The organism is Limnohabitans lacus (assembly GCF_030053395.1).
Lineage (GTDB): Bacteria > Pseudomonadota > Gammaproteobacteria > Burkholderiales > Burkholderiaceae_C > Limnohabitans_A > Limnohabitans_A lacus.
In genome coordinates this window covers 1-56,723 of record NZ_JASGBH010000006.1, presented here as the reverse complement: position 1 = coordinate 56,723, position 56,723 = coordinate 1, and the positions used below count along the sequence as shown (strand labels likewise).

Annotated in this window: 53 protein-coding genes and 1 other RNA gene (1 of these 54 running past the window's edge); 14 read left to right on the top strand and 40 right to left on the bottom strand. The window is 60.1% G+C overall.

The genetic code is table 11. The annotated features are described in order from the left end of the window. Positions 1–334, bottom strand: partial view of a signal recognition particle protein gene (gene ffh / locus QLQ16_RS09210; RefSeq protein ID WP_283224399.1) — the 5' end (the start) only. 1,052 nt of this gene lie to the left of the window's left edge; only the first 334 of its 1,386 coding nucleotides appear in the window; the start codon lies at positions 332–334; its stop codon lies beyond the left edge, outside the window. 78 nt (positions 335–412) lie between these two features. Between ffh and QLQ16_RS09205 the strand changes: the two genes are divergently transcribed. The 6 genes from QLQ16_RS09205 to QLQ16_RS09180 all read left to right on the top strand — a co-directional run bounded on the left by QLQ16_RS09205 (position 413) and on the right by QLQ16_RS09180 (position 7,342). Next, positions 413–1,216 carry a cytochrome C assembly family protein gene (locus QLQ16_RS09205; RefSeq protein ID WP_283224398.1) on the top strand — a complete coding sequence of 268 codons (804 nt, stop codon included), beginning with the start codon at positions 413–415 and terminating at the stop codon, positions 1,214–1,216. Further along, a complete protein-coding gene (locus tag QLQ16_RS09200; RefSeq protein WP_283224397.1) occupies positions 1,213–1,440 on the top strand; it encodes a PP0621 family protein in 228 nt (75 codons plus the stop codon). Before QLQ16_RS09205 ends, QLQ16_RS09200 begins: the two co-directional genes overlap by 4 nt. Positions 1,441–1,450: 10 nt before the next feature. After that, complete coding sequence (gene ampD / locus QLQ16_RS09195) at positions 1,451–2,026, top strand: 1,6-anhydro-N-acetylmuramyl-L-alanine amidase AmpD (protein ID WP_283224396.1); 576 nt, start codon at positions 1,451–1,453, stop codon at positions 2,024–2,026. Between the two features lie 457 nt (positions 2,027–2,483). After that, complete coding sequence (locus QLQ16_RS09190) at positions 2,484–5,357, top strand: ribonucleoside-diphosphate reductase subunit alpha (RefSeq protein WP_283224559.1); 2,874 nt, start codon at positions 2,484–2,486, stop codon at positions 5,355–5,357. A 194-nt stretch (positions 5,358–5,551) separates the two neighbouring features. Next, complete coding sequence (locus tag QLQ16_RS09185) at positions 5,552–6,628, top strand: ribonucleotide-diphosphate reductase subunit beta (RefSeq protein ID WP_431310401.1); 1,077 nt, start codon at positions 5,552–5,554, stop codon at positions 6,626–6,628. Between the two features lie 192 nt (positions 6,629–6,820). After that, positions 6,821–7,342: a histone gene (locus QLQ16_RS09180; protein ID WP_283224558.1), complete on the top strand. Its 522-nt coding sequence runs from the start codon at positions 6,821–6,823 to the stop codon at positions 7,340–7,342. Between the two features lie 70 nt (positions 7,343–7,412). Here QLQ16_RS09180 and QLQ16_RS09175 read toward each other — a convergent pair whose 3' ends face one another. From QLQ16_RS09175 to QLQ16_RS09150, 6 genes are all read right to left on the bottom strand, one after another. Beyond that, entirely contained in the window at positions 7,413–8,288 is an 876-nt protein-coding gene (locus QLQ16_RS09175; protein WP_283224394.1) for a DUF3426 domain-containing protein, read from the bottom strand. 32 nt (positions 8,289–8,320) lie between these two features. After that, the gene (gene prmA, locus QLQ16_RS09170; RefSeq protein WP_283224393.1) at positions 8,321–9,217 is read right to left on the bottom strand and encodes a 50S ribosomal protein L11 methyltransferase; all 897 of its coding nucleotides are present in this window, start codon (positions 9,215–9,217) and stop codon (positions 8,321–8,323) included. 7 nt (positions 9,218–9,224) lie between these two features. Beyond that, positions 9,225–10,574, bottom strand: a complete 1,350-nt coding sequence (gene accC / locus QLQ16_RS09165; protein ID WP_283224392.1) for an acetyl-CoA carboxylase biotin carboxylase subunit — start codon at positions 10,572–10,574, stop codon at positions 9,225–9,227. A 16-nt stretch (positions 10,575–10,590) separates the two neighbouring features. Further along, entirely contained in the window at positions 10,591–11,049 is a 459-nt protein-coding gene (gene accB / locus QLQ16_RS09160; RefSeq protein WP_283224391.1) for an acetyl-CoA carboxylase biotin carboxyl carrier protein, read from the bottom strand. Positions 11,050–11,204: 155 nt separating this feature from the next. Continuing rightward, positions 11,205–11,771, bottom strand: coding sequence for a TlpA disulfide reductase family protein (locus tag QLQ16_RS09155; protein WP_283224390.1), 567 nt, complete (start codon positions 11,769–11,771; stop codon positions 11,205–11,207). Then, positions 11,768–12,352, bottom strand: a complete 585-nt coding sequence (locus tag QLQ16_RS09150; protein ID WP_283224389.1) for a hypothetical protein — start codon at positions 12,350–12,352, stop codon at positions 11,768–11,770. Before QLQ16_RS09150 ends, QLQ16_RS09155 begins: the two co-directional genes overlap by 4 nt. Before the next feature lie 104 nt (positions 12,353–12,456). Here QLQ16_RS09150 and mpl point away from each other — a divergent pair, with 104 nt between their 5' ends. Together mpl and QLQ16_RS09140 are read left to right on the top strand one after the other, a co-directional pair. After that, positions 12,457–13,827: a UDP-N-acetylmuramate:L-alanyl-gamma-D-glutamyl-meso-diaminopimelate ligase gene (mpl, locus tag QLQ16_RS09145; protein ID WP_283224388.1), complete on the top strand. Its 1,371-nt coding sequence runs from the start codon at positions 12,457–12,459 to the stop codon at positions 13,825–13,827. Between the two features lie 6 nt (positions 13,828–13,833). Then, a complete protein-coding gene (locus tag QLQ16_RS09140; protein ID WP_283224387.1) occupies positions 13,834–14,718 on the top strand; it encodes a DMT family transporter in 885 nt (294 codons plus the stop codon). 56 nt (positions 14,719–14,774) lie between these two features. On the opposite strand, the gene QLQ16_RS09135 is transcribed toward QLQ16_RS09140, so the two are convergent. The 31 genes from QLQ16_RS09135 to dapF form a co-directional block, all read right to left on the bottom strand. Continuing rightward, entirely contained in the window at positions 14,775–15,890 is a 1,116-nt protein-coding gene (locus QLQ16_RS09135; RefSeq protein ID WP_283224386.1) for a 3-deoxy-7-phosphoheptulonate synthase, read from the bottom strand. Positions 15,891–16,124: 234 nt separating this feature from the next. Then, positions 16,125–17,585 (bottom strand): metalloprotease TldD, encoded by a 1,461-nt coding sequence (gene tldD / locus QLQ16_RS09130; protein WP_283224385.1) that lies wholly within the window; start codon positions 17,583–17,585, stop codon positions 16,125–16,127. 51 nt (positions 17,586–17,636) lie between these two features. Beyond that, entirely contained in the window at positions 17,637–18,791 is a 1,155-nt protein-coding gene (rodA, locus tag QLQ16_RS09125; protein ID WP_283224384.1) for a rod shape-determining protein RodA, read from the bottom strand. Positions 18,792–18,824: 33 nt separating this feature from the next. Next, a complete protein-coding gene (gene ruvC / locus QLQ16_RS09120; RefSeq protein ID WP_283224383.1) occupies positions 18,825–19,391 on the bottom strand; it encodes a crossover junction endodeoxyribonuclease RuvC in 567 nt (188 codons plus the stop codon). Then, positions 19,388–20,122 (bottom strand): monofunctional biosynthetic peptidoglycan transglycosylase, encoded by a 735-nt coding sequence (mtgA, locus tag QLQ16_RS09115; RefSeq protein ID WP_283224382.1) that lies wholly within the window; start codon positions 20,120–20,122, stop codon positions 19,388–19,390. The genes ruvC and mtgA overlap by 4 nt, the downstream gene beginning before the upstream one ends. Positions 20,123–20,158: 36 nt before the next feature. Then, complete coding sequence (locus QLQ16_RS09110; RefSeq protein WP_283224381.1) at positions 20,159–21,025, bottom strand: energy transducer TonB; 867 nt, start codon at positions 21,023–21,025, stop codon at positions 20,159–20,161. 6 nt (positions 21,026–21,031) lie between these two features. Beyond that, complete coding sequence (locus tag QLQ16_RS09105) at positions 21,032–23,083, bottom strand: ribonuclease catalytic domain-containing protein (protein ID WP_283224380.1); 2,052 nt, start codon at positions 23,081–23,083, stop codon at positions 21,032–21,034. A gap of 44 nt (positions 23,084–23,127) precedes the next feature. Next, positions 23,128–23,715 (bottom strand): YqiA/YcfP family alpha/beta fold hydrolase, encoded by a 588-nt coding sequence (locus tag QLQ16_RS09100; RefSeq protein ID WP_283224379.1) that lies wholly within the window; start codon positions 23,713–23,715, stop codon positions 23,128–23,130. A 22-nt stretch (positions 23,716–23,737) separates the two neighbouring features. After that, on the bottom strand, positions 23,738–24,661 hold the full coding sequence (gene lpxC / locus QLQ16_RS09095) for a UDP-3-O-acyl-N-acetylglucosamine deacetylase (RefSeq protein WP_283224378.1): 924 nt from the start codon (positions 24,659–24,661) through the stop codon (positions 23,738–23,740). A gap of 115 nt (positions 24,662–24,776) precedes the next feature. After that, the gene (gene ftsZ / locus QLQ16_RS09090; protein ID WP_283224377.1) at positions 24,777–25,988 is read right to left on the bottom strand and encodes a cell division protein FtsZ; all 1,212 of its coding nucleotides are present in this window, start codon (positions 25,986–25,988) and stop codon (positions 24,777–24,779) included. Between the two features lie 139 nt (positions 25,989–26,127). Next, a complete protein-coding gene (gene ftsA / locus QLQ16_RS09085) occupies positions 26,128–27,357 on the bottom strand; it encodes a cell division protein FtsA (protein WP_283224376.1) in 1,230 nt (409 codons plus the stop codon). A gap of 37 nt (positions 27,358–27,394) precedes the next feature. Continuing rightward, positions 27,395–28,177 (bottom strand): cell division protein FtsQ/DivIB, encoded by a 783-nt coding sequence (locus QLQ16_RS09080; RefSeq protein ID WP_283224375.1) that lies wholly within the window; start codon positions 28,175–28,177, stop codon positions 27,395–27,397. After that, positions 28,174–29,136 (bottom strand): D-alanine--D-alanine ligase, encoded by a 963-nt coding sequence (locus QLQ16_RS09075; RefSeq protein ID WP_283224374.1) that lies wholly within the window; start codon positions 29,134–29,136, stop codon positions 28,174–28,176. Before QLQ16_RS09075 ends, QLQ16_RS09080 begins: the two co-directional genes overlap by 4 nt. Beyond that, complete coding sequence (gene murC, locus QLQ16_RS09070; protein ID WP_283224373.1) at positions 29,133–30,542, bottom strand: UDP-N-acetylmuramate--L-alanine ligase; 1,410 nt, start codon at positions 30,540–30,542, stop codon at positions 29,133–29,135. The genes QLQ16_RS09075 and murC overlap by 4 nt, the downstream gene beginning before the upstream one ends. Beyond that, on the bottom strand, positions 30,539–31,603 hold the full coding sequence (gene murG, locus QLQ16_RS09065) for an undecaprenyldiphospho-muramoylpentapeptide beta-N-acetylglucosaminyltransferase (RefSeq protein WP_283224372.1): 1,065 nt from the start codon (positions 31,601–31,603) through the stop codon (positions 30,539–30,541). Before murG ends, murC begins: the two co-directional genes overlap by 4 nt. Continuing rightward, complete coding sequence (gene ftsW, locus QLQ16_RS09060) at positions 31,600–32,877, bottom strand: putative lipid II flippase FtsW (protein ID WP_283224557.1); 1,278 nt, start codon at positions 32,875–32,877, stop codon at positions 31,600–31,602. Before ftsW ends, murG begins: the two co-directional genes overlap by 4 nt. Positions 32,878–32,894: 17 nt before the next feature. Next, the gene (murD, locus tag QLQ16_RS09055) at positions 32,895–34,667 is read right to left on the bottom strand and encodes a UDP-N-acetylmuramoyl-L-alanine--D-glutamate ligase (protein ID WP_283224371.1); all 1,773 of its coding nucleotides are present in this window, start codon (positions 34,665–34,667) and stop codon (positions 32,895–32,897) included. A gap of 3 nt (positions 34,668–34,670) precedes the next feature. Beyond that, a complete protein-coding gene (gene mraY, locus QLQ16_RS09050) occupies positions 34,671–35,849 on the bottom strand; it encodes a phospho-N-acetylmuramoyl-pentapeptide-transferase (protein WP_283224370.1) in 1,179 nt (392 codons plus the stop codon). Next, the gene (locus QLQ16_RS09045) at positions 35,839–37,260 is read right to left on the bottom strand and encodes a UDP-N-acetylmuramoyl-tripeptide--D-alanyl-D-alanine ligase (protein ID WP_283224369.1); all 1,422 of its coding nucleotides are present in this window, start codon (positions 37,258–37,260) and stop codon (positions 35,839–35,841) included. Before QLQ16_RS09045 ends, mraY begins: the two co-directional genes overlap by 11 nt. After that, positions 37,257–38,795 (bottom strand): UDP-N-acetylmuramoyl-L-alanyl-D-glutamate--2,6-diaminopimelate ligase, encoded by a 1,539-nt coding sequence (locus QLQ16_RS09040; RefSeq protein ID WP_283224368.1) that lies wholly within the window; start codon positions 38,793–38,795, stop codon positions 37,257–37,259. Before QLQ16_RS09040 ends, QLQ16_RS09045 begins: the two co-directional genes overlap by 4 nt. Then, positions 38,795–40,531, bottom strand: coding sequence for a peptidoglycan D,D-transpeptidase FtsI family protein (locus QLQ16_RS09035; protein WP_283224367.1), 1,737 nt, complete (start codon positions 40,529–40,531; stop codon positions 38,795–38,797). The genes QLQ16_RS09040 and QLQ16_RS09035 overlap by 1 nt, the downstream gene beginning before the upstream one ends. After that, positions 40,528–40,851 carry a cell division protein FtsL gene (ftsL, locus tag QLQ16_RS09030; RefSeq protein WP_283224366.1) on the bottom strand — a complete coding sequence of 108 codons (324 nt, stop codon included), beginning with the start codon at positions 40,849–40,851 and terminating at the stop codon, positions 40,528–40,530. The genes QLQ16_RS09035 and ftsL overlap by 4 nt, the downstream gene beginning before the upstream one ends. Then, positions 40,848–41,777 (bottom strand): 16S rRNA (cytosine(1402)-N(4))-methyltransferase RsmH, encoded by a 930-nt coding sequence (rsmH, locus tag QLQ16_RS09025; RefSeq protein WP_283224556.1) that lies wholly within the window; start codon positions 41,775–41,777, stop codon positions 40,848–40,850. The genes ftsL and rsmH overlap by 4 nt, the downstream gene beginning before the upstream one ends. Before the next feature lie 5 nt (positions 41,778–41,782). Then, entirely contained in the window at positions 41,783–42,211 is a 429-nt protein-coding gene (mraZ, locus tag QLQ16_RS09020) for a division/cell wall cluster transcriptional repressor MraZ (protein WP_283224365.1), read from the bottom strand. 341 nt (positions 42,212–42,552) lie between these two features. After that, positions 42,553–43,221 (bottom strand): RNA polymerase-binding protein DksA, encoded by a 669-nt coding sequence (gene dksA / locus QLQ16_RS09015; protein ID WP_431310400.1) that lies wholly within the window; start codon positions 43,219–43,221, stop codon positions 42,553–42,555. A gap of 256 nt (positions 43,222–43,477) precedes the next feature. Further along, the gene (locus QLQ16_RS09010; protein ID WP_283224364.1) at positions 43,478–43,900 is read right to left on the bottom strand and encodes a hypothetical protein; all 423 of its coding nucleotides are present in this window, start codon (positions 43,898–43,900) and stop codon (positions 43,478–43,480) included. A 167-nt stretch (positions 43,901–44,067) separates the two neighbouring features. Further along, complete coding sequence (locus QLQ16_RS09005) at positions 44,068–45,141, bottom strand: CobW family GTP-binding protein (RefSeq protein ID WP_283224363.1); 1,074 nt, start codon at positions 45,139–45,141, stop codon at positions 44,068–44,070. A 60-nt stretch (positions 45,142–45,201) separates the two neighbouring features. Continuing rightward, entirely contained in the window at positions 45,202–46,383 is a 1,182-nt protein-coding gene (locus tag QLQ16_RS09000) for a class I SAM-dependent rRNA methyltransferase (RefSeq protein ID WP_283224362.1), read from the bottom strand. Between the two features lie 60 nt (positions 46,384–46,443). Further along, positions 46,444–47,388, bottom strand: coding sequence for a tyrosine recombinase XerC (locus tag QLQ16_RS08995; protein WP_283224554.1), 945 nt, complete (start codon positions 47,386–47,388; stop codon positions 46,444–46,446). Positions 47,389–47,446: 58 nt separating this feature from the next. Next, positions 47,447–48,136 (bottom strand): DUF484 family protein, encoded by a 690-nt coding sequence (locus tag QLQ16_RS08990; RefSeq protein WP_283224361.1) that lies wholly within the window; start codon positions 48,134–48,136, stop codon positions 47,447–47,449. A gap of 18 nt (positions 48,137–48,154) precedes the next feature. Further along, complete coding sequence (gene dapF, locus QLQ16_RS08985; protein WP_283224360.1) at positions 48,155–49,024, bottom strand: diaminopimelate epimerase; 870 nt, start codon at positions 49,022–49,024, stop codon at positions 48,155–48,157. Positions 49,025–49,093: 69 nt separating this feature from the next. Between dapF and QLQ16_RS08980 the strand changes: the two genes are divergently transcribed. From QLQ16_RS08980 to QLQ16_RS08970, 3 genes are all read left to right on the top strand, one after another. Then, entirely contained in the window at positions 49,094–50,737 is a 1,644-nt protein-coding gene (locus QLQ16_RS08980) for an MBL fold metallo-hydrolase (protein ID WP_283224359.1), read from the top strand. An 8-nt stretch (positions 50,738–50,745) separates the two neighbouring features. Further along, positions 50,746–51,438, top strand: a complete 693-nt coding sequence (locus QLQ16_RS08975) for a S4 domain-containing protein (RefSeq protein WP_283224358.1) — start codon at positions 50,746–50,748, stop codon at positions 51,436–51,438. A gap of 175 nt (positions 51,439–51,613) precedes the next feature. Beyond that, positions 51,614–52,135: an Rrf2 family transcriptional regulator gene (locus QLQ16_RS08970; protein ID WP_283224357.1), complete on the top strand. Its 522-nt coding sequence runs from the start codon at positions 51,614–51,616 to the stop codon at positions 52,133–52,135. Positions 52,136–52,195: 60 nt separating this feature from the next. Here the strand turns inward: QLQ16_RS08970 and rnpB are convergent. Next, positions 52,196–52,515, bottom strand: an RNA gene (gene rnpB / locus QLQ16_RS08965) — RNase P RNA component class A. Positions 52,516–52,620: 105 nt separating this feature from the next. Between rnpB and cysK the strand changes: the two genes are divergently transcribed. The 3 genes from cysK (at position 52,621) to QLQ16_RS08950 (ending at position 56,408) form a co-directional block, all read left to right on the top strand. After that, on the top strand, positions 52,621–53,538 hold the full coding sequence (gene cysK / locus QLQ16_RS08960) for a cysteine synthase A (protein WP_283224356.1): 918 nt from the start codon (positions 52,621–52,623) through the stop codon (positions 53,536–53,538). Between the two features lie 100 nt (positions 53,539–53,638). Beyond that, positions 53,639–55,450: an NAD(P)/FAD-dependent oxidoreductase gene (locus QLQ16_RS08955; protein ID WP_283224355.1), complete on the top strand. Its 1,812-nt coding sequence runs from the start codon at positions 53,639–53,641 to the stop codon at positions 55,448–55,450. Between the two features lie 136 nt (positions 55,451–55,586). Beyond that, the gene (locus QLQ16_RS08950) at positions 55,587–56,408 is read left to right on the top strand and encodes a Crp/Fnr family transcriptional regulator (protein WP_283224354.1); all 822 of its coding nucleotides are present in this window, start codon (positions 55,587–55,589) and stop codon (positions 56,406–56,408) included. Here QLQ16_RS08950 and QLQ16_RS08945 read toward each other — a convergent pair. Next, entirely contained in the window at positions 56,332–56,577 is a 246-nt protein-coding gene (locus tag QLQ16_RS08945) for a response regulator transcription factor (protein WP_283224353.1), read from the bottom strand. The genes QLQ16_RS08950 and QLQ16_RS08945 overlap by 77 nt on opposite strands. Between the last annotated feature and the right edge of the window lie 146 nt (positions 56,578–56,723).

Below are 56,723 nucleotides of genomic sequence, written 5' to 3'. Positions count from 1 at the left end.
CGGCACCTTGCAGACCGGCCATCAAGATCACGGCGGGCGGCTGCGCGGCCAAGTTGATGTCGGCCACGCCTTCGCCCATGGTGGCGGCCAACTCGCGGTTGACCACACCCACCAGGGCCTGGCCGGGCTTGAGCGAGCCCATGACCTCTTGACCCAAGGCTTTGTCTTTCACACGGGCAATGAAATCACGCACCACCGGCAGCGCCACGTCGGCCTCCAGCAGGGCCATGCGCACCTCGCGCAGCATGTCGGCCACGTTCGATTCGGTGATGCGGGCCTGTCCGCTGATGGTTTTGACGAGGCGGGAAAGTTTGTCGGTCAGGGCGGAAGCCATGCGTGCGAATCCAGAAAAACCGGTCCAGCGTGGTGGTGAAGCCCCTGTGGCTGCACCTGAAAGGCTAAACTCGGACCTATGATTTTAGCGAGTCCCCCATTCTGGATGCACCCCGCTGCCGCCGTGGCCGCGCTGGCCTATGGTTTGGCGGCGGTCACCGGCGCACGCATGGGCGAAGTCAATGCCCGCCGCTTGCTGGGTCTGGCTTGGGCTGCGCATGCTTTGGCTTTGCTGGGTTTGCTGGCGGGGCCGGCGCGGTTTGGCTTTGCACCAGCCATGTCGGTCACGGCTTGGCTGGTGGTCACCGCTTATGTGGTGGAGCGGCAAATCTTCCCGCAGCTCAAGGCGCGCTGGGCCATGGGGGGCTTAGGAGCCGTGGCGGTGGCCATGGCTTGGCTGTTTCCGGGCACACTGTTGCATGAGCAGGCCTCGGCTTGGTTGCCCCTGCATTGGGCGCTTGGCCTGTCGGCCTATGGCATGTTTGGTGCGGCCGTGATTCACGCCTGGATGATGACGCGCACCGAGCGCAACATCCGCTTGGGCCAAGAAGCCGACAGTGGCCTGCCCTTGCTGACCCTGGAAAAACTCACCTTCCGTTTTGTGACTGCGGGCTTCATGCTGCTGACCGCCACCTTGGTCGCCGGGGCCTTGTTTGGAGAAACCCTCTATGGCCAGGGCCGGGGGCAATGGCGCTGGGACCATAAGACGACTTTTGCACTGTTGTCCTGGCTGACTTTTGCGGTGTTGTTGATCGGTCGCAGTCAGTGGGGCTGGCGTGGCCGCCGGGCGGTGCGCGTGCTGTACATCGGTGCCAGCTTGCTGCTCTTGTCTTATGCCGGTTCGCGTTTTGTGCTCGAGATCTTGTTAGGACGTGCGGGATGAAATTCCTCTTTTTGTTGTTGGTGGTGATGGTCGTGGTCTGGGCCATCAAACGCGGCCGCAAGAGCCCTTCCGCCCCTCAAGCCCCCCAGTCAACGCCCGCCGAGATGGTGGCCTGTGCACAGTGCGGCATCCATTTGCCTCACGCCGAGGCAGTGGCCGGCCAAAAGGGCTTGTACTGCAGCACCGAGCACCGCAGTGCGGCGCAAGACAGCAACCCCGCCTGACCACTATCGCGTGCCGTCCCAGACCCCACTTTGGCAAAACGGCTGGTACAGCCAAGCCCAGCGACATGACTCACCCAACTTCGGCCCTCGGCCCGAGGGCGCCAGCATCGACTTGCTGGTGGTGCACTCCATCAGCTTGCCGCCAGGTCAATACGGCGGCCACGAGGTACAGGCCTTGTTCACCAACCAACTGGACTGGGATGCGCACCCCTACTTTGAGCAAATACGCGGTCTGGAGGTGTCGTCACACTTTTACATTCGACGCGATGGCTCTCTGGTGCAATTCGTCAGCTGCGATGACCGGGCCTGGCATGCCGGCCGATCCGAATACCGCGGCCGCAGCAACTGCAATGACGACTCCGTCGGCATAGAACTGGAAGGTCTGGAGGGTGAACGGTTCGAGCCTGCTCAGTACCAGCGTCTTGCCCGTTTGTGCCAAGACCTGGCGCTTTGCTACCCCATCGCCCACTTGGCGGGGCATGAGCACATTGCGCCCGGCCGCAAACAAGATCCCGGTCCCGGATTCGACTGGTCTTTGTTGAAGTCTTTGACAGATTTCTCAGATAAGTGTTTTCCCTTGGTTTGATGCCAAATTCACAACACTGAAAAAAATATTTTTCAGCACCATTTTGGGCACCCGCCAGCAATTTGACGCTTGGCCAAAGACAAACGGAATTTTGCCAAGGCCGCCAAATCAAGCCTACAGACCATAAACCTCCTTGAAACCCAATGCTGGCGCAACTTTCGTCCAAGAAGTGGCGTGATTCAAAGCGTTCATCGGCCCCTTTTCAGCCCTTGAAAAGTCCAAAAAAGTGCCTCTCCCCTCGGTCACAAACGGTCTTGCCAGAAAAAGCCCAGCAGGAGCTCGGTACACTATAGGTAGTGGCTTGAATGAAGTTTGGACACCAGATATAGTGTCCCTTACAAATTCTCACAAAAGAGATTTGAACGATTTCAAGCCCTCAAGATTCAACGCCCTGCAACAAACCAAAAACATGACCATGCACACCGACCTGAACATCTCGAGTCACTCTTCCGGCCTGATGGGTGCGACCGAAACTGAACACCATTCGGCCGCATCAGTCCACGCATTGGCGAACTACCAAATCATCCGCCGCAATGGCGCAGTGGTGCCCTTCGAGCCCAACAAAATTGCCGTGGCCTTGATGAAGGCCTTCTTGGCTGTTCACGGCACCCAGGGTGCAGCATCGGCCAGCGTTCGCGAAGTGGTGGAAGAACTGACGCAGGCCGTTGTGCGCGCCTTGGTGCGCTCGCGTCCAGGCGGCGGCACCTTCCACATTGAAGACGTGCAAGACCAGGTCGAACTGGGCCTGATGCGCAGCAGCAACCACGAAGTGGCCCGCGCTTATGTGCTTTACCGCGAGCGCCGTACGCAAGAGCGCGCCCAGCAGCAAGCGACCCCAGAGACAACTTCCGACGAACCTGCCCTGCACGTGATCGATGCAGGTCAACGTGTGAAGCTGGATTTGAATTACCTCAAATCCTTGATGGTCAACGCCTGCGCTGGCTTGGGCCAGGACGTGAGTGCCGAGCCGATCGTGGCCGAAACCATGCGCAACCTGTACGATGGCGTGCCCATGGAAGAGGTTTACAAAGCATCCATTCTGGCGTCACGCACGCTGATCGAAAAAGACCCCGACTACACCTATGTCACCGCCCGTTTGCTGATGCACACGATTGCCAAGGAAATCCTGGGCAAGGAAGTGCCACCTGATCAGCTGGCACAAGCGTACCTGGACTACTTCCCTCAATTCATCAAAAAAGGCGTGGACAACGACCTGCTGGATGAAAAGCTGTTGCAGTTTGACCTGAAGCGTCTGGCCGAAGCCCTCAAACCCGAGCGCGACATGCAGTTCGACTACCTGGGTCTGCAAACCCTGTATGACCGCTACTTCCTGCACGTGCGCAAAACCCGCATCGAGATGCCCCAGGCTTTCTTCATGCGCGTGGCCATGGGCCTGTCGCTCAATGAAATCAACCGCGAAGCCCGCGCCATCGAGTTCTACGAGATCTTGTCCTCGTTCGACTTCATGTCCTCCACCCCCACTTTGTTCAACAGCGGCACCTTGCGCTCGCAGCTGTCCTCTTGCTACCTGACCACGGTGCCCGATGATCTGGACGGCATTTACGAGTCGATCAAGGAAAACGCCCTGCTGTCCAAGTTTGCGGGCGGTCTGGGCAACGACTGGACCCGCGTGCGCGCCATGGGCTCTCACATCAAGGGCACCAACGGCGAATCGCAAGGCGTGGTGCCTTTCTTGAAGGTCGTCAACGACACCGCTGTGGCCGTCAACCAAGGCGGCAAGCGCAAAGGCGCGGTCTGCACCTACCTGGAAACCTGGCACCTGGACATCGAAGAATTCCTGGAGCTGCGCAAGAACACCGGCGATGACCGCCGCCGTACGCATGACATGAACACCGCGAACTGGATCCCCGATCTGTTCATGCGCCGCGTCATGGAAAAAGGCGACTGGACTTTGTTCTCGCCCTCGGATGTGCCTGATTTGCACGACCTGTTTGGGCAAGCTTTCGAAAAAGCCTATCTCGCTTACGAACAGAAAGCAGAACGCGGAGAGATTCGACCCAGCAAGAAGATCCCAGCCAACGATTTGTGGCGCAAGATGCTGTCGATGCTGTTCGAAACCGGCCACCCTTGGATCACCTTCAAGGACCCTTGCAACGTGCGCTCACCCCAGCAGCACGCCGGTGTGGTGCACTCATCCAACCTGTGCACCGAGATCACGCTCAACACCAGCGACACAGAAACCGCCGTGTGCAACTTGGGCTCGGTCAACCTGTCCAAGCACCTGAAAGACGGCCCCAACGGCAAAGTCATTGACCACGCTAAGCTGCAAAAAACCATCACGATTGCCATGCGTATGCTGGACAACGTGATCGACATCAACTATTACGCCGTCAAGAAGGCCCGCGACTCCAACATGCGTCACCGCCCCGTGGGCCTGGGCCTGATGGCTTTCCAGGATTCGCTGTACGAAATGCGCATCCCCTACGCCTCGCAAGCGGCTGTGGAGTTTGCCGACCAATCGATGGAAGCGATTTGCTACTACGCCTACTGGGCTTCGACCGAGTTGGCCAAGGAACGTGGCCAATATTCCAGCTACAAGGGCTCGCTGTGGGACCAAGGCATCTTGCCGCTGGACACGCTGGACCTGCTGGCACGCGAGCGCGGTGGCTATGTGGAAGTGGACCGCTCCTCCACCCTGGACTGGGACGCCCTGCGCAAGAAAATCGCCCAAGACGGCATGCGCAACTCCAACTGCGTGGCCATTGCACCCACCGCGACCATCTCCAACATCATCGGCGTGGACGCTTCGATCGAGCCTTGCTTTGGCAACTTGTCGGTCAAGTCCAACCTGTCGGGCGAATTCACCGTGATCAACGGCTACTTGGTGCGCGACTTGAAGCGCCTGGGCCTGTGGGACGATGTGATGGTGATGGATTTGAAACACTTTGACGGATCGCTGCGCCCTATCGACCGCGTGCCACAAGAAATCAAGTCCTTGTACGCCACAGCGTTCGAAGTCGAAACCACTTGGCTGGTTGAAGCCGCCGCTCGTCGCCAAAAATGGATCGATCAAGCGCAGTCGCTGAACATCTACATGGCCGGCGCATCGGGCAAGAAACTGGACGACACCTACAAACTCGCCTGGTTGCGTGGCCTCAAAACCACCTACTACCTGCGCACATCGAGCGCTACACAAGTGGAGAAGTCCACCGTTCAAGCGGGCTCTCACAACGCCGTGTCCTCAGGCATGCCGACCGGCGGCATGAGCGCCAGCGATGCATCGTCATCGCACCCACCATTGAGCGCTGCACCTGCGACCGATGTTCAATTCACCGCGATCGACGATGTCGGTTGCGAAGCCTGCCAGTGATGACACCTGCAACGCTGGGCATTTCAAACATGCAAAGCGATGCAATAGAGCAACACTTCGAGGCATTGCGCGCGCAGAAAGTGAATCTCTGCTTTGCAATTCACGCGCATGCTTTCATAATTTGAGAACTGGAAATTTTTATGTTGTCTTGGGACGATCAAGCTAAATCCGCATTGCAGCCTGCAATGCCTCCAATGCCTGGCACAGGTGCAGCGCCCGCATCGGCTTCGGCGTCTTCCGCTGCTCCCAGCCCTCGCCGCATGACCGCAGCTGACAAGCGCGTCATCAACGGCCAGACCGACGTCAACCAGTTGGTCCCCTTCAAATACAAATGGGCTTGGGAAAAATACCTGGCCACCTGCGCCAACCACTGGATGCCGCAGGAAGTGAACATGAACCGCGACATCGCCCTGTGGAAAGACCCCAATGGTCTGACCGAAGACGAGCGCCGCATCGTCAAGCGCAACCTTGGCTTCTTCGTGACTGCAGACTCACTGGCTGCCAACAACATCACGCTGGGCACTTACCGCCACATCACTGCGCCCGAGTGCCGCCAGTTCTTGTTGCGTCAAGCTTTTGAAGAAGCCATCCACACCCACGCCTACCAGTACATCGTTGAATCACTGGGGCTGGACGAGAGCGAAATCTTCAACGCCTACAACGAAGTCAAATCCATCCGCGACAAAGACGAGTTCCTGATCCCCTTCATCAGTGCGATCATGGACCCGAACTTCAAGACAGGCACCTTGGAAACCGACCAGACTTTGCTCAAGTCTTTGATTGTGTTCGCCTGCCTGATGGAAGGGCTGTTCTTCTACGTGGGATTCACGCAAATCTTGGCCCTGGGTCGCCAAAACAAGATGACCGGCGCTGCCGAGCAGTACCAGTACATCCTGCGCGACGAGTCCATGCATTGCAATTTCGGCATTGACTTGATCAACACGGTGAAGCTGGAGAACCCCCAACTGTGGACGGCCGAGTTCAAGGCCGAGATCAAGGCCTTGTTCCTGCAAGCGGTTGAATTGGAATACCGTTATGCCGAAGACACCATGCCGCGCGGCGTGTTGGGCATGAACGCTTCCATGTTCAAAGGTTATCTGCGCTACATCGCCAACCGCCGGGCCACTCAAATTGGTCTGGAGCCTTTGTTCCCCAACGAAGAGAATCCATTCCCATGGATGAGCGAAATGATCGACCTGAAAAAAGAACGCAATTTCTTTGAAACCCGGGTCATCGAGTACCAATCTGGCGGGGCCTTGTCTTGGGACTGATCTTCTGAACACCCTTCACATGTCACCCTTCTTCAAGCCACAACGCATGATCCCTCCGGGGGTTGGGCGGTGTGGCTTTTCCGCGTTCATGGTGTTGAGGCATGCTTCAGCACCATGGATCGCTTTGTGCATTCCAACAAGCACCAAGCGTTCCCTTTCCGTTGAGTTCTCAACTTGATCAAGGAGAAAATCATGGCAACTGCAAAAAAAGTAGCGGCAAAAAAAGCTGCTCCCGCAAAGAAGGCCGTTGCGGCCAAAAAACCTGCTGCTAAGAAAGTAGCCGCAGCCAAGAAACCCGCTGCCAAAAAAGCAGCACCCGCCAAGAAAGCTGCTCCAGCTAAAAAGGCCGCTCCTAAAAAAGTAGCAGCCAAAAAGCCAGCAGCCAAAAAAGCGGCTCCTGCTAAAAAAGCAGCTGCTCCTAAAAAAGTAGCCGCTAAAAAGCCAGTCGCTAAGAAAGCAGCAGCGCCCAAGAAAGCAGCAGCTCCTAAAAAAGCCGCCGCTAAAAAGCCTGCAGCCAAAAAAGCTGCTCCAGCCAAAAAGGCCGCTGCCAAGAAAACTGCCGCCAAAAAGCCTGCCGCTAAAAAGCCCGCAGTGAAGAAAGCAGCCAAAAAGCCTGCCGCCAAGAAAGCTGCCAAAGCACCCGCTGCCCCGGCTGCACAAACCACTTTGAATCCTCAAGCTGCGTGGCCGTTTCCTTCGGCCGCCAAGCCCTGATTCTGAAGTTAAGCGCTAGCCGCAAAGCCCGACACTGGCAACAGTGTTGGGCTTTTTTCATGGGCGATGGTCAAGGGTAAAAGCTCAGCACCCGGTAGCCGGTCACGGGTGTTTCGCTGTTGACCAAGATGCGCATGTCACCTTGCCAGACCTGGGCAGGGTCCAAGGATTTGGGCGCACCCAACTGGGTCGGCAAAAACACACGCCGCACCACAGGCTTGCCCTGGGCATCTTGCAGCGTCAACTCAAGGGCCGTCATCTCCAACTTGTGCGTTGTGGTGTTACGCACAATCCATTTGAGCTCAAAGGCATCATCACGCTGGATGAAGCTGGAGGTATCGATCACCAAGCCACTGACATCGCGCGCGTATTCATGTTCGCAAGCAAGCGTACGGCAAAGTTGCTGAAACACGCTTTCAGTCGCAGGAAATTTTTCCGCCAGAGCAAAACGCTCCGTCCATACCCATTGAGCCAAGAGGCCCACAGCCAATGCACCGATCGCCAACACTGACGGCCAGCGGCGTTGCGGCAACGCATGATGGTCATCACCCGCAGCCTCAACTTCTTCGGGCAAAGATGAATCCGGCGACGTGGTGACCAAATCTGCTATGGCTTTTTCGATTTCGGGCTTGAAAGTCGACAGGGCTTCTTCGAACGAGCTGAGGTCTGCCGACGCCTGCGAGGGCGTTTTGGGTTCAGACCGGTCTTCTTTTTGGAGCAGCGCATCGATGTCAAGGCGTTCATCCGTGCCAGGCTCGCCTGCAGCAGGCTGCGCATCGATGACGGATGCCTGCGACGGCTCCGCAGACCAGGCGAGGATCAAACCCGTGCTGTCAAAGGCATGCTGGCATTGACCACAACGCAACCACCCCTTGGCGGCCTTGAGCTGATCAGGCGAAACCTGATAGACCGTGGCACATTCAGGGCAGCGGGTAATCCAATTCATGCCCTGATTGTAGACAGGGCCCGCCAAGCGCCTCAAGCAGCGCTTGCGGGCTTTTGGGCGGTCATCAAAATCCAGCCGTCTTCCGAATCGGCCACCTCCAACTGCACCCAAGGTGCGTAGGCGGCTTTGAGTTCATCGGCTTGACGCTCCAAAATCCCTGCCAGCACCAAGGCACCGCCGGCTTCGACATGCGAGCACAGGAGCGGGGCCAAAACCTTGAGGGGCGTGGCCAGGATGTTGGCCAAGACCGTTTGGTACAGGCCCTGGGCTTGCTCAGGTAGACCAGCAGTCAGGACGACATGGTTGGCTTCGGCGTTGAGCACGGTCGATGTGACCGCGGCTTCGTCGATGTCCACCGCATCGATGCGGGTGGCCCCGTATTTGGCAGCGCCAATGGCCAAAATGCCCGAACCACAGCCGTAGTCCAGCACGCGCTGGTCTTTCACGTTGTTGCGAGCGATCCAGCGCAGGCACATGCGGGTGGTCGGGTGCGTGCCGGTGCCAAAAGCCAAACCAGGATCCAGGCGAATGATCTGATGGGCTTGGGCTGGCGGCTCGTGCCAAGTGGGCACGATCCAGAACTCGGGCGTCACCTCCACGGGTGCGAACTGGGACTGGGTCAAACGCACCCAGTCTTGTTCGGCAATGGCTTGGATGCCCAACAGACGGCAACCCTCGAAAAAGTCTTGCGCCTGCAAAAGCGCAGATGCCTCTTGAGCACCTGACTCTTGGGCAAACAAAGCCACCATGCGGGAGCGCTGCCAGCCGTCCTTGGGAGGCGGCATGCCAGGCTCGCCGAACAAAGCCTGCTCGGCAGGGGTCTGGGCATCGGCGTCTTCGACGGACACGCTCAACGCATCCAGGGCGTCGAGCGCATCGCTCAACACGTCAACCCGATCCTCAGGGCAGCGCAAGCTCAATTCAAACATAAAGGCCTCAGCGCTTGTGCTGGCTCAGCCAGTGTTCCAGATAATGGATGTTGGTGCCGCCTTGCATGAACTTGGCATCCACCATCAACTCGCGGTGCAGTGGGATGTTGGTGTTGATGCCTTCGATCACGGTCTCGGCCAAAGCGGTCTGCATGCGGGCCAGCGCCTGCTCGCGGGTATCGCCGTGGACAATGATCTTGCCGATCATCGAGTCGTAGTTCGGGGGCACAAAGTAGTTGTTGTAGGCGTGCGAGTCCACGCGCACACCCGGGCCGCCGGGCATGTGCCACGACGTGATGCGACCCGGTGATGGCATGAACTTGAAGGGGTCTTCCGCGTTCACACGGCATTCGATGGCATGACCTCGAATCTGGATCTGTTTTTGCGTGAAGGGCAGTTTTTCACCCGCCGCCACCATGATCTGCGTCTTGACGATGTCCACGCCCGTGATCCATTCGGTTACGGGGTGCTCGACCTGCACGCGGGTGTTCATCTCGATGAAATAAAACTCACCGTTTTCGTACAAGAACTCGAATGTGCCCGCACCGCGGTAACCGATCTTCTTGCAAGCGGCCACACAGCGCTCGCCGATCTTTTCGATCAATTTGCGGGGAATACCTGGCGCTGGCGCTTCTTCGATCACCTTTTGATGGCGACGCTGCATGGAGCAGTCGCGCTCTCCCAGGTACACCGCGTTCTTGAACTTGTCGGCCAGGATCTGAATTTCGATGTGGCGCGGGTTCTGAAGGAACTTTTCCATGTACACCGCAGGATTGCCAAACGCCGCACCGGCCTCGGCTTTGGTCATCTGCACCGCATTGATCAGGGCCGCTTCGGTGTGCACCACACGCATGCCTCGGCCACCGCCGCCGCCAGCGGCTTTGATGATGACGGGGTAACCCACGCTCTTGGCGATGCGGCGGATTTGCGCCGGATCGTCTGGCAATTCCCCTTCAGAGCCGGGCACGCAAGGCACGCCTGCGCGGATCATGGCCTGCTTGGCCGAAACCTTGTCGCCCATGATCCGGATCGACTCGGGTGTGGGCCCAATGAACTGGAAGCCGCTTTTCTCAACGCGCTCGGCAAAATCGGCGTTTTCACTCAAAAAGCCGTAGCCAGGGTGAATCGCTTCTGCATCGGTCACCTCAGCAGCCGAAATGATGGCCGGCATATTGAGGTAGCTCAAGGGCGAGGCCGCAGGCCCAATACATACCGCTTCTTCGGCCAACTTCACGTATTTGGCTTCTTTGTCGGCTTCGGAATACACCATCACCGCTTTGATGCCCAACTCTCGGCAAGCGCGTTGGATGCGCAGGGCGATCTCTCCGCGGTTGGCGACCAGGATTTTCTTGAACATGAAATCCCCGTTTGGTTTATTCGACGATGAACAAAGGCTGGCCGTATTCGGTCGCTTGACCGTTCTCGCACAGGATTTGTGTCACGGTGCCGGACTTGTCGGATTCGATCTCGTTGAGGATTTTCATCGCTTCAATGATGCACAGGGTATCGCCTTCTTTGACCACCGAGCCGATTTGCACAAAGGGTGCAGCGCCTGGGCTGGACGATCGGTAAAAAGTGCCCACCATGGGTGATTTGACGGCATGGCCAGCTGGCGCTGCGGGAGCGGCTGGTGCTTCTGCGACCGGTGCTGCGGCGACCGCCACGGGCGCCGCAGGTGCAGCGGCAACGGGTGCTTGCTGAACCATCACAGGTGCGGCAATGCCCATGCTCTTGACGATGCGAACCTTGCCTTCGGCTTCGGTGATCTCCAATTCAGAGACATTCGAGTCTGATACCAAGTCGATCAGGGTTTTGAGTTTGCGCAAATCCATAGGACCTCCATTGCGTAAGCCAACGTAAGCGCCTGAATTTACACCAAATTTCAGTAAAAACCCTCAAAAAATCAGCTATTCACCGTCAAATCCGAAAAAATCAAAGCGCCATACAAGTCCGTCACGGCAAAAACGACCCGTCAACAGGCGCTTGATCAGGCTTTTGGCCAACTCCCTTGCCATTTCGCCAAGTCTTCTGGCGTCAATTGACCAAGTTTTTGCCGCCAAATGGTGCCATCTGCATTGAAAAACACACTGAAAGGCAATCCACCAGCCGCATTCCCCAGCGACTTGGCCAACTCGGTACCCGCGAAACCAGCCAAGCCAACAGGAAAACCCAGAGGCTGACGAAGCAAGAATTTTTTGACAGCACTGGGCTGGTCAATGGCCAAAGCGAGAATTTCAGCCTTTTTTGCAGCATTTTCACGCCAAAAGCGATCAAGTAAGGGCAACTCCTCAACGCAAGGGGGACACCAGGTCGCCCAGAAATTGACGAGCAAAGGATTGCCCTTGAAGTCCTGCATGGACAAGCTCATGCCAGAGGGGTCTTCAAAGCTTTCAGCCCAAAAAGCATGCTGTGCGACAGGTCCTGCCGATTGTGGCGACAAGCGCCACCAAGCCAGCCCAGCGCCAACCAAACCAGCAGTGGCACCGGCGGCCCCAAGCCAAGCACGTCTTGAAGGAGTGTGATTTTTATCCATCATGTTGTCATCGTCTTTCATCCTGCAAGCAATTGCTTTAAAGCGGAGACACTGCCGCGTGGCGAACGCCCTCGGGCATCGGGCAGCAAAGCCCCGCGCAAGTCATCCAAGTCATAAACGCGCAAGTGGACCCCAATGTCTTCACCCAAATCTGGGCAAAAGCTGTGCAAGCTCAAGACATCCACATCCTCGCCATGCATGCCGCGCACCGTCTGGACTTCGTAGCGCAGGTTTTGGTTGATCAATTCGATTTCGGCCGATTTCGGGTCATCGCAAAACAAGGCCAGGTCGATGTCGCACAAACGGGTGGCCCAACCTTGCCAAACCGCCCCACCCAAGTGGGGGCGAAAAGGGGCCAGCCGCTCCATCCAGACCAGGGCATGTTCCCGCAAAGCTTGCAACTCACCAGGCTGGGTGTCTGCGCAAAACAGCGCGATGTAATCCATGACCTGCGATTCCACCTCCTCATTGGAGGGCAAGGCGGTGCGAGAAGCAAGCCCCAACTCTTTGAGCGCGCGGTGTTTGGCGGGACCAAAGCTCAGCCCCTCTTCCACCACCAGCCGCGCGGCCGTGGCCGCGATTTCCAATGCGGTGTCGTTCATGAGGTGGCATTGTGCCCGCTGGCTCGAACACCCCACAGCAGCAAGGGCAGAGAAAGTCCACCTTGGCGACCCGTCAGCACCGTGCAGCCACCTAAAATCAGACTATGCATATTCATATCTTGGGCATTTGTGGCACCTTCATGGGTGGATTGGCAGCGTTAGCCCGCGAAGCCGGGCATCGGGTCACGGGTTGTGATGCGGGCGTTTACCCCCCCATGAGCGATCAGCTGCGGGCTTTGGGCATTGATTTGATCGAAGGCTTTGGTGCCGACCAAATGGCCTTGAAGCCGGACATGTTTGTGATCGGCAACGTGGTCAGCCGCGCCCGATTGCCTGATGGCCAGCCCAAATTCCCCCTGATGGAAGCGATTTTGGAATCGGGCGCGCCCTACACCAGCGGGCCGCAGTGGTTGTCTGAGCATGTGCTGCAAGGCCAACATGTTTTGGCTGTGGCCGGCACGCACGGTAAAACCACCACCACCTCGATGCTGACTTGGGTGCTGGAGCAAGCCGGTTCGAAACCAGGTTTCCTGGTCGGAGGTGTGCCGCTGAATTTTGGGGTCTCGGCCCGCTTGGGCGGTGGCAAGTACTTTGTCATCGAAGCAGACGAATACGACACGGCTTTCTTCGACAAGCGCAGCAAATTCGTGCACTACCGTCCACGCACAGCCATCCTTAACAATTTGGAATTCGACCACGCCGACATCTTTGAAGATTTGGCGGCCATCGAACGCCAGTTCCACCACCTGGTGCGCACCGTGCCCGGCACGGGCCGCGTGGTGGTCAACGGCCTGGAAGAAAGTCTGACCCGTGTGCTGGGACAAGGCTGCTGGAGCGAAGTGCGCAGCTTTGGCAGCACCGTGAGCGACTTTGTGGCCGAAGGAGAGCCTTCCCACTTCAAAGTGCTGCAGGCAGGCAAATCGGTGGCCGAGGTGCAATGGGACATTGGCGGCGTGCACAACCAACTCAATGCACTGGCCACGATTGCCGCTGCCGAACATGTCGGCGTGAGCCCTGCCGTGGCAGCGCAAGCGCTGGCCACGTTTGAAAACGTGAAACGCCGCATGGAAGTGCGCGGCGCAGTGAACCACATCACCGTCTACGACGACTTCGCCCACCACCCCACCGCGATCCGCACCACCGTCAACGGCCTGCGCCGTCAGGTGGGCAGCGCCCGCATCCTGGCGATCTTTGAGCCACGCAGCAACACCATGAAGCTCGGCACCATGAAGGCCCAACTGCCCTGGAGCCTGGAAGAAGCCGATTTGGCCTTTTGCCACTCGGGCGGACTGGGCTGGGATGCCGCAGCAGCCCTTGAGTCCATGGGCACCAAAGCGCAAGTGGGCGCAAACATCGATGAAGTCATCGCACAAGTGATGGCGCAAGTGCGCCCGGGCGACCACCTGCTGTGCATGAGCAACGGTGGCTTTGGTGGCATCCACGACAAACTGTTGCAAGCCTTGCAGGCGGGCTGACATCGCATGCCGAACAACAGCCACCGGCGACTGGGTATTGGCCTGGTCACCTTGACCACGCTGATGTTCGCGGTGCTGGACACGACAGCCAAATGGCTGGTGCTGAGTTTGCCGGTGCTGCAAGTCGTTTGGCTGCGCTTCTTAACGCACTCGCTGTTTTCCTTTGCGGTCTTTGCCCCCAGCATGGGGCTCTCATTGGTGCACTGGCACCATCCCCGATTGCAACTGCTGCGCGGCCTGATGCTGGCCAGCATGACAGGGCTTAATTTCTGGGCCCTGCAATATCTGCAACTGGCCGAAACCGGTGCCATGCAATTTTCTGTGCCCATCCTGATTGCCGTGTTGTCGGTCTGGTGGCTGGGCGAGCGGCTGGACGTCCAGCGCTGGGCCGCCATTGCCGCCGGTTTCATCGGCGTGTTGATCATCATCCGCCCAGGCAGCCAAGCCTTCCACCCGGCCATCTTGCTGTCGGCGGGCAACGCCGTCTTGTATGCCCTGTTCAACCTGCTGACGCGCCGCCTGGCGAGCCAAGAGCATCCGGCCACCATGCAATTGGCATCAGCCTTGGTTGCCACCGCTGTGCTCACCCCATTTGCCGTGTGGAACTGGCAAACCCCCAGCAGCGGATGGCAGTGGCTGATGCTCGCGCTGGCGGGACTCAGTGGCGGGGCTGGGCACTATTTCGCTGCGCAAGCGCACCGCTTTGCCTCGGCCGCTGTGCTGGGACCATTTCTTTACCAACAGATCCTCTACATGACGCTGGGCGGCTGGCTGGTCTTTGACCAGGTGCCCGACCGTGCGGTGTTGCTGGGCGCCACCGTGGTGGTGGCCAGCGGTCTGTACCTGTTGTGGCGTGAGTTCCAGGTCAAGACGGAATCTCACTTGAGCTGATCCAAAGTGGGCAACCTTAAAGCCGGCCTGGAAGGCCAGCTTCAATCGCCAAGGCTTCAGCGCGAACGGCGCGCCTTCACCGCATCCGAGAGCACCTGCAAGACGCCTACGCTGTCGTCCCAGCCAATGCAAGCATCCGTGATGCTTTGGCCATAGGCCAGCGCGTTCACATCGTCCTTGCCGGGCGTGAACTTCTGAGCGCCGTCCACGATGTGGCTTTCGACCATGACGCCAAACACCTGGCGCGAACCACCACTGATTTGCGCGGCGATGTCCTTGGCCACGTCGATCTGGCGCTCGTGCTTTTTGCTGCTGTTGGCGTGGCTGCAGTCCACCATCAAGGTGGCGGGTAGCTTGGCGGCATCGAGTTCCTTGCAAGCGGCGGCCACGCTGTCGGCGTCGTAATTGGGGGCTTTGCCGCCGCGCAAGATCACATGGCAGTCTTGGTTGCCTTGGGTCTGCACGATGGCGACTTGGCCGTTTTTATGCACCGACAGGAAGTGGTGGCCACGGGCCGCCGCCTGGATCGCGTCGGTCGCGATCTTGATGTTGCCGTCCGTGCCGTTTTTGAAGCCAATGGGCGCCGACAGGCCCGAAGCCAGCTCGCGGTGAACCTGGCTCTCGGTGGTGCGCGCACCGATGGCGCCCCAGCTGATCAGGTCGCCGATGTACTGGGGCGAGATCACGTCGAGGAACTCGCTGCCTGCAGGCAAGCCTTGGCGGTTGATCTCGATCAGCAGCTGGCGTGCGATGCGCAGGCCTTCGTCGATGCGGTAGCTCTCGTCGAGGTAGGGGTCGTTGATCAGGCCCTTCCAGCCCACGGTGGTGCGGGGCTTTTCGAAGTACACGCGCATCACGATCTCGAGCGTGTCGGCGTACTGGTCGCGCAAAGGCTTCAAGCGGCGGGCGTAATCCAAGGCTGCTGCAGGGTCGTGGATCGAGCAGGGTCCAATGATGACCAGCAAGCGGTCATCCTTGCCGTGCACGATCTTGGCGATCGACTGACGGGTTTGGGAGATCAGGGTTTCCGTGGCCGTGCCGGCAATCGGGAAAAAACGAATCAAATGTTCCGGGGGCGGGAGCACGGTGATGTCCTTGATGCGTTCGTCATCGGTCTGTCCTGTGCGGTCGATGGCTTGGGCATTCCAGGCTTCTGTGTTCTTGGGGGTCATCGTGGGTTCCTCAGATTGAAAAATAACAGGTGAAAAAAAACCGCCGGGCTTTGGGGCTCCGGCGGTGTGTGTCGAGATGTTCGGGTGCTTATGCGCTCGCCTCTCGTCCGCCGGGGACTGAGAACCAAAAATAAAAAAAGTAAAAAGCGGTGCGCAAAGACATGGCATTCAATGTATCACAGCCAGATGACAGTTTCTGACAGACTGCTTTGAGGACAAACCCGAACAAGCCCATCAGGCCGTGCCGCCCACCGTGAGGCCATCGATGCGCAGCGTGGGCTGCCCCACGCCCACCGGCACGCTTTGGCCTTCTTTGCCGCAGGTGCCCACGCCCGAGTCGAGCTTCATGTCGTTGCCGATCATGCTGATCTTCTTGAGCGACTCGGGGCCGCTGCCGATCAGCGTCGCGCCCTTGACGGGGTATTGAATTTTGCCGTTTTCCACCCAGTAGGCCTGGCTGGCCGAGAACACGAACTTGCCGCTGGTGATGTCCACCTGGCCGCCTGCAAAGTTGGTGGCGTACAGCCCTTTTTTGATGCTGGCCACAATTTCTTCGGCGCTTTTGTCGCCACCCAGCATGTAGGTGTTGGTCATGCGCGGCATGGGCACATGGGCGTAACTTTCGCGGCGGCCGTTGCCGGTGGGCTTGACGCCCATCAGACGCGCGTTCATAGCGTCTTGGATGTAACCGCGCAAGATGCCGTCTTCGATCAGCACGTTCTTTTGGCTGGCGTGGCCTTCGTCGTCCACGTTCAGCGAGCCCCGGCGGTCGGCGATGGTGCCGTCGTCGAGCACGGTGACGCCCTTGGCCGCCACACGCTGGCCGATGCGGCCGCTGAAAGCGCTTGAGCCCTTGCGGTTGAAGTCGCCCTCCAGGCCGTGGCCAACAGCCTCGTGCAAGAGCACACCGGGCCAGCCATTGCCCAGCGCCACCGTCATCTCACCCGCTGGCGCGGGGCGGGCTTCGAGGTTGATCAGCGCGGCCGAGACGGCTTCTTGCACATAGCTCTCGACCATCGCGTCGTCAAAATAGGCCAGGCCAAAGCGACCACCGCCGCCACTGCTGCCCACTTCGCGGCGACCGTTGTGCTCAGCGATCACGGTGACCGACAGGCGGATCAATGGGCGCACGTCGGCGGCCAGCGTGCCGTCAGCGCGGGCCACCATGACCACGTCGTACTCAGTGGCCAAACCCGCCATGACCTGCACCACACGCGGGTCTTTGGCGCGGGCGATCTTTTCCACATGGCCAAGCAAATTCACTTTGGCTGTGCTGTCCAGCGTGGACATCGGGTCCAGCGCGGGGTAGAGCGAGCGGCTGGCCGAGATCTTGCGCGCAGGCACCTTGATGCGCTTGTTTTGGGCGGCCGAGGCGATAGAGCGCACCGTCATGGCCGCATCCATCAAAGAAGCCAAGGAGATGTCGTCCGAATAGGCAAACGCGGTTTTTTCACCCGACACGGCGCGAACACCCACGCCTTGGTCGATGCTGAAGCTGCCGGTTTTGACGATGCCTTCTTCGAGGCTCCAGCCTTCGGAGCGGGTGTATTGGAAATACAAATCGGCGTCATCAACCGCGTGGGCTTTGATGGCGTTGAGCGCCTGGCTCAGATGGCTTTCATCCAAGCCAAACGGCTCCAGCAAAAGGTTTCTGGCTGTGGCCAGGCGTTCGATGGTCGGTTCACGTGAAATCATGAGGTCCATTGTAGGGATTGCGCAATCCCCTTGCCGAAAGCTCAGCCCAGATCAGCTTTGGACCAGTTGCTTGGACTTGGCGATGGACATCAAAATGCCCAGGGCAAATCCCAAGGTGACCATGGCGGTTCCGCCATAGCTGACAAAGGGCAAAGGCACGCCCACCACTGGCAAGATGCCGCTGACCATGCCCATGTTCACGAAAGCGTAAGTGAAAAAGATCATGGAGACACTGGCCGCCAGCAAACGGCTGAACATGGTGGGCGCCTGCGAGGCGATGACCAAGCCCCTGTAGACCAGAAAGAAAAAGCCTGCCACCAACACCATGCCTCCGATGAACCCGAATTCTTCGCCAAAGGCGGCAAAGATGAAGTCGGTGGTGCGCTCGGGGATGAACTCGAGATGGGTTTGAGTGCCCTGCATGAAGCCCTTACCCCAGAACCCGCCAGACCCAATGGCGATCATGCCCTGAATGATGTGGAACCCTTTGCCCAAAGGGTCGCGGGCAGGATCCAGCAAAGTGCACACACGCTGGCGCTGGTATTCATGAAGCACTCGCCAATCGACATCGGCCAGGCACAAAGTGGGCTCCATGATCACCAGCATCACCACCCCGACCAAGGCCAACACCACCGGAGGCAAAATCCACCGCCACTTCAGGCCCGCAAAGAAGATCACCGATAAACCTGCCGACAGCACCAACAAGGCCGTGCCCAAGTCAGGCTGCTTCATGATCAATCCCACCGGCACACCCAAGATCAACATGGCCATGGCGAAGTCCAGCGGCCGCAATTGCCCTTCGCGTTTTTGGAACCAGGCCGAGAGCATCAAAGGCATGGCAATTTTCAAAATCTCACTGGGTTGAATCACCACACCGATGTTCAGCCAGCGCCGGGCCCCTTTTTTGGTGAGACCAAAAATAGCCACCGCGATCAACAAAGTCACGCCCATGGCATAAACAGGCACCGCCCAGCTCATGAGTTTTTGCGGCGGCACCTGAGCCACCACAAACATGATGAAGCCGGCCAGCACCATGTTGCGGGCGTGATCCACAAAGCGCGTGCCATGGTCAAAGCCCGAGGAATACATGATCAACAAGCCCACGCAAGCGAGCATGAAAACAGCGAACGCCAAGGGGCCGTCGAAGCCTTCGACCAAGCCCATCAAACGTTGACCCAGCGTGGGTTTTTGAATCACTGCAACCATGGCGCAATTATCTCTTGATCGGTGCAGATGCCGTCAGTGGCTGCGGCCACTGCGGAACATGCCGTGGGTTTTGCGGTTGAGCACACCCTGTGCTGCCAACTTGTTCATGGAAGGGCTGGCATGTGCGTGGGTGATGGCCAAGCCCAAGGCATCGGCCGCATCCTGACGCGGCAACACGGGCAATTGCAGCAGGCGTTTGACCATCTCTTGTACCTGCGACTTGGCGGCGCGGCCATGGCCGGTGACAGACTGCTTCATTTGCAACGCGGTGTACTCGGCAACAGGCATGCCGCAAGACACCAGCGCGGTGACACAACATCCCCGAGCCTGGCCCAGCAACAATGTTGCTTGCGGGTTGACGTTCACAAACACGATCTCCACCGAAGCCACATCGGGCTGGTAACGCGCCTGGATTTCACGAATGCCGTCGTAGATCACTTTCAATCGGGCTGGCAAATTGCCCATTTCTTCTTTGGTGGTCTGAATCACCCCGCTGGCCACGTATTGCAAACGTGAACCGGTCATGTCGAGCACGCCAAAGCCCGTGGTTTGCAAACCTGGATCGATGCCCAAAATGCGGACGGTGGACGGGGTGCTCATGGCAAGGCCACATCGTTCATGCGGGCCACAATCACTTCGGCGCGCCCTGCCAGATAAGGCGATTGGGGGCGCGTCTCGAAATACCGAGGCCTGGGCAGCATGACCGCCAAACGCGCAGACTCCCAAGCGCTCAGATTGGCCGCTGGTTTACGGAAATAGTGCAGCGCAGCAGCCTGGGCACCAAACACGCCCTCGCCCCATTCCACGCTGTTGAGGTAAATCTCCAAGATGCGCCGCTTGGACAGGAAAGCTTCCAAGCCCAAGGTCAATACCATTTCCTGCCCTTTGCGCAGCAAGGTGCGTTCACCTGACAAAAACAGGTTTTTCGCCAATTGCTGGGTGATGGTGGAGCCGCCCACGATCTTGGCCTCCACCGGTTTGGCATCGCCTTGGCGTTGCGCGCGGCGTTCAGCTTGGGCTTTGGCCTTTTCATTTTTGGCCCAAGCTTTTTCCAAAGAATCCCACCAAATGCCGTGGTGTTGGGTAAATGCGCTGTCTTCGGAGGCCAATACCGCACGTTGCAGTTGGGCTGAAATCTGTGCTCGATCAACCCACTCTTGACGCCAAGGCAGATGGCCGTGCCGGGTGAGGACTTGCCAAATTTGGGAACGTTCAAAGCTGGTGGACTCCGGAGCGATCACGTTCATGCTGGCGATGCGCAAGGCAAAAAACACCTGCAAGCACAGCAATGCACAGACCATCAACATGCACCAACGTCCAAACGCCTTCATCCGATTCCTTGCTCGAAAAGCTTCACCCCAGTGGCCTCATTGATCAGGTGCCAGCATGCGCGTCGATAAGGTGTCATCGCGAGAAAACATGAAGCGCGAGACCACCACAATCTGGTCGGCTTGGCGGCGCATTTTCGCGCCAAACGGCTCAAAAGGTCCAGAACTGCGCACGATCGCCAAAGCCCGCTCGTCCAACAACGGGTTGCGTGAGGAACTGGCCACTTCGGTCTCTAAAAGTTCTCCCTGGCTGTTGACGGTGATCACCATGGTCAGCTTGCCATAGAGCTTTTCGCCACGTACTTGCGGAAAATTCAAGGTGCCCTGAGTTTCAATGGTGCGCCGAAGCTTGTCATAGTAGAGCGCGTACACCGTCTCTTTGGTGGCCGGACTGATGTAGCGCTTGCGAGGGGCGCCCTGGGACTGCTCAACGCGCCGCTCAATCTGCGCCAGTTGGCGGCTGAGCTGCTGCTTGCGCTCTTGGCGAGCTTGCTGTTCAGGCGTGTTGCTTTTGTCTGCAGAATCGTCTCGGGAAAGATCCGCCAACTCGGCTTTGAGCTGGGTGAGCAAACGCATTTGCTGGACCTTCAGTGCCTCGATCTTTCTTTGCATCTCGCCAATGTCAGTGCCAGGCTCAGTGGTCACCGCGGCAGGCAAAGGCGAGCTGGACATGCGCACCTCGGTCACATTGCCCCCACCCGCCAAGCTGACCTGCGCCAAGGCCTTCGCTTCGGTGGGCCGTTCATTGCTGCGGGCGTTGACCAACACCACCTCTAAAGGTGTGTCTTCGAACACGCGGTTGAAAGTTTCAGGAGCGGCAAAGCGCAAGGTCAGCACGGCCAGGTGCAAACCCAGGGAGACCCCCAAAGTCCAAAGGAGTGTATGGTTTGGCGATCGGCGTTTCATGCCGGCTCAAGCCCCTTCGCTTTGGGTGCTGTCGTTCAAATCAACGGCAATCGTCAAAGGGCCCGCATTGAGCGCCTCTTCGTCTTCGCCCTCATCGCTGGCCTCGTCTGCGACCACCGGCACATCCAGGTGCTCAGTGACGGTGCCTTTGACATCGAGCGCCATCAGATCGATCTCGCCCAGCTGCACGCGAACGCGTGCACCACGCAGTAGGCCTTGAGCACCCATGACGCTGAACATCAAGGGCAAGCTGTCGGCCCGCACCAGCCAAATCCCGCCGCCGGTTTCTTTGACCAAACTGGCTTCCAGCTCGGTGATGCCTTGCTGCTGCACATGCCGCAGCGTCCAGTAACGCTCCATGCTCGACTGCACGCTGTTGTAGGCGCTGTAAGCAGCATCAAAGCCGCTGATGATCGAGAACAACTCGGCGTCTTTGGGCTTGAAGGGGGCGGCCAATGCGGCCGTCGCGCCATGCTTGGCGCAGGCGATGATTTGCCATTGATTGACCAGGTCGGTGTAGCGGCGCAGGGGCGAGGTGCTCCAAGCGTAGCTGGGCACACCAATGCCCGCGTGCGGCAAAGCCTTGGTGCCCATGCGCACCTTGACGCCTGGCGCCATGCTGGCCTGGCTGCGGTAAATGCCCGGCACACCCAGGCTGGCCAGCCACTGGCCCCAGGTGCTGTTGGCCAAAATCATGGCCTCGGCCACCATCAGGTCCAGGGGTGCGCCGCGCTGGCGCACGCCGATCAACACAGTCTCTTCGCCTGTGGGCGGGGCCTCGTTGCTGGGCCGGTCGAGCTTGAAGCTGTAATCGGGCCGGTTGAAGTTCTCAGGCTTGCCGCGCACCACCTCACGGCGCGCCTTGAGGGTCTGGGCCAAACGCCAGAAGAAGGCCAATGTGGACCGGTCCACCGGCAAGTCTGCAGGCGTGTCGGCCTGATCGGCTTCCAACCATTCGCGGGTGATGGTTTGGTCGAGCTGGTCGTGGCGCAAGTTGGCCAAGATGTTCACACGCTCCAGGCGGGTTTCGGTGTGTTGCACCTCCAGCGTGTCTTCGCTGAACGTCACGTACAGCGACACTGCCGGACAAGCGCGGCCTTCGATCAGGGTGTAGGCCTGCACCACGCTGTCGGGCAGCATGGTGATTTTGTAGCCTGGCATGTAAACCGTGGACAGGCGGGCGCGTCCCAACTGGTCGATGGCGCTGCCCGGCGTCAAGGCCAAGCCGGGCGCCGCTATGTGGATGCCCACCGTAACCGTGCCGCTGCCAAAGCCCTGCAAAGACAGGGCATCGTCGATTTCGGTGGTGTGCGAGTCGTCGATGGAAAAGGCCTGCACCGGAGCCAAGGGCAATTCGTCGGTGATGGCCGGCGCCTGCAAGGCGGGGAAACCCGTGCCCTTGGGGAAAAGGTCAAACAGGAAGCGCTGCCAATGGAAGTCCCAGGCCGAGGCGATGGCGCCTGCGTTTTGCAACAAATCCAGGGGTGCGGTCTGACTGCTTTTGCTGGCCTCGACCACCGCTTTGTATTCGGGTGTGTTTTTGTCTGGGCGGAACAGGATCTTGTAGAGTTGCTCGCGGATAGGCACAGGGCACGTGCCGGCCACCAAGTCTGCCGCCCAGGCTTCGATTTGGGCCTGGACCTGCTTTTTCTTCTCGATCGCGGCCAGCGCTTGTTGAACGATCTCGGCAGGTGCCTTGCGGTAGCGGCCCTTGCCTGCACGGCGGAAATAATGGGGTGCTTCGTGCAAACGCATCAAAGCCGCCACCTGCTGCACCGTTGTGGCGGCGCTGCTGAAATAGTCTTGGGCCAGATCGATGAAACCAAATTCGCTGTCAGAGGCGAATTCGTAAGCCAGCTCCAACTCGATGCTGGGACTCAAGGCCGCCGCTTCGCTGAGCAAGGCAGCGGGCGCTGGTTTTTCGAACTTGAGCAGCATTTGCGCCGCCTTGACTTTGACCCGCTTGCCCGAGTCCAACTCGACCTGCGCGGAAGCCTCGGCTTCGGACATGACCCTCCCGGCCATGAATTTGCCGGCTTCTTCAAATAATACGTACATGCTCAGATTTTCCCATGCCAGCCCGCTCTTGCGGGGTCGGGGACTCAGGCCAGACCCAGAAATTCAAGGATTTCAGCTTTGTAGTGATCGAAATCGCTCAGGGCATGGTCGCTGCCCTCGATCAAGTGCACCCGGCCGGCCTGGTGGCGGGCGAGCATTTCCCGCCAATCGAGCACTTCGTCGCCCTTGGCGATCAAGGCCAAGGTCTGGGGGGCGGCGCTGGGGGTTGGCGATTCCAGCGCTTGAAGTTCTTGGATGTAGGCTGCATCAAAGAAGATGCTTTGCGAGGGGTCGTGCCAAGCCGCTTGTTCGCCAATGTACTGGGCCAAATCCCGCGAAGGATGCACCGCCGGGTTGATCAGCACCGCAGGGCAACCCAGATGCTGGGCCAGGCAACTGGCATAAAACCCACCCAAGGAAGACCCCACCACCGCCATGCGGTCAGCGGGCCAATGGGCCACACCAGCCAGCAGGTCGGCCATGGCTTGGCGAGGCGATGCGGGCAATTGCGGGCACCACCAGTGCACGTGGGGGAACTCGCGCGCCATCCACAGCGCCATCTTGCGGGCCTTGACCGATTGCGGCGAAGACCTGAACCCGTGCAGGTACAAAAGGTGGGTGGTGCGGCTCATGCGCAGCGGGCCCAAGGGGCCATCACCAAGCGGGCTGCAATGCGGCAAAGCCGCGCGGCGCTTGGCTGTCTTTCTCGAACGTCACGATCTCGTAGGCGTCAGGTTGCGCCAGCAAGGCGCGCAGCAATTGGTTGTTCATGGCGTGGCCCGAGCGGAAAGCGCTGTAGGCCGCCAGCAAGGGATGTCCCACGATGTACAGATCGCCCATGGCGTCGAGGATCTTGTGTTTGACGAACTCATCGTCATAACGCAGGCCGTCGGCGTTGAGCACCTTGTAGTCGTCCATCACGATGGCGTTGTCCAGACCGCCCCCCAGGGCCAAGCCATTGGCGCGCATCATCTCCACGTCTTTGGTAAAGCCAAAAGTGCGAGCCCTGGCGATGTCGCGGGCATACACGCCTTCGGACATGTCGAACACCACCTGTTGGCCCGTGGAATCCACGGCCGGGTGGTGGAATTCAATTTCGAAGCTGAGCTTGTAACCGTGGAAGGGCTCCAGGCGAGCCCATTTGATGTTCTGGCCCTCGCCTTCACTCACCTGCACCGGCTTGAGCACGCGGATAAAACGCTTGGGCGCTTTTTGCTCGACCACGCCCGCGCTTTGCAGCAAAAACACAAACGAAGATGCAGAGCCGTCCAGAATCGGCACTTCTTCGGCGGTGATGTCCACGTAGAGGTTGTCGATGCCCAGTCCTGCGCAGGCCGACATCAAATGCTCAACGGTGTGCACCTTGGCTTGCCCGACCGAAATGGTCGACGCCAGCCGGGTGTCGGTCACCGATTCGGCCTTGACGGGAATGTCCACGGGTTCAGGCAAATCGACACGTCGAAACACAATGCCCGTGTCTGCGGGAGCCGGGCGCAGGGTCAACTCGACCCGTTGGCCGCTGTGCAGGCCAACGCCCACGGCTTTGGTCAAGGTTTTGAGGGTGCGTTGTGCGAGCATTCGGGCATTTTAAGGGCGCCAGCTTGGGCTTGCGCTGAATAGGAAAAGCAAAAAAGGCCAGACAGGCATGCGCCCGTCCGGCCTTCAAAGCACCAGAAATGATTTCAGCAGGAGATCAGTCGGCTTGCTTGCGCAAGAAGGCTGGGATCTCGATGTCATCCATACCAGCGGCCGACATGCCATCGACACGGGTTGCCGCATGGGTGCGGTTGCTGCGCCAGATGGCGGGGGTGTTCATGCCGGAACCCATGGACGCTGGTGTGTTCAAAGCAGGCGCCACGGCATCCTGACCGCCCATGATGAAGGGGGCGTTGTCGGTGCCGGTGCGCAGCACTTGCAGTGGAGGGGCTGTGCGGCGAGCGCCTTGCTTGGACAAGCCGGTGGCCACCACGGTGACGCGGATCTCGTCGCCCAGGCTCTCGTCGTACGCGGTGCCGTAGATCACATGCGCGTTTTCCGAAGCGTAAGCACGGATGGTGTTCATCGCTTGCTTGGACTCGGACAGCTTCAAAGAACCTTTGGCGGCGCTGATCAGCACCAACACGCCCTTGGCACCCGACAGGTCCACACCTTCGAGCAGTGGGCAGGCCACGGCTTGTTCGGCGGCGATGCGGGCGCGATCAGGGCCGCTGGCGGCGGCCGTGCCCATCATGGCTTTGCCAGGCTCGCCCATCACGGTGCGCACGTCTTCAAAGTCAACGTTCACATGGCCGGGCACGTTGATGATCTCGGCGATACCACCGACCGCGTTTTTCAACACGTCGTTGGCGTGGGCAAAGGCCTCGTCTTGGGTCATGTCTTCACCGCCGGGCAATTCCAGCAGTTTTTCGTTCAAGACCACGATCAAAGAATCAACGTTGGCCTCGAGTTCTTGCATGCCAATGTCGGCGTTGCTCATGCGGCGGTTGCCTTCGAATTCGAAAGGCTTGGTCACCACACCCACGGTGAGGATGCCCATCTCTTTGGCGATGCGGGCAATCACAGGGGCTGCCCCGGTGCCGGTGCCGCCGCCCATGCCGGCGGTGATGAACAACATGTGCGAGCCTTCGATGGCTGCACGGATGTCGGCTTCAGCGCTCTCGGCGGCTTCGCGGCCTTTTTCGGGCTTGCTCCCAGCGCCCAGGCCGGTTTGGCCGAGCTGAATGAAGCGGTGCGCTGCACTGCGGGCCAAAGCCTGTGCATCGGTGTTGGCGCAGACAAACTCAACGCCCTGGACGTTGCGCTCGATCATGTGCTCGACAGCGTTGCCGCCGCCACCACCGACACCGATCACTTTGATCTGGGTGCCTTGGTTGAATTCTTCGGTTTGGATCATTTCAATGGACATGGTGCTCTCCTAAATATCTGCAATTGCCTGAATTTTGTGAATCTTGTTTTTTTGTTCAATGGGGTCAAGGTTTGTCAACATCGACAAGGTCTCGACTCAGGGGGACTGCCTCGGGCCAAGAACAGTTTTTTCCAGTTCATCAGAAGTTCCCCACAATGAAATCTTTGAATCGGCCAAAGGCGTTGTTGACCGAGCTTTTCTTTTGCGTGACCTTGAAGCCACGCAGGCGGGCCATGCGCGCTTCTTCGAGCAAGCCCATCACCGTGGCGGCGCGGGGCTGGCTGACCATATCGGCCAGACCGCCCGAATACTTGGGCAAGCCACGGCGCACGGGCTTGAGGAAGATGTCTTCACCCAACTCGACCATCCCGGGCATGACAGCGCTGCCGCCGGTGAGCACGATGCCCGAGGACAACACTTCTTCGTAACCCGACTCGCGGATGACCTGGTGCACCAGCGAGAAGATTTCTTCGATGCGCGGCTCAATGACGCCTGCCAAGGCTTGCTTGCTCAACATGCGGGGACCACGGTCACCCAGGCCCGGCACTTCGACCTGGGCATCGGGATCGGCCAGCAATTGCTTGGCATAACCGCTTTCGACCTTGATGTCTTCGGCGTCTTTCGTCGGCGTGCGCAAGGCCATGGCGATGTCGCTGGTGATCAGGTCACCAGCGATCGGGATCACGGCGGTGTGGCGAATCGAACCGTTGGCGAAAATTGCCACATCGGTGGTGCCTGCACCAATGTCCACACAGACCACGCCCAGCTCGCGCTCGTCTTCGGACAACACCGCCAAACTGGACGACTGGGGGTTGAGCAGCAACTGGTCCACTTCCAAGCCGCAGCGGCGCACGCACTTGATGATGTTTTCGGCCGCACTTTGGGCACCGGTCACGATGTGCACCTTGGCTTCCAAGCGCATGCCGCTCATGCCGATCGGTTCTTTGACTTCCTGGCTGTCGATCACGAACTCTTGCGGCGCCACCAACAGCAAGCGTTGGTCTGTTGAGATGTTGATGGCGCGAGCCGTTTCCATCACACGGGCCACATCGGCAGGAGAGACTTCCTTGTCCTTGATGGCGACCATGCCGCTGGAGTTGATGCCACGGATGTGGCTGCCGGTGATGCCCACATTCACGCGTGTGATTTTGCAATCGGCCATCAGCTCGGCCTCTTTCAAAGCCTGCTGGATGCTTTGCACGGTGGCGTCGATGTTGACCACCACACCGCGCTTGAGACCATTGCCCGGCGCGATGCCCAGTCCCGCGATCTTGAGCTGGCCATCGGGCAAAACCTCGGCCACCACCGCCATCACTTTGGAGGTGCCAATGTCCAAACCCACCACCAGATCTTTGTACTCTTTTGCCATATGAATCACCGTTTCTGTTGTGTTCCTGCTTGATTGCTCAAGGCTTTTTCTTGTCTTCGACTGTGCTCACACCCCGCAAGCGCAGGGCATAACCATCTTTGTGGCGCAAATCTGCGCCAGCCAAGGCGTTGGGCGTCCTGCCATAACGGGCAGTCACTTGCGACAGTGTTTTGAAAAAGACCTGCAAGTGCTCGCCAATTTCAGCTTCTGTACCCCGCCCCAATTCCATGACGGCGCCCGTTGCGGTCATCACACGCCAACTGCCACGGGGGGTCAATTCCAGCTGGTCAATGTCCATGCCCACGGCTTTGTAGATCGGACGCAGGTAGTGGTACATGTTCACCACCTGAATGGACATGCCGGCGGGGCCTTTCATGCGCGGCAGGCTTTCCACATCCACATCGTCCAAATCGGCTTCAAACACCTGACCTTGTTCATTGACCATGGTGTTGGCCCCCTCCTCGCCCCAAAGCGCCTGAGGATGCTGCTCTTGCAAAACAGCGCGCAATCGGTTGGGAAAGTCCCGGTGCACCACCGCCGAACGCACCCAAGGCACCGCCTCGAATGCGCGACGCGCCACCTCCAAATCCAAGGTGAAAAAATTACCGTTGAGTTGCGGCATGACATTGGCTTTGAAGGTCACGGCGTTGTTGCGATTGACTTCGCCTTGAACACTGACGGACTGAATGGCAAACACCGGATGGCGCAGCAACCACCACGCCCAAGCGCCCAGACCCAGCAACACGACCCCCACCACCAGCAAATTGGCGGTGAAGTTCATGAGCCGGATGTCCATCGGCATGGGCATGGGTTTTTTCATCCTCTGACCTCCTGATGGTCCAAGCTGGCCGCATGCAGTAGCTGCTCGCACAGGGCTTCATAGCTGATGCCAGCCGCGCGCGCAGACATGGGCACCAGCGAGTGGCCGGTCATGCCTGGCGAGGTGTTGATTTCCAGCAAATAGGGCTGGCGAGTTTGGCCATCGATCATCACGTCGATGCGGCCCCAACCGCGGCAACCGAGCACTTGATAAGCTTTGACCACCAAAGCTTCAATGGCCGCTTCTTCATCCGCAGGCAAACCGCAGGGCACCAGGTACTGGGTGTCGTCGGTGAAGTATTTGTTTTGGTAATCGTAGTTGCCCTCGGGTGCCACGATGCGGATCACGGGCAAGGCCTTGGCGGCATCGCCCGCACCCAACACAGGGCAGGTCACTTCATCGCCCACGATGCATTGTTCGCAAAGGATGTCGGCATCGCACTGCGCTGCTTGCGCCAAAGCTGCGGGCAGCTCCTCTGCGCGAACGACTTTGGTCACACCAATCGACGAGCCCTCGCGGGCAGGCTTGACGATCATGGGCAAACCCAGAGCCGCTATCAATTTTTCAGATGACACGCTGGACAACTGTTCTCGGCGCACCAACTCATAGCGCGGTGTGGGCAAGCCTTCGGCCAACCAGACCCGCTTGGTCATGGTTTTGTCCATGGCGATGCTCGAAGCCATCACACCCGAACCGGTGTAGGGGATGCCCAACAGTTCCAAAGCACCTTGCAGGGTGCCGTCTTCGCCGTAGCGGCCATGCAAAGCGATGAAACACCGGTCAAAGCCATCGCGCTGGAGCTCGCTCACATCACGCTCAGCGGGGTCAAACGCATGGGCATCCACGCCCATAGACCGCAAGGCATTGAGCACGCCCTGACCAGACATCAAGGACACCTCGCGCTCGGCGGAACGTCCGCCCATCAAGACCGCCACTTTTCCGAGTTTTGAAGTGCTCATGCTGCACCTCCCAGTTCCACAATCTTGGCGGGCACAGCACCGATGGTGCCTGCGCCCATGCAAATGACCACGTCGCCATCGCGTGCGTTTGTCAGCACCGCTTGCGGCATGTCGTGGATGTCATCGACAAACACCGGCTCAACCTTGCCGGCCACACGCAAGGCCCGGGCCAGTGAACGGCCATCGGCCGCCACGATCGGGGCTTCACCGGCGGCATAGACTTCGGACAACAACACCACGTCGGCGCCATTGCCAATGACCTTGACGAAGTCTTCAAAGCAATCACGTGTGCGGCTGAAGCGGTGCGGCTGGAAAGCCAGCACCAGACGGCGGCCTGCAAAAGCACCACGTGCTGCAGACAAAGTGGCCGCCATCTCCACCGGGTGGTGCCCGTAGTCATCGATCACGGTGAATTGCCCTTGGCCATCGGCGGTGCGGACCTGTCCATACCGTTGGAAACGTCGGCCTACGCCTTTGAAGCCGGCCAGCGCACGCTGCACCGCTGCATCGGCCACACCCAGCTCCACCGCCACAGCCACAGCGGCCAAGGCGTTGAGCACGTTGTGCAGGCCAGGCAAATTCAAGACCACCGGCATGTCGGGCATGACCACCCCGTTGCGGCGCTGCACGGTGAAGTGCATCTGGCCATCGACGGCACGCACATCGACGGCACGGACTTGCGCGCCTTCGTTTAATCCGTAAGTCGTCACTGGACGAGCGATGTCGTTCAGGATCGTTTGCACGCCAGGGTCATCGGCACACATGATGGCTGTGCCGTAAAACGGCATGCGGTGCAAAAAGTCGACGAAGGCGGCCTTCAAACGGGCCAAATCGTGGCCATAAGTCTCCATGTGGTCGGCGTCGATGTTGGTCACCACCGCCATCACGGGCAGCAGGTTCAAAAACGACGCATCGGACTCGTCGGCCTCGACCACGATGTACTCGCCCGTGCCCAATTTGGCATTGGCGCCGGCGCTGTTCAAGCGACCACCGATCACGAACGTGGGGTCCAGACCGGCTTCGGCCAACACGCTGGCCACCAAGCTGGTGGTGGTGGTTTTGCCGTGCGTGCCGGCAATCGCCACACCTTGCTTCATGCGCATCAACTCGGCCAACATCACCGCACGCGGCACGATCGGGATGTGGCGCTCACGCGCAGCCAGCACCTCGGGGTTGTCGGCCTTGACGGCGGTGGATGTCACCACCGCATCGGCATCGCGCACGTTGTCGGCGCTGTGGCCCACATGGGTCTGGATGCCCAAACCGGCCAAACGCCGCAAGGTGGCGCTGTCGGACAGGTCCGAGCCCGAAATCGCGTAGCCCAAATTGAGCAAGACCTCGGCAATGCCACTCATGCCTGAGCCGCCAATGCCGATGAAATGAATTTTGCGGATGGCGTGTTTCATGCAGCCAACTCCTCACAAGCCATCACAACCTCCCGAGTTGCATTTGTTTTTTTCTGTTCGTGGGCTTTTTGGGCGCAAGCGAGCAACTGGCTGCGGTCCAGTTTTTGCAAACGTTCTGCCAAAGACTCGGCGCTCAATTCGGCCTGCTGCACCAACCAACCACCGCCGTGCTGGACCAAGAATCCAGCATTGGTGGTCTGGTGGTCATCTACCGCAAAGGGGAAAGGCACAAACAAGGCGGCCACACCGACAGCGGCCAATTCGGTCACGGTGCTGGCGCCAGCGCGGCAAATCACCAAGTCAGCTTGGGCAAAGGCCGAAGCCGTGTCATCAATGAACGGCGTCAGTTCAGCTTGCACCCCAGCGGCTTCGTAGTTGGCGCGCAAGGCGTCGATTTGTTTGGCACCACTTTGATGAACCACTTGGGGGCGTTGGGCTTGCGCAATCAGCGCCAGCGCTTGCGGGACGATGTCGTTGAGCGCTTTGGCACCCAGACTGCCGCCCACCACCAAGACCTGCAATGGACCGGTGCGACCGGCAAAGCGCTCGGCAGGCGCTGCTTGTTGCGTGAAGGCCTGACGCAAGGGGTTGCCCACCCATTGGCCAGTTTTGAAAACTTTCGGGAAAGCGGTGAACACGCGATCTGCCACTTGGGCCAGCACCTTGTTGGCCAGGCCTGCGACCGAGTTTTGCTCATGCAACACCACCGGCTTGCCGCACAAAGTGGCCATCATCCCGCCCGGAAAGGTGATGTAGCCGCCCAAGCCCAGCACCACATCGGGTTGGACACGGCGGACCACTTGCAGACTTTGCCAAAACGCCTTGAGCAAGCGCAGCGGCAACAAGGCCAAGGTTTTCAGGCCCTTGCCACGCACGCCGCCAAAATCGATCGTTTCAAAAGCAAAGCCACGTGGCGGCACCAATTGGCTTTCCATGCTGTTGGGTGCGCCCAACCAATGCACGCGCCAGCCGGCTTCACGCAAAGCTTCGGCCACAGCCAGCCCAGGGAAAATGTGTCCCCCTGTGCCCCCGGCCATCACCAATGCGCATTTGGTCTTCATGCCCGACCTCCACGCATCATTTGCTTGTTCTCGGCATCGATGCGCAAGACGATGGCAATGGCCACCAAGTTCATCATGATGGCCGAGCCGCCGTAGCTCATCAGTGGCAGCGTCAGGCCCTTGGTGGGCAATGCGCCCAGGTTCACACCCATGTTGATGAAGGCCTGGAAACCGATCCAGATGCCCACACCCTGAGCCACCAGACCCGCAAACACTTTGTCCAATGCGATCGACTGGCGGCCAATCACCATGATGCGGCGGGCCAACCACAAGAACATGAAGATCACCGTGGTCACACCGACCAAGCCGAACTCTTCACCAATGACCGCCAACAAGAAGTCGGTGTGGGCCTCTGGCAACCAATGCAGTTTTTCCACACTGCCGCCCAAACCCACGCCCCAAATTTCCCCACGCCCAATCGCGATCAAGGAATGCGACAACTGGTAGCCCTTGCCCAAGGCATGCTCCATGCTGAAAGGATCGAGGTAGGCAAAAATCCGCTCGCGCCGCCATGGCGATGCGGCAATCATCATCACGAAAGCACCGACCAGCACCGCAAAAATCAAGAAGAACATGCGGGCATTCACACCGCCCAAGAACAAGATGCCCATGGCGATGATGGCGATCACCATGAAGGCCCCCATGTCGGGCTCGGCCAGCAAGAACACGCCAGCCAATCCCACCGCTGCGCCCATGGGCAAGACGGCGCGGAAGAAGCGCTCCTTGACTTCCATCTTGCGCACCATGTAATCGGCCGCATAGATGATGGTGGCCAATTTGGCCAGCTCCGAAGGCTGGAAATTGGTGATGCCCAACGAAATCCAGCGGCGTGCGCCATTGACGCCTTTGCCAATGAAAGGAATCAAGACCAAGGCCAACAGCACCAGGGACAGCACAAACATGGGCCGTGCGGCTTTTTCCCAGGTCTCCATGGGCACTTGAAACGCCAGCAAAGCCACGGCGCAGCCCATCACCAAGGAAATGATGTGCCTGGTCAGGAAGTGGGTCTGTGCATAGCGGGCAAAGCGCGGGTTGTCAGGCATCGCAATCGATGCCGAGTACACCATCACCATGCCCCACATGAGCAGCGCCACCACCACCCATACCAAGGCCTGGTCCACCCCTTGCAGACGCGCTGCGGTGCTGGGCGACTGTCGCGCGAATTCATACCCGCCCAAATTGACCGGCAAGCCTTGACCGGCGGCGGAAGGCACTGAGGCGCCGCCCGTGAACAGGCCGGTCAAGCGCGCCACACTGCCGCGCAGGGTTTGCATGAGGCCCAGGCTTTCGCTCACAGTGCGCCCTCCATGCTGACACCGGCAGTTTCTGCCAGTTCGGCCACCGCTTGCCCAAACACGCGTGCACGGTGCTCATAATCCTTGAACATGTCAAAGCTGGCGCATGCGGGCGACATCAAGACCGCATCACCCATTTGTGCCAAAGCACTGGACTGCGTCACCGCATCCGCCATGTCCATGGCGTCCTGCACGGGGACTGAGCACAGCGCCAAGGCTTCGCGGATCAAAGGTGCGTCGCGACCGATCAGGACCACTGCACGGGCAAAACGCGACACGGGCTCGGCCAATGGCGAAAAGTCCTGACCCTTGCCATCGCCACCCAAGATCACCACCACGCGGCGGTCAGCACCCAGGCCCTGCAAAGCGGCCACGGTGGCACCCACATTGGTGCCTTTGCTGTCGTCAAAGTATTCGACTTCGTTGACCACCGCGATCGGCTCCACACGGTGAGGCTCACCACGGTACTCGCGCAAGCCATACAACATGGGGGCCAGCGCGCAACCGGCACTGCTGGCCAGCGCCAGCGCAGCCAGGGCATTGACCGCGTTGTGACGGCCGCGAATGCGCAGGGCATCGGCAGGCATCAGTCGCTGGATGTGCAATTCTTCCTCGGCGTCCTTGCGGCGGCGACGGGTTTCATCGGCCTCCAGAGCACGCACCAGCCAGGTCATGCCGTTGGTGATTTCAATGCCGAAGTCGCCCGGGCGCTGGGGCATATCGCCACCGAAGGTGACACAAGCACGCTCGATGGGGCGCTGCAGTTTGACCTTGATGGGTGCGGGGCGCATGGCCATGACCTGCGCATCTTCACGGTTGAGGACCATCAAGCCTTTTTCACCAAAGATGCGCGCCTTCGCGTCCGCATAGGCCGCCATGGAGCCATGCCAGTCCAGATGGTCTTGAGAGATGTTGAGCACGGTGGCGGCGCTGGGCTCAAACCCATCGCTGCTGTCGAGCTGAAAGCTGGACAACTCCAGCACCCACACTTGCGGCAGGGCCAGGGCCATGGGCTGCTGCACTTCTGGCGCTGCCACGGCCATCACCACTGGGTCCTCTTCTTCGTCCTGTGCTTCGCCTTCTACCTGTTCATCGACTGCTGCAACCTCTGTATCCCGTGGCACTTCGCCGAGCTCTTGCGCATCGGGGGCAATCGACTGAATGGGCTCAGCGGTCACCGGCTCTGGCAAAGCCTGTGCCTGTTCTTGCGCTTGCTGCTCCGCCAGCTCTTGGGTTTCGCGCTCCACTTGAGCCTGTGCCTGCACCAAGGCCTGGGCCAAAGTGTCGAGCAAAGTAGGGCCGATGTTGCCGGCCACCTTGACGGTCTTGCCGGCGCGCTCGACCAATTGACCCGTGAGCGAAGTCACCGTGGTTTTGCCATTGGTGCCGGTGATCGCCAGCACCTGAGGGGCATAGCCAAATTCGTTTTTCAAGTCCTGCAAGGCCGCCGCGAACAAACTCAACTCGCCGCCGTGCCACAAGCCCATGGCTTTGGCTGAATTCACCACGGGGGCCACCACGTCGGGTGACAAACCGGGGCTGCGGAAAACCGCACGCACCGTGGTGCCCTCCACCAAGCTGGCGGCAAACGTGCCTGACACGAATTTCACTTGAGGCCATTCGGCTTGCAAGGTGGCCAACTGTGGCGGCAGTTCACGCGTATCGGCCACGGTCACGTCCGCTCCGGCGCGGGCGCACCAACGGGCCATCGCCAGGCCCGAAGCACCCAAACCCAAAATCAGAACGTGTTGACCGTGGAGCTGTTGCATGGCTTACCTCAGCTTCAGGGTCGACAGGCCGACCAAACACAGCAGCATGGTGATGATCCAGAAACGCACGACCACTTGCGTTTCTTTCCAGCCGCTTTTCTCGAAATGGTGGTGCAATGGCGCCATCTTCAAGATGCGGCGACCTTCGCCGTATTTCTTCTTGGTGTACTTGAAGTAAGCCACCTGAGCCATCACCGACAAGGCTTCCACCACAAAGATGCCGCCCATGATGGCCAACACGATCTCCTGTCGCACGATCACGGCGATGGTGCCCAAGGCACCCCCCAAGGCCAAGGCCCCCACATCGCCCATGAACACTTGCGCGGGGTGCGTGTTGAACCAAAGGAAGGCCAAACCTGCCCCGGCCATCGCGGCGCAGAAAATCATCAATTCGCCCGAGCCCGGAATGTAGGGAAAGAACAGGTATTTGGAATAGACCGAGCTGCCGGTCACGTACGCAAAAACCCCCAAGGCCGAGCCCACCATCACCACCGGCATGATGGCCAAGCCATCCAAGCCATCGGTCAGGTTGACAGCGTTGCTGGCCCCCACGATGACCAAGTAAGTCATGATCACGAAACCGAACACGCCCAAGGGGTAGCTCACCTCCTTGAAGAAGGGGACCAACAAGCCGGCTTTGGGTGGCAGATTCACATCAAAACCCGACATCACCCACTTGGCGAACAAGTCGAGCACACGCAGGTTGGAACTTTCGGAAATGCTGAACACCAGGTACAGCGCAGCCAGCAAGCCAATCACCGATTGCCAGAAATACTTTTCGCGTGATCGCATGCCCTCAGGGTCTTTGTTGACCACTTTGCGCCAGTCGTCCACCCAGCCGATGGCCCCAAAACCCAAGGTCACGATCAGCACGATCCACACGAAACGGTTGGACAGGTCAAACCACAGCAGGGTTGAGATGGCGATCGACAACAAAATCAACACGCCGCCCATGGTGGGGGTGCCGCTTTTGGACAAATGGGACTCCATGCCGTAACCACGGATGGGTTGACCGATCTTGAGGGATGTCAGGCGACGGATCACCCAAGGCCCGGCACTCAAGCCGATCAGCAAAGCGGTCAAGGCCGCCATCACCGCACGGAAAGTGATGTATTGGAAAACGCGCAAAAAGCCCCACTCCGGAGACAAACTTTGCAACCATTGCGCCAGGCTAAGCAGCATGGGCCTCCCCTTTCTTGTTGTTCATTGGGGCCGCTTGTTGCACCAAGGCCTCCACCACCTGCTCCATCTTCATGAAGCGCGAGCCTTTGACGACAATGCTTTGAACATGCGTCAACTGCGCTTGGACTGCGGCGATCAAGGCCGACATGCTCTCAAAGTGCCGCGCGGCACCAAATGCCTTGGCGGCATCGGCGCACAAAGCCCCCAAGGTGAAAAAAGCGTCGATGCCTCTTTCAGCGGCATAGGCACCCACTTCGGCATGGAATTGCGGCCCCTGATCCCCCACTTCGCCCATGTCGCCCAAAACCATCAAACGGGGTCCGGGCAGTTCGGCCAACACATCGATCGCGGCTCGCACCGAATCGGGGTTGGCGTTGTAGGTGTCGTCCACCAAGGACAAAGTCTGGTCCTTGATCTGCAGCATCAGTGCACGCGAACGGCCTTTGACAGGCTCAAAGGCCTGCAAACCTTGCACCACGGCCGCCAGACCCACACCCGCTGACAAAGCGCAGGCCGCAGCGGCCAATGCGTTCTTCACGTTGTGACGACCGGCGATGTGCAGGCGAACCGGCGCTGTGCCCTCGCGGGTCTTGAGGGTGAATTGCCATGCGCCTGCCGTCCACAAAACCACGGCAGCAGAGACTTCCGCGTCTTGCAAAGCAAAGGTGAGGCATGTGCGCTCGGCCGCCAATTGCGTCCACACAGCGGTGTAGGTGTCATCGGCGGGGTACACAGCCACGCCATCGGCAGGCAGTGCTTGCAGCACGGCGCCGTTTTCATAAGCCACGGCTTGCACCGTGCCCATGTGTTCCTGGTGTTCACGCTGGGCATTGTTGACCAGTGCCACTGTGGGTCGGGTCAGTTGGGCCAGGTAGGCGATTTCACCGGGGTGGTTCATGCCCAACTCGACCACGGCGATTTGGTGGTGCGCACGCAAATTCAGCAAGGTCAGCGGCACACCGATGTCGTTGTTCAAGTTGCCCTGGGTGGACAGGCTGTGCTCGGGCGCATGGGCGCGCAAGATGGAGGCCACCATTTGGGTCACGGTGGTTTTGCCATTGCTGCCGGTGATCGCGATCAATGGCAAGTCAAATTGGTCACGCCAGCCGGCGGCCAGTTCGCCCAAAGCCCATCGGGCATCGGGCACCACCAAGGCTGTCAGACCATTCGCCAAGGCCATGGCCTCGCCTTGAGGCTCGCAAATCACTGCGGCTGCACCTTGTGCCTTGGCCTGATCAAGGAAAGCGTTGGCGTCGTAGTTTTCGCCACGCAAAGCCACAAACAAATCGCCGCTGCGCAATGAACGCGTGTCGGTGTGCACACGGTCCACCATCACTTGGGCATCACCCACGCATCGGGCATCGCTGAGCCAGGACAAGGCCTTCGCCAAAGAAAGCTTCATGGCGCTCATGCCTGAGCTCCTTGTGCCAGTCGGCACAAACGGGCCGCGCGACGCTGCAAAGCGGCCTGTACGTGTTCAGGGTCCGAGAAAGCATGGCGAACGCCTTGCACCTCCTGGTAGTCTTCGTGACCCTTGCCAGCGACCAGAACGACATCATTGCAATCGGCTTGCTCAATCGCCCAGGCAATGGCCATCGCACGGTCTTCGAGAACTTGCGCGCGATCGGCTTGCACCAAGCCTTGCTGCATCGCAGCCAAGATGGCCTGCGGCGACTCAGAACGGGGGTTGTCGCTGGTCAGCACCAATCTGTCTGCGCCCTTTTCAGCCACAGAGGCCATCACGGGCCGTTTGCCGGGATCACGGTCGCCGCCGCATCCGAGCACACACCACAAGCGTCCGCCTCTTTGCTCGGCCAATGGGCGCAACGCGGTCAAAGCCTTGTCGATGGCATCGGGCGTGTGGGCGTAATCCACCACCGTCAAAGGCGAGTCTGTTTTGAGTGTGGCCACTCTTTGCATGCGCCCGGGCACAGCGGTCAAATAGCTGCAGGCCTGGACCGCCTCTTCCAGAGTGAAACCCAAGGCACAGACCGTGCCGATGACGCTCAGCAAATTGTCTATGTTGTAATCCCCGATCAGCCCCGTCTGGAGCGTCAGGCTCTGCTGCCCCGCGTTGACCTCAAAGGCAATGCCCTCTGCGCTTGGCAACTGCCGAGCTTGCAAGCGGGCAGGCCCGCGCCGAGAGCACGTCCAGACATCCAGGTCTCGCGTTTGCAGCTGCTGGGCCAAGCGTGCGCCTTGCGCGTCGTCGATGTTCACCACCGCCGATTGCAAACCTGGCCAAGCAAACAGGGCTTGCTTGGCGGCCCAATACGCCGCCATGCTGCCGTGGTAGTCCAAATGGTCTTGGGTGAAATTGGTGAACACCGCCACCTTGATGCGCGTGCCAGCCAAGCGATGCTCGGCCAAACCGATCGATGAAGCTTCGATCGCGCAATGCTGGACACCGGCATCCGCAAACTCACGGAACTGGCGCTGCAACACAACAGGATCCGGGGTGGTCATGCCTGTGCTGGACAGCTTGGGCAACTGGCCCACACCCAAGGTGCCCACCAAGCCACAGGTGCTGCGCAGCACTGGCGAAGACAAGGCCTGCGCAATCCACCAGGTGGTCGATGTTTTGCCATTGGTTCCGGTCACTGCCAGCACGCTGAGCTCATCGCTGGGCTGCTCGTAATAGGCGTCGGCCACAAGCCCTGCTTGGGCTTTCAGGTTGGCCATGCAGGCCAAGCGCTCCAGCTGAGGCAACGCACCATCTTGCTGGCTCAATGACGCCCAAGCCTCGCTGCCTTCTTGGGCCAACACACAGGCTTGTGCGCCTCGCTCCAATGAGGCCTTCAAGAACAGACGACCATCGGTCGCAGCGCCCGGCCAGGCAATGAAAGCATCGCCGGGCTCGACCAGACGGCTGTCGGTGCGCAACTGACCGGTCACGCGTTGACGCAACCAGCGGGCGGCTTCCAAGGGGCTGTGCAGGGTCTGCATCAGAAAGACTCCTCCACCGCATTCGAGACGATTTGAGGCTTGACCGCCATGTCTGGCTGCACCCCCATGAGGCGCAGCGTTTGCTGGACTGTCTGACTGAACACGGGCGCGGCCACATCGCCGCCGTAGTAGCGACCATTGCTGGGCTCATCGATCATCACCGCCACCACAATGCGTGGCGCTTCAATAGGCGCCATGCCCACAAAAAAGCCACGGTACTTTTTGCCGGCGTAGCCTTTGCCTTCTTGCTTGTGGGCCGTGCCGGTTTTGCCTCCAACCGAATAACCCATGGTTTGGGCTTTTTGTGCCGTGCCGCCAGGGCCGGCGGCCATTTGCAGCATCTTGCGCATGGCTTTCGCGTTTTCAACACTGATCACGCGAGCACCTTGGACTTGTCCGCTGGCCTTCATCAAGGTCGCAGGCACCACCTCGCCATCGCGGGCGAACAGGGTGTAGGCCCTGGCCACCTGAAACAAGCTGGCGGAAATGCCATAACCGTAACTCATGGTGGCCTGCTCAATCGGACGCCAGGTTTTGTAGGGGCGCAAACGGCCACTGACCACGCCAGGAAACGGCAACTGCGGTTTCTGCCCGTAGCCCACTTGGGTGAACATTTCCCACATCTCACGTGGCTGCATCTGCATCGCCATCTTGACCGTGCCCACGTTGCTCGATTTCTGAATCACCTCATTGACGGTCAGCACGCCATGGGGGTGCGCATCGGTGATGGTCGAGCCGGTGATGGTGATGCGGCCTGGCGCCGTCTGAATGGGCGTTTCCGGCTTGACGATGCCTTTTTCCAGCGCCAACGCTACGGCAAAGGGCTTCATCGTGGAGCCAGGCTCAAAGGTGTCCGTCAAAGCGCGATTGCGCAATTGCTCGCCACTCAAATTCACACGCTTGTCGGGTGAATAGCTGGGATAGTTGGCCAAGGCCAAAATCTCACCCGTCTGCGCATCCAGCACCACCACAGAGCCCGCTTTGGCTTTGTTTTCTTCGACCGCATCGCGCAGCTTTTGGTAGGCAAAGAACTGGACCTTGCTGTCCACACTCAGCTGCAAGTCCATGCCGTCTTCAGGCGGAATGGTCTCACCCACAGCCTCCACCACGCGCCCCAAACGGTCCTTGATGACGCGACGAGAGCCGGGCTTGCCGGCGAGCTGCTTTTGAAAGACCAACTCCACACCCTCTTGGCCCTGGTCTTCCACATTGGTAAAGCCCACGATGTGGGCTGCGGCCTCACCCTCCGGATAAAGGCGCTTGTATTCCTTGATGTCGTACACGCCCTTGATGTTCAAGGCCAAAATTTCTTTGACCACAGGCTCGTCCAACTGACGGCGCAACCAGACGAATGTTTTCTCATCGTCCTTGAGCTTGGCATCGAGCTCAGCGCTGCTCATTTTCAGCAAGCGGGCCAGTTCACGCAGCTTGGCAGGGTCTCGCTCAATGTCTTCGGGGTTGGCCCAGATGCTGGGGGCTGGCACGCTGGAGGCCAGCAGCAAACCATTGCGGTCCAGCACGCGACCACGGTTGGCGGGCAGTGTCAGCGTGCGCGCAAATCGGACCTCGCCTTGACGCAAAAAGAAATCGTTGGCGATGACCTGGACATAGGCCGCGCGTGCAATCAAACCCAGAAAACCCAATGCGATCGCCGCCACAATGAATTTGCTTCGCCAGACGGGCGTCTTGCTCGCCAGCAATGGGCTGGAGCTCAGCTGCACGCTGCGGTTGCTCATGGGTGAGCCTCCCTCGACGGTGCAGCCACTGGCGCGGGTAACGGCTCTGGCGCTTTGCCTGACAGACTCACGTACTGCGTGATGGCTGGCGATGCGGTTCTCATCTGCAATTGCTGGCGTGCAATCTGCTCCACGCGCAAGGGCGTGGCTTGCGCACGTCGCTCCACATGCAGGCGATCATGCTCAACCTCCAGACGATGCGCATCTTTGTTGGCCGCCTCCAGTGCCATGAACAAACGGCGAGATTCGTATTGGCTGTGCACCAACACCATGGCGCTGGCCATCACCGCCAACAGCAAGAGCACGTTCAGACGCGTCATGCGGGCACCTCTGTGCGCTCAGCGATGCGCATGATGGCGCTGCGCGATCGGGGGTTGCCAGCCACCTCTTGCGCGCTGGGCTTGATGCGACCCAAGGCCTTCAAGCGCATCTGAACCGGGGCTGCAAAGGGCACACGGCGGTCCACGACCTCCTTGGAGTGCTTGGCCATGAACTGCTTGACGATGCGGTCTTCCAGGGAATGGAAGCTGATCACCACCAAGCGCGCGCCCGGCTTGAGCACACGCAGACTGGCCGTCAGCGCTTGTTCGAGCTCTTCAAGCTCGGCATTGATGAAAATCCGAAAAGCCTGAAATGTCCGCGTTGCAGGGTTCTGGCCCGGCTCGCGGGTTTTGACCGTGTCAGCCACGAGCTGGGCCAAATCGGCGGTGGTTGAAATTGGGCCCCGCTCTTGTCGGCGAGCCACAAGCGCCTTTGCAATCTGAAAAGCAAACCGTTCTTCGCCATAGTCACGTATCACCTCCGTGATTTGATCCACCGATGCCGTTGCCAGCCACTGGGCCACACTCTCGCCGCGCGTGGTGTCCATGCGCATGTCCAAGGGACCGTCAAAACGAAAAGAAAAACCCCTCTCGGGGCTATCGATTTGGGGAGAGCTGATGCCCAGATCCATCAGCACACCATCGACGCTGCCATCGGGCAGCTCGCCCAGGTTAGAAAAACCTTCGTGGCGGATCGAGAACCGGACATCGTCAATGCGCGCTGCCTCGGCAATGGCCTCCAAGTCTTTGTCAAACGCCAACAAACGACCTTGATTCGACAAGCGCGACAAAATCAACCGCGAGTGTCCGCCGCGACCGAAAGTGGCATCCACATAGGCGCCAGCGTCACCCGCATCGGATTGCAACAAAGCATCCACCGCCTCTTGCAGCAAAACGGTGATGTGGGCGGGCTTGAGAGCGCTCATGGACATCAGAACGAGAAGTCCTTGAACACATCGGGCATCTGGCCTTGCATGGCTTCGGCCTCTTGCTGGTCGTAGGTGGCTTTGTCCCACAACTCAAAGTGGTTGCCCATGCCCAACAGCATGGTGTCTTTGGAGATGCCAGCGGCCTGGCGCAACTCGGGCGAAATCAACACACGGCCGGTGCCATCCATCTCGACATCCATCGCGTTGCCCAAAAAAATCCGTTTCCACCATTGCGCCGACATGGGCAAGTGGGCGATGCGCTCACGGAACTTCTCCCACTCGTTGCGGGGGAAGACCATCAGGCAACCGTGCGGGTGTTTGGTAATCGTCAACTGGCCCTGGGCCATGGCGCTCAAGACGTCACGGTGCCGGGTCGGCACAGACAGCCGCCCTTTGGCATCCAGACTCAGCGATGAAGCGCCTTGAAACACGTGAAAGACCTTTTCCAGTTGAAAACTGCAACAGCGGGCACTTTTCCCCACTTATTTGCACTTTTTTGCACTGTATCAGGAAATCGAGCCCACACAAGGCGTCTTGTCGAAATTTTTCAATGAAATCAACAGCTTAGCGCAGAATTCAAACCTCAGCCGCCGATAAATTTCTTTCAAAATTAGGCACTTACAAGAGGCACTGAAAGTGATACCTAAAGGAAAAAAATTTTGAAAATAATGTCAGCAAATAGAGAAAAACAACAATCAACAAATCCAACACACGGTCATCGAACGAAAAAAAACCCCTCGAGAGGGGTTTTTGGGGGGTGGAGATCGAAAAATCAATCACCAAACATTTTTTGCTTGAGCTCACGGCGCTGCTGCGCTTCCAAGGACAAGGTGGCCGTAGGACGGGCCAGCAAACGGCCCACACCGATGGCTTCGCCCGTTTCGTCACAGAAACCGTAATCGCCGGCATCGATGCGGATGATGGACTGCTCAATTTTCTTGAGCAATTTGCGCTCGCGATCGCGGGTGCGCAACTCCAGGGCGTGTTCTTCTTCGATGGTGGCGCGGTCTGCCGGGTCTGGCACCACCACGGTGTCTTCACGCAGGTGCTCGGTGGTTTCACCAGCGCTGTTGAGGATGTCTTGCTTGAGTGCGACCAATTTGCGGCGGAAATAAGCCATCTGGACATCGTTCATGTACTCGCCATCCGGCATGGCAATGATTTCGGCATCGCTGAGGTCTTCGACTTTCTTGCTCTTCCAGTTGTTGGCCAGCTTGGCATCTTTTTTGATGGGCGTGAAGGACACCGTCACGGGCGCTGGGGCACTGGGCAAGAAACTGGCTTTGGCGGCCGTCGAGGCCACCGCTGGGGGCAATGAGGGGACCGTGATCTGCGCCAAACGGGCAGACGGACGCGTGGCGCGCACGGGTTGATCGGCAGAAGTGGCCACAGGGGCTGGCGCGACGGGGGCCTTGACGGGCTCCACTTTGGTAACGGACATAGATTTGGCTTGAGAAACTGCTTCTACCTTTTTGGGGGCGGTCGCAGGGGCAGCCTTGGCCTTGACGGCCGGGCTGGACTTGGCGGCTACAACCGCTTTGGGGGGGGCGGTCGGCGCAACCGGTTTCGTTTTGACTGCCGCCACTTTGGGGGCTGCAGCCGCTTTTTTGGCAGGCACAGCCTTGGGGGCTGGCTTGACGGGGGTTTTCTGAGCAGCCGCCTTGGGGGCAGCTTTGACGGGCGCCTTCACAAGCGTCTTAGGGGCGAGCTTCACGGCCGCCTTCGGGGCAGCTTTCACGGGCGCCTTGGGCACGGCTTTGGCGGGAGCTTTGGAAACTTTCGCAGGCGCTTTGCCCCCTTTGACGGGCGCAAGGGCCTTGGCCTTGGCGGGGGCTTTTGCCACCGGTTTGGCAGACGCTTTCACTGGCGATTTGGCCGCTGTTTTGGCTTTCGCCACCGGTTGAGCGGGGGATTTCGCAATCACCTTGGCCTTGGCTGGCGCCTTGGCGGGCGCCTTCTTGGCGGACACGGCTGGTTTTTTGGCCTTGGCCGGGGTCTTCGCTTGAGCCGCTTTGGCTGCTGGTTTCTTCGAGGTCTTCACGCCTTGTCTCCTGGCCGTGTGGAAGGGCAGGTCCGTTGATGGTGCCCTTGGGCATCTGTCCACCAATGGACCTGTTCATGGTCGACTCAAACCCTTGTTATAGACCTTTTGGGGTTCGTCCGCCCCTCCAAAAGAGGGTGCCGTCGGGCGGCGATTGTAGCGACTAGAAAGCGCAAAAAACGCGGGGTGGCAGATTAAAGACAGGTTCACCGAAAAAGCACCGCCACAGGGCAGTGGCTGAGCCCCTCAAATCAGGCACTGCTCCAGGCCTTGCAACAAAATATCCTTGGGCAAATCGATGCCAATGAATACCATTTTGCTCATTTTTTGCTCACCATCGGCCCACTGAGGCCCCAGGTCGCTGCCCATGAGTTGGTGCACACCTTGGAAGATCACTTTGCGCTCGGTGCCACGCATATTGAGCACGCCTTTGTAGCGCAGCATGCGGGGCCCATAGATGTTGACGATGGCGCCCAAGAAATCCTCCAGCTTGGCCGGATCAAAAGCCCGCTCTGAGCGGAACACAAAGCTCTTCACATCGTCATCGTGGTGATGGTGATGCCCATGACCGTGGTCATGGGTGGGATCGGTGCAATGTTCATGGTCGTGGTCATGCTGGTGCGAGGGGTGATCGCAATGCTCACCATGGGCATGGTCATGCCCTTCGCTCAAAAAGTCCGGATCGATGTCCAGCTTGGCGTTCAGGTTGAAGCCCTTGAGGTCAAACACTTCCGACAAAGCCACCTCGCCAAAGTGCACCACCTTTTGCGGCGCGCGGGGGTTCATGTGCTTCAAACGGTGCTGTAAAGCGTCCAACTCTTGGGGCGAGACCAAATCGGCCTTGCTGATGAAAATCTGGTCGGCAAAACCCACCTGGCGACGCGCTTCCTGGCGGTCGTTCAGTTGCAGGGCCGCATGCTTGGCGTCCACCAGGGTCAAGATCGAGTCGAGCAAAAAGGTCTCGGCGATCTCATCGTCCATGAAAAAGGTTTGCGCCACCGGACCCGGATCGGCCAGGCCTGTGGTCTCGATCACGATGCGCTCAAAGCTGAGCAAACCCTTGCGGCGCTTGGCCGCCAGCAGCTGCAACGTGGCACGCAAGTCTTCGCGGATGGTGCAGCAAATGCAACCATTGCTCATCTGAATGATCTGCTCTTCGGTGTCCGACACCAAGATGTCGTTGTCGATGTTTTCCTCGCCAAACTCGTTCTCGATCACGGCGATCTTCTGGCCATGGGCCTCGGTCAGCACACGCTTGAGCAAGGTGGTTTTCCCCGAGCCCAAAAAGCCGGTCAGGATGGTTGCAGGGATGAGGGCCATGGATGCTCCGGAAAATGATCTAAGACAAGAGGTGGGGAGTGTAGCGATGAATGCAAGGGCTTATTTGCGCACCACCACCAAGCCCTTGAGGTACTCCCCTTCCGGGAAGTTGATCGTCATCGGGTGGTCGGGCGCGCCTTGCAGGCGTTCGCTGATGAAGCCGTCCACACCGGCATCGGTGCCGGCCGAGGCCACGATTTTGTGGAACAGATCGGCGCTGATCCCGCCAGAGCAGGAATAGGTGAACAGCTCGCCGCCCGGCGCGAGCAGCTTGAAGGCCAAGCGGTTGATGTCTTTGTAGGCGCGGGCTGCACGTTCAGCGTGGGCAGCGGTGGGGGCGAATTTGGGCGGATCGAGCACGATGGCGTCAAAGGTCTCGCCCGCCTCGATGAAGGCGCGCAGGCTGGCGTTCACATCGGCATCCATGAAGGTGGCGCGCGATTCGTCAAAGCCGTTCAAGCGCACATGGGCGCGGGCACGCTCCAGCGCCGGGCCGGACGAATCGATGGAAGTCACATGCCCTGCCCCGCCCGCCAGCGCGGCCACGGTGAAGCCACCGGTATAGCAATAGCAGTTGAGCACCTTGCCAAACTGGCGGTGGCGCGTGTGCTGTGCAAAGCGGTGGCGGCTGTCGCGCTGGTCCAAATAAAACCCCGTCTTGTGGCCCGTGGCAATGTCCAAGGTCAGCTGCCACTCGTGTTCGCGGATGGTGATTTCGGTCGGCCCGTCGCCACGCAACCAGCCGGTCACTTCGGGCAGGCCCTCCAGGCTGCGCACGTTGGCGTCTGAGCGTTCATAAAGGCGTGTGAGCCCGGTGATCTTGAGCAGCGCATCGGCAATGGCCTGTTTGAAGCGCTCGGTGCCGCAACTGGTGAACTGCGCCACCAGCGTGTCCGCATAACGGTCCACGATCAGGCCCGGCAAGCCATCGGACTCACCATGCACCAGTCGCACGCCATCGCTTGGGATGTCAAACCACTGGCGGGCCGCCACGGCTTGGGCGATGCGCGACGCGATGAAGGCCGCGTCGATGCGCTGGGCCTCGTCAAAACTCCAGATGCGGGCTTTGATGCGCGAGGACGGGCTGAACGATGCCCAGCCCAGAAACTGGCCAGCGTGCGACTCCACGCGCACCGTCTCGCCCGGATCGCCACCGCCTTTGGCAATGGCAGAGTCAAACACCCAAGGGTGGCGGCGCAGCAAGGAGCGTTCCTTGCCGTCTTTGAGTCGAATCGTTTTCATGGGCCCTATTGTCGGGCACTGTCCCATGCACACCCCAATGCACAACCACAGGTTGGCCAGCTATTTGCGCTTGGCCCGGGGGTGCGCCGCGTCGTAGGCCTTGGCCAGGTGCTGAAAGTCCAGTCGCGTATAGACCTGCGTGGTGGTGATGTTGGCATGGCCCAACAACTCTTGCACCGCCCGCAAGTCGCCACTGGACTGCAGCACGTGGCTGGCAAAGGAATGGCGCAACATGTGCGGGTGCACCGGAGTGGCCAAGCCCGCCAGCTGGCTGCGGCGCTGGAGGCGCTGCTCAACACCGCGAGCGCTCAAGCGCGTACCGCGCTGCCCCGGAAACAAGGCCAGCGCCGCACTGGATGCGCCCGGCACGGCCTGGGTCAGCATGCCAGGCACCTGGGGGCGCAGCGCCAACCAATGCGCCAGTGCGGCCATGGCCGCGCTGCCCAAGGGCACACTGCGGCGCTTGCTGCCCTTGCCTTGCACCTGCACCTCGGCGTTTTGCAAATCGATCCAGCCGCGTCCGGCGCGCGATGCGTCGGCACTGGCCACCACGTCGAGCCCGGTCAACTCAGCCACGCGCAGGCCACAGCCGTACAGCAACTCCACCATGGCAGCGTCCCGCGCTTCCAGCCAGGGGTCGTCGCCCGTTTCTTCGTGATCGGCCAATTGCACCGCCTCGTCCACACCCAGCGCCTTGGGCAATGGCTTGGCCACGCGGGGGGCCCGCACGTCCACCACCGGGTTGTGGCTCACCAAGGCTTCGCGCCCCAGCCAGGTGTAAAAACCGCGCCAACCCGAGAGGATGAGCGCGATGCCTCGACCGCTGCGGCCAGCGCTGTGCATCTGCGCCACCCATCGGCGGATGTGCCCGGTTTGCACCTGTAGCAAGGGCACGCCCGATGCTTGGGCCATCTCGGCCAAACGGATCAGGTCCAGCCGGTACAAAGTGCTGGTGCGCTCGGCCAGGCGTTTTTCAAAACGAACATGGTCCAGGTAACGCAGCATCAGCGGATCAAGGTCCGCCGCTGCCACCGCGACGAGTTCGCCTGATTCAGGCACGGCTTCAGGCCTGGGGTGCGCGCAAGACCGACAGCGCAGCACCGGCCAACTCGGCCAAGCGCTCCAGCAAATCGGTGCCCATTTGGCTGTTGAAGCGCTGGCCATCGGGTGAGGCCAAGACCAGCAAGCCGAAAGGCGATTGGCCAGGCGCCGCACGCAAGGCCAGCAGCGCCAGCGAAGCGGCTTGAGCAGGCTCGGTCAGCCACTGCACGGCCTCATAGCCGGTGTTGGGTCCCACATAAGGCGTATCCAAAGACGCAGCCAGCTCTTGCACCGCCTCGGTCACGCCTTGGGCGTAAGCGGCTTGGCTGTGTGCCTCGTTGACGCCCCACAAACGCAAAGTCACTTGCGGCACCTGAAAGAGTTCGCGGATGTTGTCCACCGCCGACTCCACCAAATGCTCTGGCGGCGCCACCAGCAAGTCGCACGACCAGCGGTGCAGCTTGTCCGTCAAGATCATGTTTTCGTTGCCATGCCGGATCATGTCCATGATGCGGTGTTCCAGCCCCTTGATCTTGTCGCGCAGCATCTGGGCCTGGCGCTCTTGCAAGCCCACAGCGCGGTGACTTTGGGGGTGGGTCAGCTGCACCGTGGCCAACAGCGAGGCATGGCGCTCAAAAAAGTCCGGTGTGTTCACCAGGTAATCGGCGATGTCGTCTTCGGTGATCGGGCTCATGGGTTCGGAAGTGCTCATGTTCTTGTCTCCAGAATTTCAAAGGGTATCGGGCACGTCAATGCTGCCCTCAAACACAGGGGTGGCCGGGCCGGTCATCATGACCGGGCTGTCGGCTTGGCCGGCCCATTCGATGGTCAAAACGCCGCCGTGCGTCTGCACATCGACTCGGCTGTCCAGCCAGCCTTGGCGAATGCCCGCCACCACGGCCGCACAAGCGCCGGTGCCGCAGGCCAGCGTCTCGCCCGAGCCGCGCTCGAACACGCGCAACTTGATCTGGCTGCGCGAGAGGATCTGCATGAAGCCGGCGTTCACCCGCTTGGGGAAAGCCGGGTGGTTTTCGATCAAGGGGCCTTGGGCCAGCACCGGGAAGGCGGCCACATCGTCCACGCGCTGCACAGCGTGCGGGTTGCCCATGGACACCACACCCACCCGCGCAATGCCCAGATCACCCAAAGCCAGGTCAAACACCGGCCAGCCATTGACCTGGTCGCTGATGAGGCCAATGGGGTTGAAGGGCACACGTTCCCAATCAAACACGGGCGCGCCCATGTTGACCGTGACACGGCCGTCGGGGTTCATGGACAGCTCGATCTCGCCTTGCTGCACCTTCACACGCACCGTGTTTTTGTCGGTCAGGCCCTTGTCGCGCACATAGCGCACAAAGCAGCGGGCGCCGTTGCCGCAGTGCTCCACCTCGCCGCCATCGGCGTTGTGGATCACGTACTCAAAGTCCAGGCCTGGCGCTGGCGAGGGGCGCACCGTCAGGATCTGATCGGCCCCCACGCCAAAGTGGCGGTCGGCCAAAAAACGGTACTGGGCGGTGTTCAGCCCCAGGCGGCCACGGGTTTCATCGAGCACGACAAAGTCGTTGCCGGCCCCTTGCATCTTGGTAAAGCGGATGTGCATGGCCGCGATTATCGCCCTTGCTCGACACGACAACGACAGCCGCCGGACGAGCCCGCCTGATAATGGGGCATGGCACGCACTACCCAACTCCTGCACCCCCAACGTGAACCCGCGCCGCTGCGCCCAGCCGCCACCGTGCTGCTTTTGCGCGACAGCCCGCAAGGCATCGAGGTCCTGATGACCCGCCGCTCCATGACGGCCAGCTTTGCGCCCGGCGCCTATGTGTTCCCGGGCGGCGGCGTCGACGCGGCCGACGCCCAAGCCCACGCCCTGTCCACCCGCAGGCCCCAACAAAGCGACTTGCACCTGACGCAAGCCATTGCCGCCATCCGAGAGAGCTTTGAAGAGCTGGGCATTTTGTTCGCGCGGCACGCCGATGGCCGCTGGGCCGACAACGCGGACATCGCGCACATCGACCGCAAAGCCCCATTTGCAGCGCAGTGCCAAAGCCAAGGCCTGACGTTGGCGGCCGACCAGGTGTTCGTGCTGGCCCACTGGATCACCGACCGCGACCTGCCACGCCGCTTTGACGTGCCCTTTTTGGTGGCCCGCATGCCCGAAGGCCAGACCCCGGTGGCCGACGAGTCCGAGCAGTTCGAGCCCGTTTGGGTGCGCCCAGTGGACGCGCTGACGCGCCACGAAGCCGGCGACTTTTTCATCATCTTCCCAACCATCCGCACGCTCGAGCGCCTCAAAGCTTTTGCCCAAGTCGAAGACGTGCTGCAAGCGTGCGCCATCAACGACGAGCCACTGTGGACCAGCTGCCCCCGCGCCGGCTTCTTGGGCGGCCACGAAGTGCGCTACATGGAGCACGAGGCCCCCTTTGGCGAGTTGGCTTTGGTCACCCCCGATGGCCAAATCCACCACCACCTCGACTGGCAAACCGATCTGCCTGTGCCGCTGCTGCAAAACGTGCAGCGCCTGACAGCCCCCAACCCCGGCGTGATGACCGGCCCCGGCACCAACAGTTATTTGGTGGGCGACCCCAACACCGGCTACATCGCCATTGACCCGGGCCCGGCCGACCACGAGCATTTGCAGCGCCTGTGGCGGGCGGCGGGTGGGCAAATCAAAGCCATTGTCTGCACCCACTCGCACTCGGACCATTCGCCCGGAGCCGCGCCCTTGCAGGCCTTGTGCACCCACAAGCCACCGATTCTGGGCCTGGCCTCCAAGCCCACGGCGCGTGCCAACAGCCAATTCACACCCGACCGCGAGCTGGCCGATGGCGAACAACTGGTGCTGCAAGGCATAGGCGTCGAGGGCGAAATCACCCACACCCTGCGCGTGGTGCACACCCCAGGTCATGCGGCCAATCACCTGTGCCTGGTGCTCGAAGAAGACGGCCTGCTGTTCTCGGGTGACCATGTGCTCAACGGCAGCACCACCGTGATCGACCCGCCCGATGGCCACATGGGCGACTATCTGGACTCGCTGGACAAACTGGCCGCCGCCTGTGAGGCCGGTGGCATCGAATTCATCTTGCCCGCGCACGGCCATGTGCTGGGCTTTGCGCACCAAGCCATCACGCACCTGAAGGCCCACCGCCTCAAGCGCGAAGCCAAAATCGCCGCCGCCATGCAGGCCCTGCCCCAAGGCAGCTTGCAAGACTGGGTCGAAAAAGCCTACGACGACGTGCCGCCGCGCCTGTGGCCGGTGGCCGCCCGATCCCTGCAAGCGCATGTGGACCACATCCGCGAACAACTGAATTGAAAGCCCCGATGCACCGCTCTGACGAAGGCGTCCGCCTGGCCAAACGCGTGGCCGCCGAAGAAAACTGTTCGCGCCGCGAAGCCGAAGCCCTGATCGTGGCCGGTGGCGTGCAAGTGGCCGGCCAAGTGGTCACCGACCCGGCCCGGCGCGTCCAAAACGAAGCCCTCACGGTCAACCGCAAGGTCTCCATGGCCGCTTTGGCCCCCTTGACCTTGGTGGTCCACAAACCGGCGGACTCGGGCGGCACCCACAGCTGGCTGCAAAAAATCGCCGGACTCCAAGCCCCGCAAGCCGGCATTTGGGGCAAAGAGCGCCTGGCCAAGCTGCAAATCGCCATGCCCCTGCCCGCGCCGGCCAGTGGTCTGTGCATTTTTTCAGACGACGTGGGCGTGCTGCGGCACCTGGAAGACCGGCGCAGCCCCATGGAGCAAGAATGGATGGCCACTTTGAAAGGCGAAGTGCCCGAAGGCCTGATCAAGGCACTCAACGGCCCCGGCCTGCGCGCCAGCGTGAACCGCCAAACCGACACCGTCACGGTGTTGCGCATCGCGGGCAAAGACATCGACGGCCTGGCGCTGGGCCGTTGGCTGGACCAGCAATGCCCCCTGCAAGACCTGCGCCGCCAGCGCGTGGGGCGCATCAGCCTGGCCCCGCTGGAGCCCGGCCAATGGCGCCAGCTCGAAGGTTTCGAGCGGTTTTAAAGGCCCGAGGTTGATTTCCGACAAATTTACACAGGATTTACCCTTGAATTGACACGGGCAATCCCAATATGCTGGATCTGTCTGAGAAAATCAGCCCATGTCGCCGTTGCATATCCCGCAGCCTGGCGGCACCCTAAGGCCCAGAAAGCCTTGATTACGCAGAAAGGAAGACACCATGCGTTTGAGCACCAAAAGTCGTTTTGCCGTGACCGCCATGATCGACGTGGCCCTGCGCGAAGACCGCGGCCCCGTGTCCTTGGCCGCCATCAGCGTGCGCCACCAGATTTCGCTGTCCTACCTCGAGCAGCTGTTCAGCAAGCTGCGCCAGCAAGGTCTGGTCGAGAGCACCCGCGGCCCCGGCGGCGGTTATTCCCTGTCCCGCAATGCCGAAAAAATCACCATGGCCGACATCGTCGGCGCCGTGGACGCGCCATCTGAAGAAGAACTGGCCGCTGAAGGCGGCTGGATGAGCAGCGAACTGTGGGCCAGCCTGAACGAAAAAATGCTGAGCCATCTGCAGTCGATCAGCCTGCGCCAGCTGGTGGCAGAGCAACGCGCCAAAGGCGTGGCCATTGAACCCGCGCCACAACCCGCGGTCAAACGCGGGGTCTTTGCCAAGCCCAAAAGCACCTTGAAGATCACCGCACCCAATTCGGTGTTTGCTTTGGCCGGCACCTTGATGCCCTCGCGCAGCTGAACTGTCTGCGCCCCCCCCAAAAAAACCCGCCTCGGCGGGTTTTTTGTTGGCTGAAAAAAAGTGTGAAGCTCACCGATAAGCCGGATTCTGTGCACAGCGGTTGCCCGCTGCGTGACCGCCATTACTCTGGGCCGGGGGTCGCCCACCCGGCTCGATGCTACCTACCCGCCAGCTCTGCGGAACCACATCAACGCTGGCCTACTTGGTATTGCTGCGCGTAGAGATTGCCCGTTTCACCCGAACTGAATCGGCTCGTCTCTGTTGCTCTGATCCTCACCTCACGGTGGAGAGGCGTTGCCTCCTACGCTGTCCTGTGCAGTCCGGACGTTCCTCCAGTGCCTCCTTTCGGAGATTGCACCAGCGGCGGTCTGGCGAGCTTCACCCATCGATTATCGCCTGCCGTCATGTGCACATGCCCCAAGGGGTCTGAAGATTCGCGCACAATGGCTCGACATTTTGGCCATTTCACACTTGGAGACCCGGACATGAAAGCCCACAACATCCTCGAGACCATCGGCCACACGCCCCATGTGCGCATCAACCGCCTGTTTGGCGCCGCCGCCCATGTGTGGGTCAAATCCGAGCGCAGCAACCCCGGCGGTTCGGTCAAGGACCGCATCGCGCTGGCCATGATCGAAGACGCGGAAAAGTCTGGGGCTTTGAAGCCCGGCGGCACCATCATCGAGCCCACCTCCGGCAACACCGGCATTGGCTTGGCCATGGTCGCCGCCGTCAAAGGCTACAAGCTGGTCCTGGTCATGCCCGACAGCATGAGCATCGAACGCCGTCGCCTGATGTTGGCCTATGGCGCGAGCTTTGACCTGACCCCGCGCGAAAAAGGCATGAAGGGGGCGATTGCCCGCGCCGAAGAACTGGTGGCCAGCACGCCCGGCGCCTGGATGCCCCAGCAGTTTGAAAACCCCGCCAACATCGACGTGCACGTGCGCACCACAGCGCAAGAAATCCTGGCCGACTTTCCCGACGGCATCGACGCCCTCATCACCGGCGTGGGCACAGGCGGCCACTTAACTGGCGTTGCACGTGTGCTCAAGGCCAAGTTCCCCAACCTCAAAGTGTTCGCGGTCGAGCCTGCGGCTTCGCCCGTGATCTCGGGCGGCGCCCCTGCGCCCCACCCCATCCAGGGCATTGGTGCGGGTTTCATCCCCAAGAACCTGGACACCACTTTGCTGGACGGCGTGATCCAAGTCGATGCCGAGGCCGCGCGTGAATACGCCCGCCGCTCGGCACGTGAAGAAGGCCTGCTGGTTGGCATTTCGTCGGGGGCCACCTTGGCGGCAATTGCGCAAAAACTCCCCGAGCTGCCCGACGGCGCCACCGTGCTGGGCTTCAACTACGACACGGGCGAGCGCTATTTGTCCATCGAAGGCTTCTTGCCTGCTTGAGAGGAGCTCAACAATCGGGTTCTGACCCCAATTAAAGAGGCGCAGACTTGTGACTGCGGGATAATCGTGGCTTCTTGCTTGATAACCACAAGCCACGACCATGATCCGAATTTCCGAACTCAAGCTCCCGCTGTCGGCCCTGCCCGTCGAAGTGCGTCGCGCAGCCGATGCGCCGGCTGAAACCGACGACGACCGCATCCCGCCACCGCACCCCGAAGCGGCCTTGCGCCAGCTGGCCGCCAAGGCGCTGGCCATCGCGCCCACCGACATCGCGACCCTTCACGTCTTCAAACGCAGCTTTGACGCCCGCAAGGCCGAGCTGCTGGCGGTGTTCATCGTGGACATCACGCTGAACGACCCTGCGGCAGAAACCGCCTTGCTGCAACAGTTCGACCAGAACCCGCACATCCAGCCCACGCCCGACATGACTTGGCATGCGCCATGCCACGCCCCCGATGGCTTTGGGGCGCAAGATGGCGAGCGGCCGGTGGTGGTGGGCTTTGGGCCTTGCGGCATGTTTGCGGCGTTGAGCTTGGCGCAAATGGGCTTCAAGCCCATCGTGCTGGAGCGGGGCAAGAAGGTGCGCGAACGCACCAAAGACACCTGGGGCTTGTGGCGCAAAAAGACCCTCAACCCTGAGAGCAATGTGCAGTTTGGCGAAGGCGGCGCAGGCACCTTCTCGGACGGCAAGCTCTACAGCCAAATCAAAGACCCGCGCCACCTGGGCCGCAAGGTGATGGACGAGTTCGTCAAAGCCGGGGCACCGGCCGACATCTTGTTTGCCGCGCACCCGCACATTGGCACCTTCAAGCTGGTCAAGGTGGTGGAGCACATACGTGAGCAAATCATGGCTTTGGGTGGCGAGATCCGTTTTGAGCAGCGCGTGAGCGATGTGCTGCTCTCGCCCGCAGAGGGCGGTCAGCAAATCACCGGCCTGCAGGTGCAGGACTTGAAAACCGGCCAAAGCCACACGCTGGCCACCGGCCACGTGGTGCTGGCCCTGGGCCACAGTTCGCGCGACACCTTTGTCATGCTGCACCAACGCGGCGTGGCGCTGCAGGCCAAAGCGTTTTCGATTGGCGTGCGCATCGAGCACCCACAAAGCGTGATCGACCAGGCCCGTTGGGGCCGCCACGCCGGCCACCCGTTGCTGGGCGCGGCCGATTACAAGCTGGTGCACCACGCGCAAAACGGTCGTGCTGTTTACAGCTTTTGCATGTGCCCCGGCGGCACGGTGGTGGCTGCCACCAGCGAGCCTGGCCGCGTGGTAACCAATGGCATGAGCCAGTACTCGCGCAACGAACGCAACGCCAATGCGGGCATGGTGGTGGGCATCGATCCGCCCGACTACCCGCTGGACAAGGCCGCCTGGCAAGCCGCATTTGGCGAGGCCGAGGGCGCACAACTGGCGCAAGAAGCTCTGGCGCTGGCCCATCAACAGCCACCCGCACCGCACCCGCTGTCGGGCATCGTGCTGCAGCGCCAGCTGGAGGCCCGCGCCTTCGAAGTGGGCGGCGGCACTTACGAAGCGCCCGGCCAGCTGGTGGGCGACTTTTTGGCCAAGCGCCCCTCCAGCACCTGGGGCAGCGTGCTGCCGTCGTACAAGCCGGGCGTCAAGCTGGGCGACCTGGCCGATGTGCTGCCCGACTACGCCGTGGCCGCCATGCGCGATGCGTTGCCGGTGTTTGGCCGAAAGATCAAGGGCTACGACATGGCGGACGCGGTCATGACCGGGGTGGAAACGCGCACCTCCTCACCGCTCAAAATCCCACGGGGCGACGACTTCCAGAGCCTGAACACACGGGGCCTTTACCCCGCTGGCGAAGGCGCCAGCTACGCGGGCGGCATTTTGTCGGCCGGGGTGGACGGCATCAAAGTGGCCGAAGCCGTGGCGCTGCACCTGCGCGGCTGAGTCTTTTCAACAAAAGCTTCATCACCCTGTTGCGATCTGTCGCCATGTGGCGCCTTGTGTGCGAGAACACACGCACGCAACCAACAAATACAATTAAATTTCAATAAACGATATATGAAATAATTAATTCACAGTAATGTCACAACAGTTCCAGCACCAGATACGGCAAAACAAAATCTTGTCCATCCTGCCCGAGCCCTTGGTCGCCGGCATGAACTTGGAGCTGGTGGAACTGAGCGCAGGTCAAGTGCTGGCCGATGTCGGCCAAGACCTGCAGCACGTTTACTTTCCACTGACCAGCATCGTGGCCTGGATGAAGATGCTGGAAAACGGCAACACCATCGGGGTGGCCATGCTGGGTCGGCAGGGCATGGTCAGCCTGTTCGCGATGCTCACGGGCCGGCACAATCGGAACTTCAAAGCCGTGGTGCAAATTGGCGGCCACGCCTTGCGCGCGCCCTTGCAAACGGCGCACCGAGTGGTTCAAAGCGACACCTGTTGCGGCAACAGCCAGTTGATGCGCTATGCCGACATGCGCATGGCCACCGTGGCGCAAAACTCGCTGTGCATGCGCAACCACACACTGGAGCAGCAGCTGAGCCGCTTTTTTTTGGGCACGCTCGACCTGATCGAAGGTCAGGATTTCAGCGTGACGCACGACTGGATTGCCCATTGGTTGGGCGTGCGGCGCGAAGCCGTGAGCCTGGCCGCCAAACGCTTGATGGACACCGGCGCCATCGCCTATTCACGCGGCCGCATCACGGTGGTGGACCGGCCGGCTTTGGAGCAACTGAGTTGCGAATGCTACAAAGCGCTGAAAACCGAAGAGGACAAATGCTACGCGAGCCTGCTGGTCCATTTGCGGGAAAGCACTTCCGCGCTCACACCGAGACCATCTGATTTCGAATCGCGTAGCGCGTCAGATCGGCCACCTTGTGCAGGCCCACTTTGCGCATGATGTTGCGGCGGTGAACCTCCACCGTGCTGGGGGCGATCTGCAAATTGCGGGCGATCTCTTTGGACGAAAACCCGTCCGCAATCAAACGCAAAACTTGCTCTTCGCGACCACCCAAGTGTGAACGCACCGTCGCTTGGCCAGCCCGTGTCTGGCGCACGGTCTCCATCATTTCGCCAGCGGCCGCTTGACACAGTGACCTGCCCCCTCTGAGCCATACCAAACCGATGGAACTGAGTCCGCTAATTTTGGAGAATGGCGGATATGAAGACCACACGATTTACCGACGAGCAGATCATCGGATTCCTCAAGCAAGCT

What these genes read in the sequence shown, in the direction of transcription:
- QLQ16_RS09205 (WP_283224398.1), top strand. Translation starts at nt 413, where the DNA reads ATGATTTTAGCGAGTCCCCCATTCTGGATGCACCCCGCTGCCGCCGTG.
- QLQ16_RS09200 (WP_283224397.1), top strand. Translation starts at nt 1,213, where the DNA reads ATGAAATTCCTCTTTTTGTTGTTGGTGGTGATGGTCGTGGTCTGGGCC.
- QLQ16_RS09190 (WP_283224559.1), top strand. Translation starts at nt 2,484, where the DNA reads ATGGGTGCGACCGAAACTGAACACCATTCGGCCGCATCAGTCCACGCA.
- QLQ16_RS09185 (WP_431310401.1), top strand. Translation starts at nt 5,552, where the DNA reads ATGCCTGGCACAGGTGCAGCGCCCGCATCGGCTTCGGCGTCTTCCGCT.
- QLQ16_RS09180 (WP_283224558.1), top strand. Translation starts at nt 6,821, where the DNA reads ATGGCAACTGCAAAAAAAGTAGCGGCAAAAAAAGCTGCTCCCGCAAAG.
- QLQ16_RS09175 (WP_283224394.1), bottom strand. Translation starts at nt 8,288, where the DNA reads ATGAATTGGATTACCCGCTGCCCTGAATGTGCCACGGTCTATCAGGTT.
- prmA (WP_283224393.1), bottom strand. Translation starts at nt 9,217, where the DNA reads ATGTTTGAATTGAGCTTGCGCTGCCCTGAGGATCGGGTTGACGTGTTG.
- accC (WP_283224392.1), bottom strand. Translation starts at nt 10,574, where the DNA reads ATGTTCAAGAAAATCCTGGTCGCCAACCGCGGAGAGATCGCCCTGCGC.
- accB (WP_283224391.1), bottom strand. Translation starts at nt 11,049, where the DNA reads ATGGATTTGCGCAAACTCAAAACCCTGATCGACTTGGTATCAGACTCG.
- QLQ16_RS09155 (WP_283224390.1), bottom strand. Translation starts at nt 11,771, where the DNA reads ATGAAAGACGATGACAACATGATGGATAAAAATCACACTCCTTCAAGA.
- QLQ16_RS09150 (WP_283224389.1), bottom strand. Translation starts at nt 12,352, where the DNA reads ATGAACGACACCGCATTGGAAATCGCGGCCACGGCCGCGCGGCTGGTG.
- mpl (WP_283224388.1), top strand. Translation starts at nt 12,457, where the DNA reads ATGCATATTCATATCTTGGGCATTTGTGGCACCTTCATGGGTGGATTG.
- QLQ16_RS09140 (WP_283224387.1), top strand. Translation starts at nt 13,834, where the DNA reads ATGCCGAACAACAGCCACCGGCGACTGGGTATTGGCCTGGTCACCTTG.
- QLQ16_RS09135 (WP_283224386.1), bottom strand. Translation starts at nt 15,890, where the DNA reads ATGACCCCCAAGAACACAGAAGCCTGGAATGCCCAAGCCATCGACCGC.
- tldD (WP_283224385.1), bottom strand. Translation starts at nt 17,585, where the DNA reads ATGATTTCACGTGAACCGACCATCGAACGCCTGGCCACAGCCAGAAAC.
- rodA (WP_283224384.1), bottom strand. Translation starts at nt 18,791, where the DNA reads ATGGTTGCAGTGATTCAAAAACCCACGCTGGGTCAACGTTTGATGGGC.
- ruvC (WP_283224383.1), bottom strand. Translation starts at nt 19,391, where the DNA reads ATGAGCACCCCGTCCACCGTCCGCATTTTGGGCATCGATCCAGGTTTG.
- mtgA (WP_283224382.1), bottom strand. Translation starts at nt 20,122, where the DNA reads ATGAAGGCGTTTGGACGTTGGTGCATGTTGATGGTCTGTGCATTGCTG.
- QLQ16_RS09110 (WP_283224381.1), bottom strand. Translation starts at nt 21,025, where the DNA reads ATGAAACGCCGATCGCCAAACCATACACTCCTTTGGACTTTGGGGGTC.
- QLQ16_RS09105 (WP_283224380.1), bottom strand. Translation starts at nt 23,083, where the DNA reads ATGTACGTATTATTTGAAGAAGCCGGCAAATTCATGGCCGGGAGGGTC.
- QLQ16_RS09100 (WP_283224379.1), bottom strand. Translation starts at nt 23,715, where the DNA reads ATGAGCCGCACCACCCACCTTTTGTACCTGCACGGGTTCAGGTCTTCG.
- lpxC (WP_283224378.1), bottom strand. Translation starts at nt 24,661, where the DNA reads ATGCTCGCACAACGCACCCTCAAAACCTTGACCAAAGCCGTGGGCGTT.
- ftsZ (WP_283224377.1), bottom strand. Translation starts at nt 25,988, where the DNA reads ATGTCCATTGAAATGATCCAAACCGAAGAATTCAACCAAGGCACCCAG.
- ftsA (WP_283224376.1), bottom strand. Translation starts at nt 27,357, where the DNA reads ATGGCAAAAGAGTACAAAGATCTGGTGGTGGGTTTGGACATTGGCACC.
- QLQ16_RS09080 (WP_283224375.1), bottom strand. Translation starts at nt 28,177, where the DNA reads ATGAAAAAACCCATGCCCATGCCGATGGACATCCGGCTCATGAACTTC.
- QLQ16_RS09075 (WP_283224374.1), bottom strand. Translation starts at nt 29,136, where the DNA reads ATGAGCACTTCAAAACTCGGAAAAGTGGCGGTCTTGATGGGCGGACGT.
- murC (WP_283224373.1), bottom strand. Translation starts at nt 30,542, where the DNA reads ATGAAACACGCCATCCGCAAAATTCATTTCATCGGCATTGGCGGCTCA.
- murG (WP_283224372.1), bottom strand. Translation starts at nt 31,603, where the DNA reads ATGAAGACCAAATGCGCATTGGTGATGGCCGGGGGCACAGGGGGACAC.
- ftsW (WP_283224557.1), bottom strand. Translation starts at nt 32,877, where the DNA reads ATGCAAACCCTGCGCGGCAGTGTGGCGCGCTTGACCGGCCTGTTCACG.
- murD (WP_283224371.1), bottom strand. Translation starts at nt 34,667, where the DNA reads ATGCAACAGCTCCACGGTCAACACGTTCTGATTTTGGGTTTGGGTGCT.
- mraY (WP_283224370.1), bottom strand. Translation starts at nt 35,849, where the DNA reads ATGCTGCTTAGCCTGGCGCAATGGTTGCAAAGTTTGTCTCCGGAGTGG.
- QLQ16_RS09045 (WP_283224369.1), bottom strand. Translation starts at nt 37,260, where the DNA reads ATGAGCGCCATGAAGCTTTCTTTGGCGAAGGCCTTGTCCTGGCTCAGC.
- QLQ16_RS09040 (WP_283224368.1), bottom strand. Translation starts at nt 38,795, where the DNA reads ATGCAGACCCTGCACAGCCCCTTGGAAGCCGCCCGCTGGTTGCGTCAA.
- QLQ16_RS09035 (WP_283224367.1), bottom strand. Translation starts at nt 40,531, where the DNA reads ATGAGCAACCGCAGCGTGCAGCTGAGCTCCAGCCCATTGCTGGCGAGC.
- ftsL (WP_283224366.1), bottom strand. Translation starts at nt 40,851, where the DNA reads ATGACGCGTCTGAACGTGCTCTTGCTGTTGGCGGTGATGGCCAGCGCC.
- rsmH (WP_283224556.1), bottom strand. Translation starts at nt 41,777, where the DNA reads ATGAGCGCTCTCAAGCCCGCCCACATCACCGTTTTGCTGCAAGAGGCG.
- dksA (WP_431310400.1), bottom strand. Translation starts at nt 43,221, where the DNA reads ATGTCCGTTACCAAAGTGGAGCCCGTCAAGGCCCCCGTCGCGCCAGCC.
- QLQ16_RS09010 (WP_283224364.1), bottom strand. Translation starts at nt 43,900, where the DNA reads ATGAACAGGTCCATTGGTGGACAGATGCCCAAGGGCACCATCAACGGA.
- QLQ16_RS09005 (WP_283224363.1), bottom strand. Translation starts at nt 45,141, where the DNA reads ATGGCCCTCATCCCTGCAACCATCCTGACCGGCTTTTTGGGCTCGGGG.
- QLQ16_RS09000 (WP_283224362.1), bottom strand. Translation starts at nt 46,383, where the DNA reads ATGAAAACGATTCGACTCAAAGACGGCAAGGAACGCTCCTTGCTGCGC.
- QLQ16_RS08995 (WP_283224554.1), bottom strand. Translation starts at nt 47,388, where the DNA reads ATGCTGCGTTACCTGGACCATGTTCGTTTTGAAAAACGCCTGGCCGAG.
- QLQ16_RS08990 (WP_283224361.1), bottom strand. Translation starts at nt 48,136, where the DNA reads ATGAGCACTTCCGAACCCATGAGCCCGATCACCGAAGACGACATCGCC.
- dapF (WP_283224360.1), bottom strand. Translation starts at nt 49,024, where the DNA reads ATGCACATCCGCTTTACCAAGATGCAAGGGGCCGGCAACGACTTTGTC.
- QLQ16_RS08980 (WP_283224359.1), top strand. Translation starts at nt 49,094, where the DNA reads ATGGCACGCACTACCCAACTCCTGCACCCCCAACGTGAACCCGCGCCG.
- QLQ16_RS08975 (WP_283224358.1), top strand. Translation starts at nt 50,746, where the DNA reads ATGCACCGCTCTGACGAAGGCGTCCGCCTGGCCAAACGCGTGGCCGCC.
- QLQ16_RS08970 (WP_283224357.1), top strand. Translation starts at nt 51,614, where the DNA reads ATGCGTTTGAGCACCAAAAGTCGTTTTGCCGTGACCGCCATGATCGAC.
- cysK (WP_283224356.1), top strand. Translation starts at nt 52,621, where the DNA reads ATGAAAGCCCACAACATCCTCGAGACCATCGGCCACACGCCCCATGTG.
- QLQ16_RS08955 (WP_283224355.1), top strand. Translation starts at nt 53,639, where the DNA reads ATGATCCGAATTTCCGAACTCAAGCTCCCGCTGTCGGCCCTGCCCGTC.
- QLQ16_RS08950 (WP_283224354.1), top strand. Translation starts at nt 55,587, where the DNA reads ATGTCACAACAGTTCCAGCACCAGATACGGCAAAACAAAATCTTGTCC.
- QLQ16_RS08945 (WP_283224353.1), bottom strand. Translation starts at nt 56,577, where the DNA reads ATGATGGAGACCGTGCGCCAGACACGGGCTGGCCAAGCGACGGTGCGT.